This window comes from Campylobacter sp. (assembly GCF_020024835.1).
Classification (GTDB): Bacteria; Campylobacterota; Campylobacteria; order Campylobacterales; family Campylobacteraceae; genus Campylobacter_D.
Genome location: NZ_JAHHTD010000004.1, coordinates 1 through 57,671 on the forward strand (window position 1 = coordinate 1; position 57,671 = coordinate 57,671).

The 57,671-nt window shown below is 27.1% G+C and carries 61 protein-coding genes and 6 pseudogenes (1 of these 67 running past the window's edge); 32 read left to right on the plus strand and 35 right to left on the minus strand.

Annotated elements, in window-relative coordinates:
- The 4 genes from QZ429_RS01280 to serC form a co-directional block, all read left to right on the plus strand.
- A partial coding sequence (locus tag QZ429_RS01280) for a hypothetical protein (RefSeq protein ID WP_291949863.1) occupies positions 1-369 on the plus strand: 369 nt, incomplete at its 5' end.
- 5 nt (positions 370-374) lie between these two features.
- On the plus strand, positions 375-1,073 hold the full coding sequence (gene ubiE / locus QZ429_RS01285) for a bifunctional demethylmenaquinone methyltransferase/2-methoxy-6-polyprenyl-1,4-benzoquinol methylase UbiE (protein WP_291949866.1): 699 nt from the start codon (positions 375-377) through the stop codon (positions 1,071-1,073).
- Positions 1,070-2,233, plus strand: a complete 1,164-nt coding sequence (gene xseA / locus QZ429_RS01290; protein ID WP_291949869.1) for an exodeoxyribonuclease VII large subunit — start codon at positions 1,070-1,072, stop codon at positions 2,231-2,233. Before ubiE ends, xseA begins: the two co-directional genes overlap by 4 nt.
- A gap of 10 nt (positions 2,234-2,243) precedes the next feature.
- Positions 2,244-3,317 carry a phosphoserine transaminase gene (serC, locus tag QZ429_RS01295; RefSeq protein ID WP_291949872.1) on the plus strand — a complete coding sequence of 358 codons (1,074 nt, stop codon included), beginning with the start codon at positions 2,244-2,246 and terminating at the stop codon, positions 3,315-3,317.
- A 66-nt stretch (positions 3,318-3,383) separates the two neighbouring features.
- Here the strand turns inward: serC and kcuS are convergent, their stop codons facing one another.
- Both kcuS and QZ429_RS01305 read right to left on the minus strand, forming a co-directional pair.
- Positions 3,384-3,572 (minus strand): KCU-star family selenoprotein, encoded by a 189-nt coding sequence (kcuS, locus tag QZ429_RS01300; protein WP_291949875.1) that lies wholly within the window; start codon positions 3,570-3,572, stop codon positions 3,384-3,386.
- Complete coding sequence (locus QZ429_RS01305; RefSeq protein ID WP_291949878.1) at positions 3,566-5,674, minus strand: carbon starvation CstA family protein; 2,109 nt, start codon at positions 5,672-5,674, stop codon at positions 3,566-3,568. Before QZ429_RS01305 ends, kcuS begins: the two co-directional genes overlap by 7 nt.
- Before the next feature lie 147 nt (positions 5,675-5,821).
- On the opposite strand from QZ429_RS01305, the gene uvrA reads away from it, so the two are divergent.
- A complete protein-coding gene (gene uvrA, locus QZ429_RS01310; protein WP_291949881.1) occupies positions 5,822-8,644 on the plus strand; it encodes an excinuclease ABC subunit UvrA in 2,823 nt (940 codons plus the stop codon).
- A 25-nt stretch (positions 8,645-8,669) separates the two neighbouring features.
- Here uvrA and trpB read toward each other — a convergent pair whose 3' ends face one another.
- Positions 8,670-9,848, minus strand: a complete 1,179-nt coding sequence (trpB, locus tag QZ429_RS01315; protein ID WP_291950103.1) for a tryptophan synthase subunit beta — start codon at positions 9,846-9,848, stop codon at positions 8,670-8,672.
- A 276-nt stretch (positions 9,849-10,124) separates the two neighbouring features.
- Between trpB and QZ429_RS01320 the strand changes: the two genes are divergently transcribed.
- From QZ429_RS01320 to motB, 5 genes are all read left to right on the plus strand, one after another.
- Positions 10,125-10,718 (plus strand): lysozyme inhibitor LprI family protein, encoded by a 594-nt coding sequence (locus QZ429_RS01320; protein ID WP_291949884.1) that lies wholly within the window; start codon positions 10,125-10,127, stop codon positions 10,716-10,718.
- Between the two features lie 16 nt (positions 10,719-10,734).
- The gene (locus tag QZ429_RS01325; protein WP_291949887.1) at positions 10,735-11,178 is read left to right on the plus strand and encodes a YqaA family protein; all 444 of its coding nucleotides are present in this window, start codon (positions 10,735-10,737) and stop codon (positions 11,176-11,178) included.
- A 63-nt stretch (positions 11,179-11,241) separates the two neighbouring features.
- Positions 11,242-13,881, plus strand: coding sequence for a DNA polymerase I (polA, locus tag QZ429_RS01330; RefSeq protein WP_291949890.1), 2,640 nt, complete (start codon positions 11,242-11,244; stop codon positions 13,879-13,881).
- 10 nt (positions 13,882-13,891) lie between these two features.
- On the plus strand, positions 13,892-14,665 hold the full coding sequence (gene motA, locus QZ429_RS01335; protein WP_291949893.1) for a flagellar motor stator protein MotA: 774 nt from the start codon (positions 13,892-13,894) through the stop codon (positions 14,663-14,665).
- Positions 14,666-14,677: 12 nt separating this feature from the next.
- Entirely contained in the window at positions 14,678-15,412 is a 735-nt protein-coding gene (gene motB / locus QZ429_RS01340) for a flagellar motor protein MotB (protein ID WP_291949895.1), read from the plus strand.
- A 5-nt stretch (positions 15,413-15,417) separates the two neighbouring features.
- Here the strand turns inward: motB and QZ429_RS01345 are convergent, their stop codons facing one another.
- The 6 genes from QZ429_RS01345 to QZ429_RS01370 all read right to left on the minus strand — a co-directional run bounded on the left by QZ429_RS01345 (position 15,418) and on the right by QZ429_RS01370 (position 18,751).
- The gene (locus tag QZ429_RS01345; RefSeq protein ID WP_291949898.1) at positions 15,418-16,401 is read right to left on the minus strand and encodes a beta-ketoacyl-ACP synthase III; all 984 of its coding nucleotides are present in this window, start codon (positions 16,399-16,401) and stop codon (positions 15,418-15,420) included.
- Complete coding sequence (gene plsX, locus QZ429_RS01350) at positions 16,388-17,377, minus strand: phosphate acyltransferase PlsX (RefSeq protein ID WP_291949901.1); 990 nt, start codon at positions 17,375-17,377, stop codon at positions 16,388-16,390. Before plsX ends, QZ429_RS01345 begins: the two co-directional genes overlap by 14 nt.
- A 5-nt stretch (positions 17,378-17,382) precedes the next feature.
- Complete coding sequence (gene rpmF, locus QZ429_RS01355; protein ID WP_291949904.1) at positions 17,383-17,529, minus strand: 50S ribosomal protein L32; 147 nt, start codon at positions 17,527-17,529, stop codon at positions 17,383-17,385.
- 19 nt (positions 17,530-17,548) lie between these two features.
- Positions 17,549-17,899 carry a hypothetical protein gene (locus QZ429_RS01360; RefSeq protein ID WP_291949907.1) on the minus strand — a complete coding sequence of 117 codons (351 nt, stop codon included), beginning with the start codon at positions 17,897-17,899 and terminating at the stop codon, positions 17,549-17,551.
- Positions 17,899-18,312, minus strand: coding sequence for a nucleoside-diphosphate kinase (ndk, locus tag QZ429_RS01365; protein WP_291949910.1), 414 nt, complete (start codon positions 18,310-18,312; stop codon positions 17,899-17,901). Before ndk ends, QZ429_RS01360 begins: the two co-directional genes overlap by 1 nt.
- A 154-nt stretch (positions 18,313-18,466) precedes the next feature.
- Entirely contained in the window at positions 18,467-18,751 is a 285-nt protein-coding gene (locus tag QZ429_RS01370) for a 4Fe-4S dicluster domain-containing protein (RefSeq protein WP_291949913.1), read from the minus strand.
- Positions 18,752-18,940: 189 nt separating this feature from the next.
- Between QZ429_RS01370 and QZ429_RS01375 the strand changes: the two genes are divergently transcribed.
- Positions 18,941-19,537 carry a peroxiredoxin gene (locus tag QZ429_RS01375; RefSeq protein ID WP_291949916.1) on the plus strand — a complete coding sequence of 199 codons (597 nt, stop codon included), beginning with the start codon at positions 18,941-18,943 and terminating at the stop codon, positions 19,535-19,537.
- 457 nt (positions 19,538-19,994) lie between these two features.
- Positions 19,995-21,068 carry a flagellar biosynthesis protein FlhB gene (gene flhB / locus QZ429_RS01380; protein ID WP_291949919.1) on the plus strand — a complete coding sequence of 358 codons (1,074 nt, stop codon included), beginning with the start codon at positions 19,995-19,997 and terminating at the stop codon, positions 21,066-21,068.
- Here the strand turns inward: flhB and QZ429_RS01385 are convergent.
- Positions 21,060-21,839, minus strand: coding sequence for a sulfite exporter TauE/SafE family protein (locus tag QZ429_RS01385; protein ID WP_291949922.1), 780 nt, complete (start codon positions 21,837-21,839; stop codon positions 21,060-21,062). The genes flhB and QZ429_RS01385 overlap by 9 nt on opposite strands.
- An 89-nt stretch (positions 21,840-21,928) precedes the next feature.
- Here QZ429_RS01385 and QZ429_RS01390 point away from each other — a divergent pair, with 89 nt between their 5' ends.
- From QZ429_RS01390 to QZ429_RS01400, 3 genes are read left to right on the plus strand one after another with little or no spacing between them, the layout of a single operon-like run.
- The gene (locus QZ429_RS01390) at positions 21,929-23,065 is read left to right on the plus strand and encodes an N-acetyl sugar amidotransferase (protein WP_291949925.1); all 1,137 of its coding nucleotides are present in this window, start codon (positions 21,929-21,931) and stop codon (positions 23,063-23,065) included.
- Positions 23,050-23,664: an imidazole glycerol phosphate synthase subunit HisH gene (gene hisH / locus QZ429_RS01395; RefSeq protein ID WP_291950105.1), complete on the plus strand. Its 615-nt coding sequence runs from the start codon at positions 23,050-23,052 to the stop codon at positions 23,662-23,664. Before QZ429_RS01390 ends, hisH begins: the two co-directional genes overlap by 16 nt.
- A gap of 6 nt (positions 23,665-23,670) precedes the next feature.
- Entirely contained in the window at positions 23,671-24,414 is a 744-nt protein-coding gene (locus QZ429_RS01400; RefSeq protein WP_291949928.1) for a HisA/HisF-related TIM barrel protein, read from the plus strand.
- Here the strand turns inward: QZ429_RS01400 and pseH are convergent.
- The 6 genes from pseH to pseF form a co-directional block, all read right to left on the minus strand.
- Positions 24,382-24,855: a UDP-4-amino-4,6-dideoxy-N-acetyl-beta-L-altrosamine N-acetyltransferase gene (pseH, locus tag QZ429_RS01405; protein ID WP_291949931.1), complete on the minus strand. Its 474-nt coding sequence runs from the start codon at positions 24,853-24,855 to the stop codon at positions 24,382-24,384. The genes QZ429_RS01400 and pseH overlap by 33 nt on opposite strands.
- Complete coding sequence (gene pseG, locus QZ429_RS01410; RefSeq protein ID WP_291949934.1) at positions 24,833-25,657, minus strand: UDP-2,4-diacetamido-2,4,6-trideoxy-beta-L-altropyranose hydrolase; 825 nt, start codon at positions 25,655-25,657, stop codon at positions 24,833-24,835. Before pseG ends, pseH begins: the two co-directional genes overlap by 23 nt.
- Positions 25,641-26,366 (minus strand): WbqC family protein, encoded by a 726-nt coding sequence (locus QZ429_RS01415; RefSeq protein WP_291949937.1) that lies wholly within the window; start codon positions 26,364-26,366, stop codon positions 25,641-25,643. The genes pseG and QZ429_RS01415 overlap by 17 nt, the downstream gene beginning before the upstream one ends.
- Before the next feature lie 62 nt (positions 26,367-26,428).
- Positions 26,429-27,103 (minus strand): class I SAM-dependent methyltransferase, encoded by a 675-nt coding sequence (locus QZ429_RS01420; RefSeq protein ID WP_291949949.1) that lies wholly within the window; start codon positions 27,101-27,103, stop codon positions 26,429-26,431.
- A 1-nt stretch (position 27,104) separates the two neighbouring features.
- The gene (locus QZ429_RS01425; RefSeq protein ID WP_291949952.1) at positions 27,105-27,779 is read right to left on the minus strand and encodes a class I SAM-dependent methyltransferase; all 675 of its coding nucleotides are present in this window, start codon (positions 27,777-27,779) and stop codon (positions 27,105-27,107) included.
- Positions 27,770-28,471, minus strand: coding sequence for a pseudaminic acid cytidylyltransferase (gene pseF / locus QZ429_RS01430; protein ID WP_291949955.1), 702 nt, complete (start codon positions 28,469-28,471; stop codon positions 27,770-27,772). The genes QZ429_RS01425 and pseF overlap by 10 nt, the downstream gene beginning before the upstream one ends.
- Before the next feature lie 61 nt (positions 28,472-28,532).
- On the opposite strand from pseF, the pseudogene QZ429_RS01435 reads away from it, so the two are divergent.
- Both QZ429_RS01435 and QZ429_RS01440 read left to right on the plus strand, forming a co-directional pair.
- Positions 28,533-29,784 (plus strand): annotated as a pseudogene (locus QZ429_RS01435) (DUF2920 family protein).
- Entirely contained in the window at positions 29,771-30,988 is a 1,218-nt protein-coding gene (locus QZ429_RS01440; RefSeq protein ID WP_291949958.1) for a DUF2920 family protein, read from the plus strand. Before QZ429_RS01435 ends, QZ429_RS01440 begins: the two are co-directional and overlap by 14 nt.
- A gap of 18 nt (positions 30,989-31,006) precedes the next feature.
- Here QZ429_RS01440 and QZ429_RS01445 read toward each other — a convergent pair whose 3' ends face one another.
- The 11 genes and pseudogenes from QZ429_RS01445 to pseB form a co-directional block, all read right to left on the minus strand.
- The gene (locus QZ429_RS01445; protein WP_291949961.1) at positions 31,007-31,225 is read right to left on the minus strand and encodes an acyl carrier protein; all 219 of its coding nucleotides are present in this window, start codon (positions 31,223-31,225) and stop codon (positions 31,007-31,009) included.
- Positions 31,222-32,271: a beta-ketoacyl-ACP synthase III gene (locus QZ429_RS01450; RefSeq protein ID WP_291949964.1), complete on the minus strand. Its 1,050-nt coding sequence runs from the start codon at positions 32,269-32,271 to the stop codon at positions 31,222-31,224. Before QZ429_RS01450 ends, QZ429_RS01445 begins: the two co-directional genes overlap by 4 nt.
- Positions 32,255-33,772: an HAD-IIIC family phosphatase gene (locus QZ429_RS01455; protein ID WP_291949968.1), complete on the minus strand. Its 1,518-nt coding sequence runs from the start codon at positions 33,770-33,772 to the stop codon at positions 32,255-32,257. Before QZ429_RS01455 ends, QZ429_RS01450 begins: the two co-directional genes overlap by 17 nt.
- A pseudogene (locus QZ429_RS01460) lies at positions 33,769-34,177 on the minus strand (VOC family protein). The gene QZ429_RS01455 and the pseudogene QZ429_RS01460 overlap by 4 nt, the downstream one beginning before the upstream one ends.
- A complete protein-coding gene (locus tag QZ429_RS01465) occupies positions 34,174-35,016 on the minus strand; it encodes a class I SAM-dependent methyltransferase (protein ID WP_291950108.1) in 843 nt (280 codons plus the stop codon). Before QZ429_RS01465 ends, QZ429_RS01460 begins: the two are co-directional and overlap by 4 nt.
- Before the next feature lie 49 nt (positions 35,017-35,065).
- On the minus strand, positions 35,066-35,965 hold the full coding sequence (locus QZ429_RS01470; protein ID WP_291949971.1) for a class I SAM-dependent methyltransferase: 900 nt from the start codon (positions 35,963-35,965) through the stop codon (positions 35,066-35,068).
- Entirely contained in the window at positions 35,959-36,183 is a 225-nt protein-coding gene (locus QZ429_RS01475) for an acyl carrier protein (RefSeq protein WP_291950111.1), read from the minus strand. Before QZ429_RS01475 ends, QZ429_RS01470 begins: the two co-directional genes overlap by 7 nt.
- A gap of 34 nt (positions 36,184-36,217) precedes the next feature.
- On the minus strand, positions 36,218-36,985 hold the full coding sequence (locus QZ429_RS01480) for an AAC(3) family N-acetyltransferase (protein ID WP_291949974.1): 768 nt from the start codon (positions 36,983-36,985) through the stop codon (positions 36,218-36,220).
- A pseudogene (locus QZ429_RS01485) lies at positions 36,982-38,245 on the minus strand (DUF4910 domain-containing protein). The gene QZ429_RS01480 and the pseudogene QZ429_RS01485 overlap by 4 nt, the downstream one beginning before the upstream one ends.
- Positions 38,246-38,269: 24 nt before the next feature.
- Positions 38,270-39,397, minus strand: coding sequence for a UDP-4-amino-4,6-dideoxy-N-acetyl-beta-L-altrosamine transaminase (gene pseC / locus QZ429_RS01490; RefSeq protein ID WP_291950010.1), 1,128 nt, complete (start codon positions 39,395-39,397; stop codon positions 38,270-38,272).
- Complete coding sequence (gene pseB, locus QZ429_RS01495) at positions 39,394-40,401, minus strand: UDP-N-acetylglucosamine 4,6-dehydratase (inverting) (RefSeq protein WP_291950013.1); 1,008 nt, start codon at positions 40,399-40,401, stop codon at positions 39,394-39,396. Before pseB ends, pseC begins: the two co-directional genes overlap by 4 nt.
- A 403-nt stretch (positions 40,402-40,804) precedes the next feature.
- On the opposite strand from pseB, the pseudogene QZ429_RS01500 reads away from it, so the two are divergent.
- The 7 genes and pseudogenes from QZ429_RS01500 to dcm form a co-directional block, all read left to right on the plus strand.
- Positions 40,805-41,059: pseudogene (locus QZ429_RS01500) on the plus strand (conjugal transfer protein TraL); the annotation flags it as partial.
- An 80-nt stretch (positions 41,060-41,139) separates the two neighbouring features.
- Positions 41,140-41,391, plus strand: a complete 252-nt coding sequence (locus QZ429_RS01505) for a hypothetical protein (RefSeq protein ID WP_291950019.1) — start codon at positions 41,140-41,142, stop codon at positions 41,389-41,391.
- A complete protein-coding gene (locus tag QZ429_RS01510) occupies positions 41,378-42,016 on the plus strand; it encodes a Fic family protein (RefSeq protein WP_291950022.1) in 639 nt (212 codons plus the stop codon). The genes QZ429_RS01505 and QZ429_RS01510 overlap by 14 nt, the downstream gene beginning before the upstream one ends.
- 3 nt (positions 42,017-42,019) lie before the next feature.
- Positions 42,020-42,442 carry a conjugal transfer protein TraM gene (locus tag QZ429_RS01515; protein ID WP_291950025.1) on the plus strand — a complete coding sequence of 141 codons (423 nt, stop codon included), beginning with the start codon at positions 42,020-42,022 and terminating at the stop codon, positions 42,440-42,442.
- A 92-nt stretch (positions 42,443-42,534) separates the two neighbouring features.
- Positions 42,535-43,221, plus strand: a complete 687-nt coding sequence (locus QZ429_RS01520) for an AAA family ATPase (protein WP_291950028.1) — start codon at positions 42,535-42,537, stop codon at positions 43,219-43,221.
- Positions 43,222-43,223: 2 nt separating this feature from the next.
- A complete protein-coding gene (locus QZ429_RS01525) occupies positions 43,224-43,448 on the plus strand; it encodes a hypothetical protein (protein ID WP_291950030.1) in 225 nt (74 codons plus the stop codon).
- Between the two features lie 55 nt (positions 43,449-43,503).
- Complete coding sequence (gene dcm, locus QZ429_RS01530; protein WP_291950033.1) at positions 43,504-44,760, plus strand: DNA cytosine methyltransferase; 1,257 nt, start codon at positions 43,504-43,506, stop codon at positions 44,758-44,760.
- Here dcm and QZ429_RS01535 read toward each other — a convergent pair.
- The 6 genes and pseudogenes from QZ429_RS01535 to QZ429_RS01560 all read right to left on the minus strand — a co-directional run bounded on the left by QZ429_RS01535 (position 44,753) and on the right by QZ429_RS01560 (position 49,876).
- Positions 44,753-45,772 carry a hypothetical protein gene (locus tag QZ429_RS01535; protein WP_291950036.1) on the minus strand — a complete coding sequence of 340 codons (1,020 nt, stop codon included), beginning with the start codon at positions 45,770-45,772 and terminating at the stop codon, positions 44,753-44,755. The genes dcm and QZ429_RS01535 overlap by 8 nt on opposite strands.
- Positions 45,765-47,963, minus strand: a complete 2,199-nt coding sequence (locus tag QZ429_RS01540; RefSeq protein WP_291950038.1) for a sensor histidine kinase — start codon at positions 47,961-47,963, stop codon at positions 45,765-45,767. The genes QZ429_RS01535 and QZ429_RS01540 overlap by 8 nt, the downstream gene beginning before the upstream one ends.
- Before the next feature lie 115 nt (positions 47,964-48,078).
- Positions 48,079-48,642: a hypothetical protein gene (locus QZ429_RS01545; protein ID WP_291950041.1), complete on the minus strand. Its 564-nt coding sequence runs from the start codon at positions 48,640-48,642 to the stop codon at positions 48,079-48,081.
- 66 nt (positions 48,643-48,708) lie between these two features.
- On the minus strand, positions 48,709-49,413 hold the full coding sequence (locus tag QZ429_RS01550) for an LPD7 domain-containing protein (RefSeq protein ID WP_291950044.1): 705 nt from the start codon (positions 49,411-49,413) through the stop codon (positions 48,709-48,711).
- A complete protein-coding gene (locus tag QZ429_RS01555) occupies positions 49,388-49,534 on the minus strand; it encodes a hypothetical protein (RefSeq protein ID WP_291950046.1) in 147 nt (48 codons plus the stop codon). Before QZ429_RS01555 ends, QZ429_RS01550 begins: the two co-directional genes overlap by 26 nt.
- 108 nt (positions 49,535-49,642) lie before the next feature.
- Positions 49,643-49,876 (minus strand): annotated as a pseudogene (locus QZ429_RS01560) (hypothetical protein).
- Positions 49,877-50,675: 799 nt separating this feature from the next.
- Here QZ429_RS01560 and QZ429_RS01565 point away from each other — a divergent pair.
- The 5 genes and pseudogenes from QZ429_RS01565 to QZ429_RS01585 form a co-directional block, all read left to right on the plus strand.
- Positions 50,676-51,509: a replication/maintenance protein RepL gene (locus QZ429_RS01565; RefSeq protein WP_291950049.1), complete on the plus strand. Its 834-nt coding sequence runs from the start codon at positions 50,676-50,678 to the stop codon at positions 51,507-51,509.
- The gene (locus QZ429_RS01570; protein WP_291950051.1) at positions 51,506-51,925 is read left to right on the plus strand and encodes a PIN domain-containing protein; all 420 of its coding nucleotides are present in this window, start codon (positions 51,506-51,508) and stop codon (positions 51,923-51,925) included. Before QZ429_RS01565 ends, QZ429_RS01570 begins: the two co-directional genes overlap by 4 nt.
- 169 nt (positions 51,926-52,094) lie before the next feature.
- Positions 52,095-53,006: a P-type conjugative transfer ATPase TrbB gene (trbB, locus tag QZ429_RS01575; RefSeq protein WP_291950054.1), complete on the plus strand. Its 912-nt coding sequence runs from the start codon at positions 52,095-52,097 to the stop codon at positions 53,004-53,006.
- A 9-nt stretch (positions 53,007-53,015) separates the two neighbouring features.
- On the plus strand, positions 53,016-53,312 hold the full coding sequence (locus QZ429_RS01580; protein ID WP_291950057.1) for a TrbC/VirB2 family protein: 297 nt from the start codon (positions 53,016-53,018) through the stop codon (positions 53,310-53,312).
- Positions 53,312-53,506 (plus strand): annotated as a pseudogene (locus QZ429_RS01585) (VirB3 family type IV secretion system protein); the annotation flags it as partial. The gene QZ429_RS01580 and the pseudogene QZ429_RS01585, both read left to right, overlap by 1 nt.
- Positions 53,507-53,516: 10 nt before the next feature.
- On the opposite strand, the gene dcd reads toward QZ429_RS01585, so the two are convergent.
- The gene (dcd, locus tag QZ429_RS01590) at positions 53,517-54,077 is read right to left on the minus strand and encodes a dCTP deaminase (protein WP_291950063.1); all 561 of its coding nucleotides are present in this window, start codon (positions 54,075-54,077) and stop codon (positions 53,517-53,519) included.
- Between the two features lie 146 nt (positions 54,078-54,223).
- On the opposite strand from dcd, the gene accB reads away from it, so the two are divergent.
- Together accB and QZ429_RS01600 are read left to right on the plus strand one after the other, a co-directional pair.
- On the plus strand, positions 54,224-54,670 hold the full coding sequence (accB, locus tag QZ429_RS01595) for an acetyl-CoA carboxylase biotin carboxyl carrier protein (protein ID WP_291950067.1): 447 nt from the start codon (positions 54,224-54,226) through the stop codon (positions 54,668-54,670).
- A gap of 1 nt (position 54,671) precedes the next feature.
- On the plus strand, positions 54,672-56,003 hold the full coding sequence (locus tag QZ429_RS01600) for an acetyl-CoA carboxylase biotin carboxylase subunit (protein WP_291950069.1): 1,332 nt from the start codon (positions 54,672-54,674) through the stop codon (positions 56,001-56,003).
- Positions 56,004-56,016: 13 nt separating this feature from the next.
- Here the strand turns inward: QZ429_RS01600 and QZ429_RS01605 are convergent, their stop codons facing one another.
- Positions 56,017-56,844 (minus strand): hypothetical protein, encoded by an 828-nt coding sequence (locus QZ429_RS01605; protein WP_291950072.1) that lies wholly within the window; start codon positions 56,842-56,844, stop codon positions 56,017-56,019.
- A 65-nt stretch (positions 56,845-56,909) separates the two neighbouring features.
- On the opposite strand from QZ429_RS01605, the gene gltX reads away from it, so the two are divergent.
- On the plus strand, positions 56,910-57,671 hold the 5' portion of the coding sequence (gene gltX / locus QZ429_RS01610) for a glutamate--tRNA ligase (RefSeq protein ID WP_291950075.1). The gene runs 630 nt beyond the window's last position; only the first 762 of its 1,392 coding nucleotides appear in the window; its start codon is at positions 56,910-56,912; its stop codon lies off the right edge, out of view.

A 57,671-nucleotide genomic window follows, 5' to 3' on the forward strand; every position in this document is an offset into this window, starting at 1 on the left:
TTACTGGAAAATGCTGACTCCTTTGAGTTGCTATTAAATGATATAGAAGTTAAAAAATTTTTATTTAATTTAGAAATTATACTAAGAGATGATAGTGATTTTTTTCAAAGGCAAGAAAATATAAATTTACAAAAATTAATAACTTCAATTATGAAAAAAGAATTTGCTTCTCTTAAGATGAGTATCGTAAAATCTCCACATAATTTGAAAGAATTTGATAAAATAAATTTTATTTTTAAATATTTTTCTAAAATATATAAAAACATAGAAAAAATAAAACTTATAACAAAAAATAAAAAATTAATATCTAATCAAAAAAATAAAAGTCTTAAAAAGATTGATAGAGTTATTAAAGAACTAAATAGGTAGGAAAAATGCAAAAACAAGAAAAGATTGTTAAGATGTTTGATGACATAGCTCCAACATACGATAAAGCAAATAGAATTTTAAGTTTTGGCACTGATGTAAATTGGAGGAAAAAAGCTTGTTTGAATGCATTTAAATATGTAAAAAATCAGCTTGATATTGTTGATGTTGCTTGTGGAACGGGAGATATGATTATAGAATGGCAAAATCAAGCGAATAAAATGAATAAAGAAATTGTTAGCATTAAAGGTATTGATCCAAGTATTGGTATGCTTGAAGTAGCTAGAAAGAAAATAAATGCTGAATTTATTCAGGCAAAAGCTCAAGAGCTTCCTTTGGAAAGCCAAAGTGCAGATATTATAAGTATTAGCTATGGAATTCGTAATGTGGTAGATCGTAAAGAAGCTATTAAAGAATTTTCAAGGGTTTTAAAAAAAGATGGTATTTTATTGGTGCTTGAATTTACTAAAAGAGAACAAGGTGGTTTTATAGCAAATTGTAGAGATTTTTATCTTAAAAATATTTTACCTAAAGTTGGTGGATTTATTAGTAAAAATTATAGTGCTTATGAGTATTTACCTAATTCTATTGAAAATTTCTTATCTAAAGAAGATTTTATAGATGAGTTGAGTGAGTATTTTCAAATGCTAGAATATAAAAGTTTTAGTTGTGGCATTTGTTCTGAATTTATTGCAAGAAAAAAATGAAAGTTACAGAACTTAATTTAAAAGCTAAAAGCTTATTAGAAATTCATTTAGACGATGTAGAATTAAGCGGAGAGCTTTCCAAAATCACTATACATACTTCTGGACATTGGTATTTTGATTTAAAAGATGAAAAATCAAGTATATCTTGTGTGATGTTTAAAGGTTATAATCAATCTATCAAAGCTAAACCAAAAATTGGAGATATGCTTGATTTAAGAGGTTATGTAAGTTTATATGAAACTAGTGGAAGATATCAATTTATAGCTAAAAGTATGCAAAAAACAAATTTTGGAGATTTAGAAGCTAAATTTTTAGCACTTAAAGATAAGCTTGAAAAAGAAGGATTGTTTGATCAAAGCGTAAAAAAAAGTATAAAAAATTATCCAAAAAAAATAGCAATTATCACTTCTGTAACTTCGGCGGCTTTGCAAGATATGTTAAAACTTATCGAGTATAAAGGATATAATCTTTGTAAAATTAGTATTTTTAATGCTCTTACTCAAGGTCAAAATGCTCCAAGTTCTTTAATTAAAGCACTAGAAAAAGCTAAAAAAGATAATTTTGATGTTATTATTTTAGCTAGAGGTGGTGGAAGTAGGGAGGATTTATTTTGTTTTAATGATGAAGAATTAGCTAGATATATATATTCTTTAAATATCCCAATTGTTTCTGCTATTGGCCATGAGATTGATTATGTGATTAGTGATTTTGTAGCAGATGTTAGAGCACCAACTCCAAGTGCTGCTATAGATATGATTTTTCCATCTAAAATAACTTTAATACAAACTCTTGATGAAATTGAAACAAAATTAAAAACTCAAATTTTAAATTTTTTAAAGATATATGAGAATAAAATATTTTTTTTAAATAATTTAGCAAAAGCAAGATCTTTAGAAAATATATTTTCTTTGAAAAAACAACAATTATTGGCTATTAAAAATCAATGCGATTATCTTGTAAAAATGAAAGTATTAAACTATGATAATCGATTAAGTAATATTCAAAAGCTTTTAAATCAGCATAAGTCTTTTTTTGAAAAGAGCAAGAATTTAATTAATTTGCAAAAAAATGGTAAAAATATTTCATTAGAAGAGCTTAAAAAAGGAGATATTGTAGAGCTTTATTCAATGGATAAAAGTAAAAAAGCAAAAATACTATAAAGGAGATAAGATGAGAGTGATAAATTTTAGTGCGGGTCCTTCAAATTTACCTGATGAGGTTTTAAAAGAAGCACAGGAAAATTTATTTAATTATCATCAAAAAGGTTTTTCCATAATGGAAATATCTCATAGAGGAAAAATTTTTGAAGAAGTGCATTTTGAAGCTATGAAGTTAGCAAAACAGCTTTATGAATTAAATGATGATTATGAAATATTATTTTTTCAAGGTGGTGCTAGCTTGCAATTTGCAATGATTCCTATGAATTTGAGTTTAGGTGGTATTAGTGAATTTGCAAATACTGGAGTTTGGACAAAAAAAGCAATTAAGGAAGCACAAATTTTAAGAATAAATACTAAAATTATTGCAAGTAGCGAGGATAGCGGATTTAATTGTATTCCGCAATTTAAATTTAGTGATGAAGCTGATTATGCTTATATTTGTTCAAATAATACTATTTATGGAACTCAATATAATGATTATCCTATCACTAAAAGTCCTTTGATTGTTGATGCTTCGAGTGATTTTTTTTCTAAAAAACTTGATTTTTCAAATATCGCTATGCTTTTTGGAGGAGTGCAAAAGAATGCTGGAATTTCAGGACTTGCTTGTGCATTTATACGAAAAGATATGATAGAGCGTAGTAAAAATAAAAATATACCTAGTATGTTAAAATATAGTGTTTATGTTGAAAATAATTCTATGTTTAATACCCCTGCAACTTTTGCTATATATATGTTTAATCTTGAGATGAAGTGGCTTTTAAATCAAGGTGGATTAGATAAAATTAATGAGAAAAATATACAAAAAGCAAAATTTTTATATGAAATCATAGATCAAAGTGGAGGTTTTTATCAAGGTTATGCTAAAAAAGAAGATAGATCTTTAATGAATATAAGTTTTAATATAGCTGATAAAAATTTAGAACCAATTTTTATAAAAGAAGCAGAAGAAAATGGAATGATAGGTCTTAAAGGGCATAAAATTTTAGGTGGAATTCGTGCAAGCATTTATAATTCTATTGATTTTAAAAAAGTTCAAATTTTAGGCGAATTTATGAAAGATTTTGCTAAAAAAAATGCTTAGGTTTTTGATAAAAATTTATCAAAAACCTATATTTGTATAGTAAAAACCTTTACTCTTTTTATGTTATCAGCATTTTCCCAAGTTATTGTATTTTTTTTCAATAAAATCTTTAAAAAAATCTTTTCTTGATTTACAAGGTGCTTGAGGATGCTTTTTTCTCATATGCTCAAGGTATTTATCATAACTTGCAACTCCAACTAAAGGATGAAAAAATCTTTCAGATTTTTCATACCATTGTTTTAATGTTTTTAGCATAGTTTTTCCTTTTTTAATGCTATATAGGGACTTTCTTTTAAAGGAATATTTAATTTTCTAGTAAAAATTCCTAAACAAGAAAGTATAACTAATAAGGTTGTAATCATAAAGAACACGCAAAGTATTGCGTTTATAAGATTTGAAGTTTTAGCTTGTAAAGCTAATTTTAAATCTTTTTTAATTTGTTCAATTTGTGCTTGATTTATTTCTTGTTTTAATTTTAATTGCAAAGCTTCTATTTTTTGAGTATTAATATATACAGCAGCTATATGACTTATAGCATTATGCACTTTATCACCTTCTTTATACGGAAGCACTTTTTGAATTCCACCATAAAATGTTGCAATTAAAACAAATGTGGCAGGAAGTAAAGTTACCCAAGTGTATTTAGCTTTACCCATTTTAAATAAAATCGCACTAGCTAAGAGTAAAGCCATACCAGCGAGCATTTGATTACTTACACCAAAAAGTGGCCATAATGAGTAAATTCCGCCTTTTGGATCAATAGCTCCTTGATAAAGAAAATATCCCCAACCGCTAACACTTAATGCGGTTGCAAAAATTCCTGCAAAAGTATTATTTATATTTCCTAGAGGTTGATATATATTGCCAAGTATATCTTGAACCATAAAACGGCACGCTCTTGTGCCAGCATCAACTGCGGTTAATATAAATAAAGCTTCAAATAAAATAGCAAAGTGATACCAAAAACCCATTAAATTTGCACCACCAAAAAGTTCATATAAAATTAAAGCTACACCTACGGCAAAAGTTGGTGCTCCACCAGTCCTTGAAAGTATGTTTTGTTCTCCTATATTAGCAGTTAGGGTAGAGATTTCTTCAGGTGTTATTTTAAATCCCCAATTAGAAATTGTAGTTACTGCATTTACAATGTCAGTGCCTATGATAGCAGCAGGAGAATTGATGGCAAAGTAAAGTCCAGGATGTAAAATGCAAGCACAAATTAAAGCCATAATTGCTACAGCACTTTCCATAAGCATAGAACCATATCCAACTGCTAAAGCGTGTGTTTCATTTTCTAGCATTTTAGGGGTGGTTCCACTTGAAATTAAAGCGTGAAATCCACTAATGGCACCGCATGCAATAGTGATAAATAAAAACGGAAAAATAGCTCCAGCAAATACAGGTCCGCTACCATCTAAATATTCATAATTGATTTTTGGCATTTGTAAATTAGGTGCTACAAAAATAATAGCTAATGCCATAACTACAATTACTCCAATTTTTAAAAAAGTTGATAAATAATCTCTTGGAGCAAGTAAAAACCATACTGGTAAAATTGCAGCTATAAAGCCATAAGCCATCATTATAAGAGCTAAGGTTGGAGCATTAAGCGTAAAAATGCTAGCCCAGTAAGGATCAGCTGCTATCTTGCTACCATAATGTATAGCAAGGATTAAAAGTATAAAGCCTACTATAGAAGCTTCGCCTACTTTTCCTGGTCTTAAAAATCTCATATAAATTCCCATAAAAATAGCAATAGGTATAGTCATAGCTATAGTAAATAATCCCCAAGGAGATTCAGCTAGAGCTTTAACAACAACCATCGCTAAGATCGCTATAATAATGAGCATAATTCCAAAAATAGCAAGCATAGCAACTCCACCTGTAAAATTGCCAAGCTCATCTTTGATTATTTCTCCTAAAGATTTTCCATTGCGACGTGTTGAGATAAATAAAACAACAAAATCATGCACAGCACCAGCTAATACCCCACCTATTAAAATCCAAAGCATAGATGGTAAATACCCCATTTGTGCAGCAAGTATAGGACCAACTAAAGGGCCAGCACCAGCAATAGCGGCAAAATGATGGCCAAAAAGGACTATTTTGTTGGTAGGAACAAAATCACAACCATCGTTTTTTACTACAGCTGGTGTTGCTCTATTTTTATTTAGTTGCAATACTTTATAGGCAATAAATCTTCCATAAAATCTATACCCTATAGTATAAATACACAAAGCTGCTATGATAAGATAAATTGCTGAAATACTTTCACCATTTTGAAGAGCTAATACCCCAAAACAACAAGCACCTATAATGGCTACAAAAAACCATAATATTTTATTTGCAATGTTCATTTTAATCCTTTGTTTATTTTTAGTATATCGTATTTTATGCTTTATAATTATTTAAATTATATGTATTTTTATAAATAGTAAATATTGTGTATTTATTAAATACTTGTGATAGAATATTGACTTTAAAGTTGATATTAAGGTAATGTGATGAATGATAAAATAAGCATAATTGGTGCTAAAGAGAATAATCTTAAAAATATAAATTTAGATCTTCCAAAAAATAAACTTATTGTTTTTACCGGTTTAAGTGGTAGCGGTAAATCAACTTTAGCTTTTAGTACTCTTTATGCAGAAGGACAACGTCGCTATATAGAAAGTTTAAGTGCTTATGCTAGACAATTTTTAGATAAAATTGGTAAGCCTAATGTTGATAAAATTGAAGGTTTAACTCCAGCTATAGCAATTGATCAAAAAACTACTTCTAAAAATCCTCGTTCAACCGTAGGAACTATTACTGAAATTTATGATTATTTGAGATTATTATATGCAAGAATTGGAATACAATATTGTCATCAATGCGGACAAAAAATTTCATCTATGAGTGCAGCTGATATAGTTGGAGAAATTTTAAAATTTCCTAAGGGTGCAAAAATTATTATTTATGCTCCTTTGATTAGAGAAAAAAAAGGAAGTTTTGCTGATTTATTAGAAAATTTAGTAAGCAAAGGTTATATTCGAGCTCAAATTGATGGAGTGCTAACGCGTTTAGATGAAGATATTGATTTAGCTAAAACAAAAAAACATACTATTAAATTAGTCATTGATCGTCTAGAAATTCAAGAAGATGTGTTGGCAAGATTAGCTAGTGATATCGAAAAAGGCTTAAATGAGAGTTTTGGTGAAATTGAGATAGAAGTTATTAATAATGAAGAATTTGATATCCCCAAGCATTTTCATTATAGTGAGCATAATGCTTGTTTTAATTGTAAAATTTCATTTCCTTTGCTTGAGCCTTTAAGTTTTTCTTTTAATTCCCCTAAGGGGGCTTGCACATCTTGTGATGGTCTTGGTATAAGGTATTCACTAGATATGAAAAAAATGATTAATGAAGATTTAAATTTAGAATCAGGTGCCATTAAATTATTTTATGGTTTTAATAAAAGTTATTATTATAAATTTTTAATGGCTTTTTGTGAGCAAAATGAAATAAGGACTAAAATTCCTTATAATCAATTAAGTGAAGATGAAAAGCGTTTAGTGCTTTATGGTAATGCAAAAGAGATTAGTTTTTTATGGAAGAGACATCGGTTAAATCGTAAGTTTGAAGGAGTGGTTAAATACGCTTATGAAATGCTAAAAGATGAAAAAGATTTAGATGAGTATATGAGTGAAAAAATTTGCAAAGAGTGCAAAGGCCATCGTTTAAGAGCTGAAAGCTTAGCGGTAAAAGTTGCTGATAAAAATTTAGGTGAAATTTTAGATATGAGTATAGAAAATACTACAGCATTTTTTTCTAAAGAAGAAAATTTTGTTTATCTTAGTGATCAAGAGCATACTATAGCAAAACCTATTTTTAAAGAAATTAATGAAAGATTATTTTTTTTATATGATGTGGGGCTTGGTTATTTATCTTTAGGTCGTGATGCAAGGACTATTAGTGGTGGTGAAGCACAAAGAATTCGTATTGCTTCACAAATTGGTAGTGGATTAAGTGGAGTTATGTATGTATTAGATGAACCTAGTATAGGCTTGCACGAAAGAGATACGCAAAAGCTCATTAAAACTTTAAGAAATTTGCAACAAAAAGGTAATACTTTAATTGTCGTAGAGCACGATAAGATGACTATTGAGGAAGCTGATTTTATTGTAGATATTGGTCCAGATGCTGGTAAATTTGGAGGAGAAGTAGTTTTTAGTGGAGATTATAAAAATTTATTAAAATGCAATAGCCATACTGCACTTTATATGAGCGGTAAGAAGCAAATTTCTCATCAAAAAAATAGAAAACAAGAAGATTTTATTTTTTTAAAAAATGTAAATATTAACAATATCCATAATTTAGATGTAAAATTTCCTTTGCATAATTTAGTTGCTATTACGGGAGTATCAGGTAGTGGAAAGAGTTCGCTTATTTTGCAAACTTTATTGCCATTTGCTCAAGAGGAATTAAATCGTGCTAGAAAGGTTAAGACATTAAGTGGTGTGAAAATTGAAGGTCTTGAAAAACTTGATAAAGTAATTTATCTTGATCAAAGTCCTATAGGAAGAACTCCAAGATCTAATCCTGCAACATATACAGGTGTTATGGATGAAATTCGTAATCTTTTTGCTGCAACAAAAGAGGCTAAAATAAGAGGATACAAGATAGGTAGATTTTCTTTTAATGTTAAAGGTGGCAGATGTGAAAAGTGTAGTGGCGATGGAGAAATAAAAATTGAAATGCATTTTTTGCCAGATGTAATGGTAGTTTGTGATGTTTGTCAAGGTAAAAGATATAATGATGCTACATTGGAGATTAAATACAAGGGTAAAAGTATTGCAGATGTTTTAAATATGAGTATTGTAGAGGCAAATATTTTTTTCGCTTCAGTGCCAAAAATTAAACAAAAATTAGATACTTTGGTTAAGGTAGGACTTGATTATCTTACTTTAGGACAAAATGCAACCACTTTAAGTGGGGGTGAGGCACAAAGAATAAAATTAGCTAAAGAATTAAGTAGAAGTGATACAGGAAAAACTCTTTATATTTTAGATGAACCTACTACAGGACTTCATTTTGAAGATGTAAATAAATTAATAATAGTTTTGCAGCATTTAGTTGAATTAGGAAATAGTGTTTTTATAATAGAACATAATCTTGATGTCATTAAAAACGCTGATTATATCATTGATATGGGGCCAGAAGGTGGTATAAAAGGTGGAAATATAATTGCTGAGGGTAATGTTAATGAACTTGCTAAAAATCATAAAAAAACTAAATCTTATACAGGGTATTATTTAAATTTGGAATTAAAAAATAATAGCAAATAAAAATAATATGGTTAAACTTAAAAGTTTAACCATAAATTTCTCCTTTTTTGTATTCGTAAATGCTTTGCATATCTTTATCACCTCTACCAGAAAGATTCACAACAATAACACTTTTTTTAGTTAAAGTAGGACATAATTTCTCTAAAAAAGCTAAAGCGTGAGAGCTTTCTATGGCCGGAATAATACCTTCGCATTTGCATAATAGTTTTAAAGCATTGATACATTCATCATCACTAATAGCGTGGTAACTTGCTCTTTTAGTTTCTTGTAAATATGCATGTAAAGGACCAATTCCTGGATAATCAAGTCCAGCAGAAATACTAAATGTGTGTGAAATTTCACCTTTTTCATTTTGTAAAACTTTAGTTTTCATTCCGTGGATAATTCCTAATTTTCCTTTAGTAAGGGTTGCTGCATGATAAGGAGTATCTTGACCTAATCCACCTGCTTCTACTCCTATAAGTTTTACTTTTTCATCTTTTAAGAATTCATAAAAAATTCCCGCAGCATTACTACCACCACCAGCTGCAGCTATTATATAATCTACTTTTTTATTTAATTTTTTAAGTTGCATTTTGCATTCTTTTCCTATGATACTTTGAAAATGTGTAACAATTTGTGGATAAGGGTAAGGTCCAACAGCACTACCTACTACATAAAATACATTTTTTGTATTTTTAACCCAAAAATTTAAAGCTCCATCAACTGCATCGCTAAGTGTTTTACTTCCACTTTCTATGGAATGAACTTTAGCTCCTAAAAGCTCCATTTTATAAACATTTAAAGCTTGTCTTTTAACGTCTATAGCACCCATAAAAATTTCACATTCAAGTCCTAAAAGTGCTGCTGCAGTAGCTGTAGCAACTCCATGTTGTCCTGCTCCAGTTTCTGCTATGATTTTTGTTTTATTCATTTTTTTAGCCATTAAAGCTTGTGCAAGAGCATTATTAATTTTATGTGCTCCTGTATGAGTTAAATCTTCTCTTTTTAAGTAAATTTCATGTCCATAAATTTTGCTTAAATTGCTAGCATAATACAAAGGAGTAGGTCGTCCAACGTAAGTTGTTAAAAGTTGTTTTAACTCTTTATTAAATTCCTTATCTTGTTTAAATTTTAAAAAAGACGTTTCTACTTCATTTAATGCGATTTTTATTTCATCTGGTACAAATTGACCACCAAAATTTCCATAATATTGTTTCATAATTATTCCTTAAAAATAAATACAATTTTTAGATCAACTACGATCAACTAAAGCTTAGATAACAAGATAAAATTAAGAAAATAAAAGATGTGCGAAGTAGGCTTAACGCCAAGACAAAAAATTGATATGATGGTTTAAATTTTTAAATATTTGCATATATAAAAAAGACGACATATAGCTCCTTTAAAGATTTTTAAACAAGGTCTTTATTATATAATAAAATAATTAATAATTAAGTGAGCAATAATATAATAAATAATTTAAAAATAAGGATAAATAATGATAAATACATATAAAAGATTGTTAATTTTATGGGGAATGATAAGTTTATTTTTTAATTTTAGTATCGCTACTGATTTGTTAGAAGCAAAAATTAATTGGCTAACTAAAGAAAAATTTGAAATGCTTCAAAAAGAGTATGAAAAAGGTATCAAAATAAAATCAGAAGAATTAAATGCACAAAATATAAATAAGGTTTTAAAAGAATATATATTAGATTGTTATAAAATTGATTATACAATTGAACTTTTGCAAGATTATGATTTTTCTACACAAGGAATAAATTTAGCTTATTTTTATGGTTATGAACAATATGATAAATTGCTTAATAAATATTATTCTTTATATAAAAATGAATTAGATTCAAAAAATAAAGCTATGCTTTTAGAAGAACAAAGGGCCTGGCTTAAATTACAAAATGCTTATGAAGAGTATATAAAAGCACATAAAGCACTTGTTTATACGGCAAATGGTGGAGGTAGTATATATTCTAATTTTGTTAGCGTATCTTGCTTTGATTTTATAAAAAAGCGTGTTGATGAACTTTATAAGTATTATTCTCAAACCATTGATAATAGTGGGATAAAATGGTAGAAAATAAGTAAAATTTATGTTTGAATTTTTATATAATGATATAAGCTATGTAGGTCTTTTTTTAGTATGTTTTTTATCTAGTACTTTATTGCCACTTGCAAGTGAAGCTTTTGTTATCGCTTTTGTTAAATTGGATTTTAATATTTATTATGTATTATTCATATCAAGTTTTGCAAATACTCTAGGAAGTATGACTACTTACTCTTTAGCATATTTTGGTAAGAGTAAAATTTTAGAAAAATACTTTAGCTCTTCTTTAAAAAAAATGAAAAAGATTGATACGAATTTTAATCGTTTTGGATTTGTATATGCTTTTTTAACTTTTTTACCTTTGATAGGAGATATTTTTGCTTTAGGTTTAGGTTTTGTTAAATATTCTCCTTTAAAAACAAGCTGTTTTATAGCTTTAGGAAAGATGAGTCGTTATATTTGTATAGTTATTATGGCTAGTTTTATTTAAATTTTTTACCCACTTTTAAATAATTTTTAGTGATAATTATTTATTTTAAATGATTGGAAGATAATGAAAACTTTAACGATAGTTGATACTTTTGGATTTTTCTTTAGACTTTTTTATGCCCTTAAAGGATTGAAAAATTCAAAAGGTCAGCCAAGTAATATGATAAGTGGTTTTGCAAATTTTATTTATACTTTAAGACAAGAACATCCAAGTGATATGATTATTTTTGCATTAGATAGCAAAGGAAAAACTTTTAGAAGCGAAATTGATCCTAATTATAAAATTAATCGCACACCTCCTCCAGATGAATTATTAGAACAAATTCCAGTTTGTATCAAAATGATTGAAAAAATGGGTTTTGCTAGTTTTTCTTGTGAAGGTTATGAGGCTGATGATATCATCGCGTCTTTAGTAAAAGAATGTCAAGATAAAGATATCTTTATAAGAATTATCACTCAAGATAAAGATTTATATCAATTGATTAAAGATAAAAAAGTAAATATTTATAGTCCTATTTCAAAAAATGATTATGATGAAGCTGGGTGTTTAGAAAAATATGGCGTCAAACCTTCACAGATTAGAGATTTTTTAGCATTATGTGGTGATAGTTCTGATAATATTCCTGGTGTAAAGGGTATAGGTGCAAAGGGTGCTAAAAATTTACTTGATGAATTTGAAAATATAGAAGGAATTTATAGCAATTTAGCATTAATACGTAATGAAAGAAGTAAAAAATTGCTTTTAGAAGGTAAAGATAATGCTTTTTTAAGCAAAAAATTAGCGTCATTGTATGAAGATTTGAGCGTAGGGCATATGTTGAAAGATTGTATGTATCCTCAAGATGAGCCTTTATTGGAAGTTATGGATATACTTAAACACTATGAACTTAATACTTTATTAAAAAAACTACGTATTAATCCACAAAATAAAGGTAAAAATTTAGGTTTTAACGCTTGCTTAATTTTAGATGATAAGGAATTGTTTAAAATTTTAGATAAAGTTGATTCGCAAAGTATTATTGCTTTTGATACTGAAACAACTGGTTTAAATACTAAGAAAGCTAAGATTGTTGGTTTTAGCTTTTGTTTGTATGAAAGTGAAGCTTTTTATGTGCCACTTGCTCATGATTACTTGGGAGTAGGTAATCAAATTTCTTTAGCAAGTGCAAAAGTAGCTATAGAAAAAATTTATAAAAGTGTAGTCGTTGGACATAATTTAAAATATGATTTTGAGATTATTAGAAATAATTTTAATATAAATCCACCTAAACAATATGCAGATACTATGATTTTAGCTTGGTTAAGTAATCCTAGTTTGCGAGTTAATATGGATGATTTAGCTAAAAGATTATTTAATTATGAAACATTACATTTTGATAATTTAGTAAAAAAAGGTGAGAATTTTGCAAGCATAGATTTAGAAAAAGCGTGTGAGTATGCTGCTGAAGATGCTTATATTACTTTACGATTTTATCTTTATTTTGTAAAAAATTTAGAAAAATCATTATTTAATCTTGCTGTAAATAATGAGTTTGAATTTATCAAAGTTTTAATAATGATGGAAAATAATGGTATTAAACTTGACACTTTAAAACTTGAAAAATTAATGCAAAGCTTCAATCAAGATATCAAAATTTTAAGTGAGAAGATTTTTAATTTAGCAGGTGAGAAATTTAATATCAACTCTCCTAAACAAGTGGGGGATATTTTATTTGAAAAATTAAAATTACCAAGTGGAAAAAAGAGTAAGACAGGTTATTCTACTGATGAAAAAGTCTTAAGTGCTATTATAGATACTCACCCTATTGTTAAAGAGATTTTAGCCTATAGAGAGCTGGCTAAATTAGTTGGTACATATTGTGAACCTTTATTAAAACTTGCTAAAAATGATATAAATTCAAAGATTTATTCTAGTTTTTTACAGACAGGCACTGCTACAGGAAGACTTTCGTCTAAAGATCCAAATTTACAAAATATTCCAGCACATGGTCAATATGCAAAAGATTATAAATCATGTTTTGTATCTCAATTAGGTTATAGTTTTATTTCATTTGATTATTCTCAGATTGAACTTAGAATGCTTGCACATTTTAGTGAAGATGTTAAACTTTTAGAGGCATTTGAAAATGATGAAGATATTCACGCAAAAACTGCCATAATGATTTTTGGAGTTAGTAATTACAATACACGCAGTATTGCTAAAAGTATCAATTTTGGACTTATTTATGGTATGGGTTATAAAACTTTAAGTCAAAATTTAAAGATTGAGGCTAAATTAGCTAAAGAATATATTGAAAAATATTTTGATAATTTTAGTAGTATTAAAAATTATTTTGAAAATATTAAAAATCAAGCAAAGCAAGATGGTTTTATTAAGACTCTTTTGGGGCGAAAGCGTTATTTTGATTTTGTCAATGCAAAACCAATGCAAATTGCTATGTATGAAAGAGAGAGTATTAATTCTATACTTCAAGGTTCAGCCGCTGATGTGATAAAATTAGCGATGATACAAATTGCAAAATTTTTAGATGAAGATAAGCGTTTAATTTTACAAATTCACGATGAATTAATTTTTGAAGTAAAAGATGAGTTGTGTAAAGAATTTATAAAAAATACTAGTGATGTTATGGAAAATATTGTAAAATTAAAAGTCAAATTAAAAACTTCATCAAATATAGCAAAAGATTGGGGTAGTTTAAAATAAGGGAGAATTAATGGATCTTTCAACTATACTTGGTATGGTTCTTGCGGTCACTAGTATATCAATAGGTGATATTTTAGAAGGTGGTAATCCAATTCACGTAATACATCTTAGTTCATTTTTAATAGTTATGCCAACGGCTGCATTTTGTGCTATGACTGCAACACATAAAAAGATTGTAAAAGCAGCATTTAAAGAATTAAAAATAGTATTTAAGGGTGCAGGAGTAAATTTAAGTCAAAGAATAGCTGAACTTGTGGAATATTCCATAATAGCAAGAAGAGATGGGCTTTTAGCACTTGAATCAAAGACAAATGAAATAGATAATGAATTTTTAAAAGAAACTATGATGATGATGGTTGATGGTAAGAGTGTAGAAGAAATTAAAGAAACTATGGAAATTCAAATAGAAGAGATGGAAGAATATTATAAAGAATGTGGAGAATATTGGATAAGATTTGGTGAAACTTGTCCTACAATGGGGCTTGTTGGGGCGGTTATGGGTTTGATGTTGGCATTAAAATTACTAGATGATCCTCAAGCTATGGCTGCTGGTATCGCAGGAGCATTTACTGCAACCGTTACTGGTATATTTGGTGCTTATGCATTATTTGGTCCTTGGGGAAATAAAATGAGAGCAAATGCACACGAATTAATTAAAGAAAGAATTGTAATTTCTCAAGCAATTGTAAGTATTGCTGAAGGTGCAAATCCAAGAGATTTAGAAGCAAAATTATTTAACTATTTAGGTCATGATGACCCTAAAATTTCACAATTTGACAAATAAGAGTTATAAAAAATGGGTAAAAAACATAAATGTCCAGAGTGTCCAGCAGGTGAAAAGTGGGCAGTTCCGTATGCAGATTTTTTAAGTTTGCTTTTAGCTCTTTTTATCGCACTTTGGGCTATATCAGAAAGCAATCCTGCTAAAACTGAAGCATTAAAAACAGAATTTGTTAAGATTTTTGAATTTACTGCTTCTAATCCTGTAGAAAAGGAAAGTGAGACGCATTATAAATATAGCTCTCCTTCTAGTGCTAATATAGAAGAGATAGAAAAGCTTAAAAAATTAAATCTTGCACAACAAGAAACTATTGAGAAATTAAAAGCAGCATTAGATCAAAAAGAGAATAATGTGGTTTTAAATTTACCTGCAAGAGTAGAATTTACTAGAGGTAGTATAGAAATTAATTCTACTGATGTGCAAGATTTTTTAAAGCATATTGCAGATGTAATTATAAAAATGCCACCTCAAGCACAAGTGGAATTAAGAGGCTATACAGATAATAGTGATAAAAACTCTAAACGTAATTTTGAGCTTGCAAGTAGGAGATCTCAAGTTGTGGCTGATTATTTGATAAGTAAAGGAGTTAATCCTAATCAGTTAATAGTTGTAAGTTTTGGTGATAATCATCCACTAACTCAAAATAAGGGAGATGAAATAAATAATAGAGTGGAATTTTATATCCGTATAGATTCTCCAAATGCTAAAACAAAGAAGTCAATTTTAGACCAGATTGAGCAGTTAAAATAACAAAATTATTTGTTATTTTCTCCGCCAAATTTAAGCAAGGCAGATCCCCAAGTAAATCCGCCTCCAAAAGCATCTAGTAAGATTAAAGAACCTTGTTTTAATCTACCATCTTCATAAGCATCATTCATAGCCATAGGTATGGAAGCAGATGAAGTATTTCCATATTTATGGACTGTGAGCACACATTGTTCATCTTTGAAATTTAGTTTTTCTTGAACAGCTTTTATAATTCTTAGATTTGCTTGATGAGGTATAAAAAGATTTATATCCTCGCTTTTAATATTATTTTTTGAAAGAATGCTAATTACATCATTACTTAGAGTATTAACAGCAACTTTAAATACTTCATTGCCTTTCATTTGCATAGAGAGTGTTGAGCAAATGCTACTTTTTTGAGATCTTGGAGTCATAAGTAAATCGCCAAAGTTTCCATCACTTGCAGTATGTATATCTATAATAGGAAAATTATTATCTAAAGAAACAACTCCAGCACCAGCTCCATCACCAAATAACACACACGTACTTCTATCAGTATAATCTATGATAGAACTTATTTTTTCTGCTCCAACAATTAAGACATTATTTTTAGCACCACTTTCTACTAGAGATTTTGCAAGCTCAAGCAAATAAATAAAACCTGAACAAGCAGCAGAAATATCAAATGCTGTGATATTGTTTAAATTTAAATTAGAAGCTATTTTACATGCAGTTGATGGCATAGTAAAATAATCAGGACTTAGGGTAGCTACTATAATAGCATCTATATCTTGAGGAGTTAAATTTGCTCTTTTTATAGCTTGAATAGCAGCTTTAGTGCCTAAATCACTAGTATTTTCATTGTCATTTGCTATACGTCTTTCTTTGATACCAGTTCTTCTTAAGATCCATTCATTAGATGTTTCTACAATTTTTTCTAGATCAAAATTACTAAGAATCCTCTCTGGTATATAAGATGCTATACTTTTAAGAGAAGCTTTATTTTGTCTCATAGTTGCAAAGTTCTTTCTCTATAACAGAATTTATATTAGATTGACTAAAATTTAAAGCTTGAAAGATGGCATTTTTAATAGCTTTTGGACCACTTTTTCCATGACTTATGATTACACACTCTCTCACACCTAAGAGAGGTGCTCCGCCATATTCTTCATAATCTATACGAATTTTTAATTTTTTAAAAGCTGATTTTGCCAAGAGATATCCTATTTTTGCAAGAAAAGATTTTTGAATTTCTTGTTTTAATAATTCTGTAATAACACTAACAACACCTTCTCCAGTTTTAAGTAAAATATTACCATTAAAACCATCGCAAATTAGAACATCAATGCTACCATTAAAAATATCTTTACCTTCAGCATTTCCTATAAAATTTGGAAGTCGTTTTAAGAGTTGGTGTGTTTCTTTTGTTAGTTCATTGCCTTTGCACTCCTCTTCACCATTAGACAATAGTGCAAGTTTTGGTTTTTTAATATTTAGAATTTCTTTTGCATAAGCTTCACCCATAATGGCAAATTGAAACAAATGCTCGCTTTTGCAATCTACATTGGCACCAACGTCTAATACTAGTGTTTTAGAATAAATATTTGGCATAAGTGTTGCAATAGCTGGTCTTATAACATTAGGTAATCTCCCAAGTCTTAAAGTAGCTAAACTCATAGTTGCACCACTATGTCCAGCAGAAACCACAGCTTGTGCCTTTTGTGTTTTTACTAATTCTATAGCCTTATATATGCTACTATCTTTTCTTTTTAATGCATCGGTTGAATTTTCATCCATAGCAAAAACATCATAAGCTTCTTCATATTGAATAAATTTATCTAATTCTTTAGGAATTAAGGTTTTAAGTTTTTGAGGATTACCCACCAAAATAGCGTTAAATTCTTTCTCTCTTAGAGCTTGTATAACACCTTCTATGATAGGTTTTTCCCCAAAATCTCCACCCATTGCATCAATAGCAATGTTAGTCATCGTTTTTAATATTCCTTGGTAATTGGATTTGCACGATGAGGCATTTTATAGCTACCATCTTTATCCTTTATAGGCATTGGTAGTGTAACCTTATAATGAGTTCTACGTTTTGCTGCACGAGTTTTACTTACTCTTCTTTTAGGTACTGCCATTTTTTACTCCTTTGTTAATTTATAAGCACTTATCACAATAAAAATAATCACTCAAATATGACTGCAACTCACTATGAGCTAGTTCAAGCAAATCAATATGAGAATCAAAAAATTCCATCGTATCACTTAAAGTATTATTTTTATCCTTAAAAATTCCATCGCTTGCATAAAGTTTAATTTTTTCATTTACTTTTAACTCTATTTCTTCTCCGCAACGATCGCAATTTCTATATACAAAACCTTTTAAACTAGCATTAATTTGAGCTAGTTTTTGACTTTCTTTTTTAATTGAACCTTCAAAAATTATATTGTCAAGATCTAGTTTGAAAGGATAAGCAACAGCATTAAGTTTTATAAATGGAATTTTCATTATAAAATTTCAGTCTTTGAAAAGAAAAATCCTATTTCAATTTCAGCATTTTCTAAACTATCGCTACCATGAACTGCATTTGCATCAATGCTATCTGCAAAATCAGCTCTAATCGTCCCAGCAGCTGCTTCTTTAGGGTTTGTAGCACCCATTAATTCTCTATTTTTCAAAACAGCATTTTCACCTTCTAAAACTGAAACAACAACCGGACCACTAATCATAAATTCAACTAAATCTTTAAAAAAAGGTCTATCTTTATGGATAGCATAAAAATTTTCAGCTTCCTTTTGGGAAAGTTGAATTTTTTTAGTAGCAGCTATTCTTAATCCGCTATTTTCAAAACGAGTTAAAATCTGACCAATAACGCCCTTTTTTACCGCATCAGGTTTTATGATAGAAAGTGTCTTTTCCAAAATTACTCCTTGTATCAAAAATACAAAATATTATCTTTTTTAACTTTAAAATAAGAGGAGGAAAGTATATCAAAAAAACTTTTAAAATTATATAAATTTAAGTGTAAAAGTATAGTTAAATGCTATATAAACGCATAAAGCGTTTATATATTTTTTAAGAAAATACCGGAGTTGTTCCGTCTCTTAAATCACTTCCAATGGTGTCGCGACTTGGTTGGCCATTTGCAACATCACTCCACACGATACATCCACTAGTAGGGCAAGCACTTGCACAGGCTGGCTCATCGTTAAAACTTACGCATTCAACGCACTTATTAGCATATACATAATATCTATCTTCTCCATCAGGATTATTTGCATCATCTACGATAGCACCAACTGGACATTCGTCAATACAAGATCCACAAGATATACAAATATCTGTAATTTTAACTGCCATAATTATCTCCTTAAAATAATTTTACATCTTTAAGATTATCAAAATTGTTTAAAATTTATTCTTAAAATCTTATATTTATTGATAATTAATAATGCAAGGCACTTATATTTTAACAATTAATTTTTTTTTAAATTTATAAGTGATATTATTTTCTTACAAATAAAATTTATTAGTTAGGAGACATAAATAATGATAGTTACTAAGAAAGCTATTGATTTTACAGCACCAGCTGTTTTAGGAAATAATCAAATAGTTGAAGATTTTAATCTTTACAAAAATATAGGTCAAAAAGGTGCTGTAGTATTTTTTTATCCAAAAGATTTTACTTTTGTTTGCCCTTCTGAAATTATTGCTTTTGATAAAAGATATCAAGATTTTAAAGATAGAGGTATTGAGGTGATTGGTGTTTCTTGTGATAATGAATTTTCACATTTTGCTTGGAAAAATATGCCAGTAAATCAAGGTGGTATAGGTCAAGTTAAATTTCCTTTAGTTGCTGATTTAACTAAACAAATTGCTAGAAATTTTGATGTATTATTTGATGAAGCTGTTGCTTTAAGAGGATCTTTCTTGCTAGATGCTGATGGAACAATTCGCCACGCAGTTATCAATGACTTACCACTTGGTAGAAATATTGATGAAATGATTAGAATGGTTGATACTATGTTATTTACTAATGAGCATGGTGAAGTTTGTCCAGCTGGATGGAATAAAGGTGATGAAGGTATGAAAGCAGATCCTAAGGGTGTAGCTGAATATCTTGGAAAAAATCAAGATAAACTATAATAAAACAATACCTAAGATTAAAAAATCTTAGGTATCACCGCAATTATATTATTCTTATAAAATCCTTATTAATTAAAATTTTTAGTTTAAATATTTAATATAAATTTGTAACATAGCCTATTGTTTATTGATATTTTCATTTAATACTTATAAAATTGCTATCTAAATAATCTTTGCAATAATTTTAGCTTAATATCTTAGGTATGTTAGAGTTAAAAAAAGATATTTTTATGAGTAATTTGTATAAATTTAAAATATGATTTATTTGATGTATCTCATTTGCACTTAATGATAGAGCGATTTTAACTAATAATTTTTTATCTATAAGTATATTTAAAGTATTATTTGAGTTTTGTTTTTAAGGATTTATTTTATAAGATTTTATAGTCAAATAATCAAATATAAATATTTAAATACAATTATGAATATTTTAAACTCATTTATTTAAGGATTAAATGTGGCTGATGATCAAGAAAAAACAGAAGAACCCACGTCTAAAAAGATAGAAGATGCCAGGCAAGAAGGTAATGTTCCAAAAAGTCAAGATGCTTCTGCTGTTGTTGTTTTGATTATAGCAATTGTTGTTGTGATTTTTACCTTACCTTTCATAGGTGAAAGGATTGTAGGACTTTATAGATTTTATCAAAGTTTTATAGGAGTAGAATTTGATGTAAAAATTTTTGAAAGAATTGTTATTAAGACTATTCTTGAAATGATTATTATGGTTTTTCCTATTGTTTTAACAATTATGATAGCTGGGGTAATGGGAAATTTATTGCAATTTGGTTTTTTATTTACTACTAAACCTATAACTCCAAATTTTAGTAAGATTAATCCCTTAAAAGGTTTAAAAAACCTTTTTTCGTTAAAAAAAATAATAGATGCTTTAAAAATTATTTTAAAAGTTGGAACGGTATTTAGTATCGCTTTTATATTTTTATTAAAATTTATGCAAGAACTTCCTAGGGTCGAGCTTTATACCATTTATCTTCAACTTTCGTGGCTTAGAGATAAAGCTATTATCTTAGCTGCAATTGTTATTATTGCTTTTTTGATTATAGGCTTTTTAGATTTATTATTGGTGCGATATCAGTATTTTAAAAATTTGAGAATGAGTAAGCAAGAAGTTAAAGATGAATTTAAACAAAGTGAAGGAGATCCTTTAGTAAAGGGGCGAATTCGTCGTTTGCAAATGGAGGCTGCTAGAAGGAGAATGGTGCAAGATGTTGCGAGTGCAGATGTTGTTATAACAAATCCTACGCATTATGCTGTAGCTTTGCGTTATGATAGTTCGCAAGAATCTGCTCCTAAAGTCTTAGCAAAAGGGGTAGATTTTTTAGCTTTGCGTATAAAGGATATGGCTTATGAATATAATGTTATGATATATGAAAATCCACCTTTAGCAAGAGAACTTTATAAATCTTGCGAAGTTAATGATCTTATACCATCTGAACTTTTTAAGGCTGTAGCTGAAGTTTTAAGTTTTGTTTATACATCAAATAGAAAAAAATTTGCTGATAGATTAAAGTAGATTGATTTTTTTCATTAAACTTATAATTGTCATAATAATAGAAAATGTATATATGCATAATAAAGCTATGTGATGAGATTTGATATTTATTTTTTCCATAATTTTAATTCCTAAATACACTCCAAGCATTGAACTAATGCCAACCATACTACCATTAATTAAAATTTCTTTATCAATGATATCGTGTCTTATGAATGATAAAATTCCAGATATTGAAGCAAATATCACAAAAAATAAGCTCAAAGGAACAACTTTTTTACTATCATATCCTAAAAAATAAGCTAAAATTGGAGCGATTAAGAGTCCGCCACCAATACCTAATGATATGGCAAAAATTCCAGTAAAAATACCACTAAAAAATAAAATAAAATTTTTAAATACATTAGAATATTTTGTGATATTTAAGGTATTTTTTTTATTAAATGCAAATTTCATAAAGAAAACTATACTAACGCATAAAAATATACTAGTAAGAGTAATATCTGAAAAATATGAAAGTAAAATACCACTAAATATAGCCCCTATAAAACCACCAAATCCAATGACTAATCCATCTTTTAAAAGTAAATTTTTATTTTTATAGTTGATATAAGAACCAAAAATAGAGGCAAAAATCATTTGTATTACTGAAATAGCTACTGCGTGGTGCGAACTAAATCCTAAAGTAAGCATAAATGGAACGATAATCATTCCACCTCCTATTCCAAATATTCCAGATGTCATTCCAGAGAATATACCTATGATTAAATAAGGTAAAAAGACAAAATCCATACAAAACCTTTATTTATGTAAAATAATTTATTTAACTTTATAATAAATAATTATAGTCGATTTATGTATATATTGTTTTAGGAAAGATTATGAAATTTTGTAAAAAATGTGTGATGCCAGATACTAAACCTGATTTACATTTTGATGAGAATGGAGTATGTGATGCTTGTAATTCTCAAATTGATAAGAATGAAAATATAAATTGGCAAGCTAGAAAAAAAGAATTTTTAGAGCTTATTAAAAAATATAAAAAACATTCAGTGTATGATTGTGTGATAGGAGTTAGTGGAGGAAAAGATTCTACTTTTCAAGTTTTAAAATGCTTAGAATTAGGTCTTAATCCGCTTTGTGTTTGTTTTGAACCTAGTATTCCTACAAAAATAGGTAAAAAAAATTTAGCCAATCTTAATAATTTAGGTGTAGATTTAATACACATTAAGCGTAATCCAAAAATTTATAAAAAACTAGCCAAAGAAGCTTTTATAAGAACAGGAGACAATGAGTGGCAAAATCATTTAGGTATTTTTACTAGTGTGCCAAGAATTGCTATAAATTTTAATATACCTTTGATTATCTGGGGAGAAAGTCCTCAAGTAGAATATGGTGGTCCTGCTAGTTCAAAAGATAAAAATACTTTAGGAAGAGAATGGCTTGAGGAATTTGGCGGCTTATTGGGCAATCGTATTAGTGATATGATAGGTGTTGATGGTATTAGTGAGAAAGATTTGTATTTTTACACTTATCCAAGTGATGAGGATTTACAAAGAGTCGGTGTTACAGGATTGTTTTTAGGATATTATTTTAAGTGGGATTATAAGAATAATCTTAAAATTTCTAAAGAAAATGGCTTTTTAACTACAAATAAACCTGTTGAAACTACTTATGAAAATTTTGAAAATTTAGATTGTTACTCAAATCATTTACACGATTATTTAAAATACTGCAAGTATGGTTTTGGAAGAGCTACTGATAATGCGTGCTTAGATATAAGACTTGGTTATATAGATCGCGAAGAAGGCGTGCGTTTGGTTCAAAAATATGATGGAAAACCTCCAAAAAAAGCTATAAAAAAATATTTGAAATTTAGTGGATTTTCTGAAAAAGAATTTGAAAAAATAGTAGATAGTTTTACAAATAGAAAAATTTTTAAGCGAGATGAAAATGGAAATTTTCTAAAAGATAGTGATGGATCATTGATTAAAAATGAAGAATATATTTTAAAATGATTTGTATTGTTGATTATCAATTAGGAAATTTAAGATCTATATTTAAAGCTTTTGAGGCTATTGGTCAAAAAGTTATTATTAGTCAAAGTGAAAAAGATATTAAAAGTGCTTCAAAATTAATTTTACCTGGAGTTGGTTCTTTTTATCAAGGAATGCAAAATTTATATGCTTTAAATTTATTTGATCTTTTAAAATATGAAGTTTTAAATAAAAAAAAGCCTATTTTAGGGATTTGCTTAGGAATGCAATTATTTTGTAAATATGGCTATGAAGGTGGAGGTTGCGAGGGTCTTGACTTTGTTAATGCTGAAGTTTTGCAATTTAGTTTAAAAAAAGAGAAATTGCTTCATAGTGGTTGGGATAATGTTAGTTATGTAAAAGAAAGTGCTTTATTTAGAGATATTAAAGAACATAGTGATTTTTATTTTTTACATTCTTATTATGTTAAATGTGATGAAAATATAGAAAGTTCTTTTTGCAATTATGAAATTAATTTTTGTGCTTCTTTTGAAAAAGATAATATTTTTGCAACACAATTTCATCCTGAAAAAAGTCAAAAAATTGGTCTAAAATTATTAGAAAATTTTGTAAATTTGTAGGTTGATATGCTTAAAACTAGAATAATACCTTGTGTTTTGTTAAAAAATGGGCAATTAGTAAAAAGTATAAAATTTGATTCTTTTAGAACAATAGGTCATATAGTTACTACTGCTAGAATTTATAATGCTCGAAATGTAGATGAGCTTATTGTGCTAGATATTGAAGCTTCAAAAAATGCTAATATAGACTTAGATAGTTTAGAAGATATTGCAAATGAGTGTTTTATGCCTCTTACTATTGGTGGAGGTATTAAAAAAATAGATGATATTAAAAAAATTTTAAATATTGGTGCTGATAAAATTAGTATCAATTCTATAGCTTTGCAAAATCCACATTTTATAAAAGAAGCTGCAAATACTTTTGGAAGCTCTTGTATAGTTTGTTCTATAGATGTTAAAAAAGATAAAAATAATTTTAAAGTTTTTAATGAAAAAATGCTTGATATAAATCCTTTAGAGCTTGCTTTAAAATACGAAAATTTAGGTGCTGGTGAGATATTATTAACTAGCATTGATAAAGAAGGTATTAATGAAGGTTATGATTTAGAACTTTTAAAACTTTTCAAAAATAAACTTAAAATTCCACTTATAATTAATGGCGGACTTAGCAAACCAAGTGATGGGATTGAAGCGATTAATCAAGGTGCTAATGCATTAGCTGGTTCTTATATATTTCATTTTAGTCAATATACCCCAAATGATATTAAAAATGAACTTTTAAGAAATGATATTCCAGTTAGGATTGTCTAATTTTATAAAATAAAATTCACTATTTTCATCATAAATATAAAAATTGTGTTTTGTGTATAAATTTAAAGCTTTTGTATTATTTTTAAAAACATATGCTTTTAAAATTTGCACCTTTAAAACATTAAAAGCATATGTTTTAACTTCATTCATTAAGATATCACCTACATTTTTTTTAATACCATAAAGACCAAAATCGCAAGTTTGCGGAGTAATATGTGTAAAATCAATCACTCCTATAGCCTCATTATCATCATAAACTAGAAAATATTTTTTAGTTAAATCATTTTTTAAATTTGACAAAAAATTTAAATGTTCATTAAAATCAATATGAGAATTTTTCATAAATTTTGCTATTTGTTTTTTGTTTCTGTATTGTAAAATAAGATTTTTTTCAAAGTCATTTAAGTCGATAAAGTTTTTAAGCTTTAAATTCAACTTCATATCCTTTTTGAGCTAACCAAGTAGCCATTTTTTTTTGATTTTTAACATAAGCAATAGCTTTAAAATTTGCTTTTAAAACCAATGCCTCATTAATCAATGAACTAGCGCTTATAATGAGTTTTTTGCTTTGATTCATCAATTTTGCTAAATTTGGATTATCTATTGTTAGTTTTATGTTTTGATTTTCTGTGCAAAATTTTTCTAATTTTTTTAGATGTTTGTTAGCACTTGTTGTAGTAATGATAATTTGCTTATTTTTTGGCAAAGAAAGAGCTATGCTTAAAGATAAATTTTTACCATCAACTCCGCCCATACAAATTAGAAAATCATAAATTTTTTCTCGTTTTATTTTAGCTTCTTCATAAAATTCATCTCGAATTAAAGCATAGGAAAAACCACATTTTACCTCACAATGTTTAGGAACTAAATCTTTATAATCACTTGTTTTTGCATAAGGATTTACATTAAGTAAAATATCGCAATGATGCTCTTTAAGCTCATCATCAAAACTTAAAATTTTAATACCAGTTTCTAATTTTATAAATTTTTCATCCTCATAAGTGATATCATAATGATCAATCACCAAAAGATCAAATTTTTCTTTTTTTATGAGATTAGTAAGCTCATAAATACTAGCACTACTTAATTCATAAACAGGATAAGGAATGTCATCTATCAAAGATCCTTCTAATGCTAAACACGCAAAAGAAACATCTTCGTATTGTTTGGCTAATATAAGATCTCTTTTTATATGACCATGTCCTATTTTATTGGAGCTATCACTTCTAAATAAAACTTTCACTCATTTCCTTGTTTGATTTTATAATTTCTTTAAATTTCAAAGCAGCATTTTCTTCATTAACAATAAAATCAAAAATACCCAAGTAAGGTAGAAAATTTTTACCTATTTGTTTATATGTAGGATGTGTAAAATCTAAGTATTTTATGTCAATATTTGCTTGTTTGAATATAGTTTTGGCATATTCTTTTTCTAAATAGTCTTTTGATCCTTCAGGTGATAAATAATTATTTGCATTTAGTTGCTTGCAAATTTCAAGCAGTAAATCCTCTCTTTTTTTATCATTAATATTTAAATTTGAAGCTTTTAAAAGAGGTGTTTTTATATCTAAATTTTGACAAAAAAAATCTATCAAGGATATATTAAAATCTACTAATTTGTCGCATTGATTTAATTGATTTTTTAAAAAATCAAAACAAATATCAAAATTAATGCTTTTTGAATACGAATGATAAAAAGTATCTAAAAATTTATTTTTCCATCTAAGTTCTTTATTTATATATATTTGATTTAAAAGAGTATCTTGAGATGCTTTTTGTGTATTGATATTGATTAAATGATAGTTATTGTTTAATTTGATTTTATTTCTACTTTGCCAAGATCTTCTTTCAAATTGAACATTATCTAAAAATACAAATTTATCCACACTTGCTATCATATAAATATAGCCCATCCAAGGATTAAAAGTTGGTTGCATAATAGCTATTTGCATTTATTATTTTTTGAGGAGTATGTGCATACCCCCCCCCCAATTTGTTTTATCTTTGTATATTTTCATTTAATTTTCCCATAAATTACTATATCGCTATCATTAACTAAAAGTTCTTTTTCTCCCATTATATTGGTGCTTTCGTATGTTAATACTTTAAAATCATATAAATTTAAATTTTCTTTTAAAATTTCTACTAGTTCGTATTCTTGATATAAAGTATTTATACAGCCTAGCTCTCCTGTGGTGTTATCACTAGTGATTTTAAAACAATTATGTTCTATTTGTTCTCCAAATCCATATCTAAAATCTTTTATACTTCTTGTCCTTAAAAAAAATAAAGCATTCTCTTTATACATATTGTATTCTTTAGATATTTTTAAAAGCTTTATAAAATCATCTCTTTTTAGATAATTAATAACATTTGGTATTAAAAAAATATCTGCATTGATATCTGGATTTTTTATAGGGAATTCTAAAATATTATCATTAAAAAAACGATATTTGCTACTTTTTATAACTTCTTTGAAATTATAATTTGCATTATCAATATTTTCTTTATTTAGATCAACACCTATACATTCATAATCATAATTTGCAAATAAAGAAAGATTGTTGCCATTAGAACAAGCAAATTCTAAAACTTTTTGATCTGTTTTATTGTGCAAGCCTTGCTTGAAGAAAAACTTTATGATAGCATTATCAGGAAATTTAAGCCCTTTTAAATTTTTAATATACATTTTACTCCTTTATTTTTCCATAAATTATTATATCACTATCTTTTATATATACTTTATTTTTTATATTGATATTTTCACTTGTAATTACTTCAAAATCATATAAATCCAAATTTTCTTTTAAAATCTCTACAAGCTCATATTCGCAATAAGCAGTGCAAAGGCAATTTTTTTCACCACTAAATTCATCTATTTCTAAGATAAAACTACCATTATCAAGCTTTTTACCCAAACCATAGCGATGATCTCTCACACTTCTTGCTCTTAAGAAAAAATGATTATACCCCCCCCCATAAAGCTTATTTGTCCTTGCATTATAAAGCAAAGTTTTAAAATCATCTTTGCTTATATAATTTATAACATTTGGTATTAAAAAAATATCAGCTTTTATATCTTTGTATTTTTTTGCAAAATTTCTCATTTCTTCATTGTAAAATTTAAATTTATCGTATTTTAATACTTCTTTGAAATTATAATTTGCATTATCAAAATTTTTTTTATCAAGCTCAACGCCTATACACTCATAATTATAGTTTGCAAATAAAGAAAGATTGTTGCCATTATGAGAAGCAAATTCTAAAACTTTTAAATTTTTTAAAGTATCGAGTTTATTTTTAAAAAACCATCTCACAAGCTCCATATCAGGGTATTTAAAACCTTTTATTTGACTTATAAACATTTTTTTCCTTGTTTAAATTGATATAAAAATTTAGCAAATTCTAAATCTTCGTATGTATCTATATCGCAAACTTGATTTTTTTGAAGTAAAAAAACTTTAGAATGAGGCTTAAACATAAAATCTTCTTTTAACCAAGCATTTTTTTTACCAAAATAAAAAGCACCTGCATCGTGATAAGCTTTGATTAAATCTTGACTTCTTGTGTGGTAAAATTTTTCATCAAACATATAGACTTTGTCTTTATTGTCCGTATAAAAAGCTCTTTGCACTGGATAATTAAATTCACAAGCTGAAAATAAAAATTCACAATCTTCATCAATAAATTTATCATAAGCTTGTTTTAAAATATTTTTATCTATCAATGGAGCAGTTGCATATAAACAGCATACATTATCATAGCTATATCCTAATATTTCAAGCTGAGTAATGGCATCTTTAATCACAGCAGTGGAGCTAGCATAATCATCGCTTAATTTAGCATCTCTAATAAAAGGTGCTTTTGCTCCGATATTTTTTGCTATTTTAATAATCTCATCATCATCGCTTGAAATGATAACATCATCAAAAATTTTAGATTTTAAAGCACTTTCTATGCTATAAGCTATCAAAGGTTTTCCTAAAAAATCAACAATATTTTTTCTAAGAATACGTTTTGAGCCACCGCGAGCAGGTATGATACATATATTTTTCATAATTAAATTCTTTATTTTTTAAAAATAAGTATAATGTAGCATAAATTTTAAAAGGCTTAAAATGCTTATAGATAAAACTTATTTTATAGACTCTTGTGATGATGTAGAGCTTGGTATAAAAAGAGAAAGCAAGCTTGAATTTAGATTAAGTTATGATGATAGCAAAGAAATAAAAGCTATAGTTTGTATCATACCTGGATTAGGCGGGGATATACATAATGCTATTTTTGGCTTTGATATGAAGTATTTTGCAATGCACTATGATGTTGCAGTTTTAAGTGTGAATTATCATTGCATAGGAAATCGTCCTCAAATAGGAGCTAAATTTTATTTAGATGATATAGATAAACTTATATTAGATGCAAGCTTAAAGGCTATAAATTTAAATATACCTTATGATATACAAAGCTTAAATACTTTTGAGGATTTTTTTCCAGTAATGAAATATATTAGCAATGAAATAGAAAAATTTAAGTTAAATTGGGAATTAGAGCAAAATTATCGTTTAGATTTAAGTATGAGTTTGCAACCTACTAAAAATGAGTATCAAAATTACGGCATAATGCAAGTAATTGATATACTAAATGCTCTTTTATATGTAAAGAAAAATTTACCTTTTGAAGTTACGGGGGGGGGGGATTAAGAGTATTATGGTAGGCTCTTCTTATGGTGGATATTTGGCAAGTTTGTGTGCAAAAATTTCTCCTTGGAATGTTGATTGGGTGATAGACAATTCTTCGCACGCAACGCTTGAAAAGCTTTGGTATACTATAGGCTTTGGAAAAGAGATTGATTATACTAAGCATTTTTGTTTTGCGACAAACATATTCTTTGAAAATATTATAATTTATGCTTTTGAAAAAACGCATTGGACTTCAAATAAACAATCTCCTAGGTATTTTTCACCAGCTAGGAAATTTATAAGAGAAATTTTTAATAAAAATCATCTAAAAACGCAAAGTTTATATCCTAAGCCTAAATATATTTTTTATAATTCTGATTTTGATCAATATATTCCTTTGCAAGATAAAGAGCAAATGTATGATTATTTAAAAGATTTAGAATTTGAAGTTAAGATGATTAAAATCACAAGCAAGGAGCAAGTTGATGGCAAATTCATTAAAAATTTAGAACACGGAATGGGAATTCCTACGAAATTGCTTGTTAAAAAACATTTAGCAGATATCTTAAAAGAAAAAACTAAAGATAAAATTTGTAAAAAAGAAATTTCTTATCAAAGTGATGATTTAATTTATACTTTCAAAGAAAAAGATGACAAAATACTTTTAAAGGTAGAATATGCTCATAGATAAAACTTATTTTATAGACTCTTGTGATGATGTAGAGCTTGGTATAAAAAGAGAAAGTAAGCTTGAATACAGAATTACTTATGATGATAGTAAAAAAATGGAAGCTATAGTGTTTGTGATTCCAGGATATGGAGCAAATGCGAATATACATTTTTTAGATAGCTATAGGAAATTTATAGCTAAAAAATTTAATGTCATAGCTATAAATGTGTTTTATCATTGTTTTTGCCAAAGAAAAAGTGATGTGCAAAGATATAGTGCCCAAACTACGTTTATAGAAGAGGACTTGCCAAATTTAGAAAAAGTTTTAAAAGAATTTGACATTGATACGTGTGGTCTTAATATTTATTCTGCTTGGGATTATTATCATCTTTTAAATGAAACTATTAGCGATTTAAAAGAAAAAAATCTTTTAGAGCAAGATTATCAAGCACATTTTAGTGGAACCTTTGTCCCGCCAAATAATGAGTATCAAAATTTTGGCATAATGGCAGCAATTGATCATATAAATGCTTTAAAAGATATCTTAAATAATTACCCTCAATTTAAAAATTTACCTAAAATCTACGGGGGGGGGTCTTATGGAGGTTATTTAGCTTTGATGTGTGCAAAAATAGCTCCTTGGTATGTCGATGGAGTGATAGATAATTCAGGTTCTGCATTGCCACCATTACATTACATAGTGGGTAGGGATTTAAATAAAGGAGACGCCATTTTAAATACTGATGAATTAAATAGTAGAGTTTATTGCTATGTGGAAACTTATTGGACTAGGAAAAATCCAAATTCTCCTTATTATTTTGCAGATGAAAATTATCTAATAAGAGCTTTATTAAATCAAACTCATTTAATATTACAAGCTCAAAAAAGTAAAGATATAGTTTATATAAGCTATCACGGCTTAGAGGATACTCTTACTCCAACTGATTATAAAATTCAAATAATACAAATACTAAAAGCACTAGGCTATGAAGTAGATTTTCATCTAATAGAAGAAAAAGACATAGATGGTAAATTTATCAAAGATTTAAAACACGGATGTGGGATACCTGATAAAGCATTGTTTAACAAAGAATTACCAAAAATGTTAGAAAAATTAAAAGATAAAGAATTTAGCATAAGAGAAGATAGCATTTCTTACCCTTGTAATGATAAAGTTTTTACTTTCAAAGATAAGGGCGATAAATTTATTTTAGAACTTTTGTAATTTAAGATCTTAAAGATCTTAAATTTTTGCTAAAGTTAAAAGATCGCTTACTTTTTCACATTGTTTTAAAGCTTGAGCGTCAATTTGTATATTTAAAGTATTTTTAAAAAATACCATAATAGAAACAAAAGCAAGACTATCCCACTCATCAATATCATCTAAAATCATATCTTCTTTTAAAGCTTCGTCCATATGCATAACATCAGCTAATTCTTTTAGCAATTCTTCTTTAGTCATTTTTTCTCCTTAATAATGGTTTTTAGATTTTCATCAAATTCTATATAAGCACTTCCCCACGCAAGTCCAGCACCAAAAGCACTTAATATAGCATTGAAATTGCTATTTTGCATATCGCAAATTAAAGCAGGTAAAGAGCAAGCACTTAAATTTGCGTATTTTTGCATTAAGGTATTGGGCACTTTTTTCGCTTCTAATTGCAAATCAAAAATTAAATTTTCAATTAAAAATTTATTTGATTGATGAAACAAAAAATACTCAATATCTTCTTTATCTTTAGCACAAAATTCAAGCATTTCTTTCACGCTTTGAGCTTCTTTTGCTAAAGCAAGGTTAAAAATTTCAGCTCCATCCATATAGAGATTTTCTAAATTTCTATATGGATTTATTTCAAAAATTTCTTTATTTTGAGTTTTATTTTTGTCTAGTTTTGCAAAAGCACGATTTGGTATGATAAGTTTATCAAAGCCACTTCCATCAGAATGAAGATGAAAAAAAGATTTACTTTCTTTTTTTGTTATCAAGCTAGCACTTACTCCATCTCCAAAAATAGGTGCTAAATTTGCATTTAGAGGATTTATAGTTTTGCTTAGAGTATCCCCGCAAATTAATAAAATATTTTTAGCACTTTCATTTTCTATAAAAGAATATGCTAAAAATAACCCATACAAATACCCAGCACAAGCTTGATTTACATCAAAAGCTATGGTGTTTGTGTTTAAATTTAATCTTTTGTGTAGATAGTTAGCACAAGAGGGCATAAAAAAATCAGGTGTTTGAGTAACAAAAATTAACATATCAAGTTTGTTTTTGTCAAAATTTAAAATTTCAAATAAATTTATACTTGCTTCATATCCTAAATCGCTTGTGCTAGTATTTTCATCGGCTATAAATCTTTTTTGTATGCCTGAAATTTTTTTCATTCTTTTTAGAGTTTTTTCATCATTTAAAAACACATTTTCTAAACAATCATCTATATCTACACAATGATGTGGCAAGCAAACGCTAATTCCGCAAATGTGTGCTTTATTAAAATGTGCTTTCAATTTCTAAACCTTCATAAGATATTTTTTCATCGAAAATGATAGCAAAATTTGATTTTATTTTTGCATTTAAACTTTGTAAAAACTCCATAAAAGGTAAATTTCTTTCACCTTGTTTATAGTAAAGTAGAGTTTGTTTTGTGTTTAATTTTTCTTTTAACAAAGCTATGCTTTTATAAAGCATTATTTTTTCTAATTTTCTACCAAGAGCCCTACAACTTATGCAAAAATCTAAAATTAGCAATGTTTCATTTTCTTTTTTAGCGACCATTATGGCGATGATACCGCTATCGCTTAATTTATCATTCATTTGTATGCTAAGTATGAAATTTTCTTTTGCAAAATTCTCACATTCGGCTAGATTCATTCTTGAGTAATTGGCTATAAATTGATTTGTTTTATTTAAAAGCTCGCAACATCTTTGTAAATTTTCATTGATATCAAATTTTAATTTTATTTTTAAATTTAAAAAATATTCTTTTTGGTCAAGTTTTGCAAGATTTTTTCTTTCAGCATTTGCTTTTATATCAGCACTTCTTAGTTTATCTTCTTCGTTTATTTTTGCTTTAAATAAACCTGGATAAAGCTTTAATGCAAAAGAGCTTTCATCATTTGCTAAAAGTGTTTTAACGCCTAAGTATTTTACATTTTCGATTTCTGCTATATTATCGTCTATAAATAAAACGCTATCAAAACCTATATTAAAAAAATCTACAATTTCTTTAATATTTTCATCTTTGCTTTTCCAATTTGCTTTTACACAGGCAAAATCATCTAAATTTAGACAAAAATCTTTTCTTTTTTGAAATAATTTTCTCACATCTTCTTCGTTGTTTTTAGAAGCTAAAGCAAGTAAGAATCCTTGATTTTTTAATCTTTTAAGTTCATTTTGCAAATTTATATGGTTTGAATTTAATTTTAAATTATCAATTCCATCTTCTCCTAAAATTCCATCGTATAAGGTATTATCAAGATCTACTATAATAGCTTTTAAATTCGGTTTTATTAAGCTAGGGATTATGCAAAGACCTAAAATTTGAGCTAATCTTATAAAAGCCTTATTGCTAAGCCTACTTGCACTTAATTCGAAATTTCTTTCATCTAAAAGTTCATTTTGTTTTAAAAGTAAAATCTCACTTAAATCGTATTCTTTAAGCTTTGTATCACCTAATAAAAGAGTGATTATAGGTGCTTTGCTTAAATTTTTTAATTCTTTAATTTTTTCTTCTAAGATATTATCGATATTGTTTTTATAGTTATTTAAATCTATAAATATGATATTTATATCAGCATTTTGATGACTATTAAAACTCAAGCTATCATCATAAGGGCTTAAATTAAAATTTGCTCTTAAATTGCTAAAAGCTAAAAAAGCATTAATGATACTTTCACAAGGCTCAAAAGAATGATTTCTAAATACATCTACACAGATACTTTTATAAGAATTTTCTTTGCTTAATTTTACAAGATCGTTTCTTTTTAAATTTGATGCAAAAATATTCATTTTAATTCTACCAATTCGATTAATAAATTATTATTCATCATAATAAAGCAAATTTTAGCAAAATAACTAGCTTGTATTATATCAACTATCACAACCCCCCCCCCCAGTGGATAATATGCTTAAATCTTTTTGTATATTTTTACTTTCATAAGCTATGTGATACATTTTGATTTTGTTTTTTAAATAATTATCTAAGATATTTGTATTTTCTAAATTTGATAAAAGTTCAAAACGATATTGCGGAAAAGTATTATTACTAGGAATTATAAATTCGCCCATTACTCCTTGCGTTTGATCTACAAATTTTGCTTCTAATTTAAATCCTAATTTTTCAAAAATCTTTCTTTCTTTTTCAATATTTTTGCAAGCTACGCCTATGTGGTGTATTGGTAAATTTAATTTCATTTAGTTAATACCACTGCCATAGTGATGGCATTTTTGAATTTTAAAGCTTTTTCTAAAGAATAATCATTTGCCATAAAATATTCATAGTGTTTTATTTTTAAATCAGCTTTTTTTACCATATCAAAAACTTCATCATAATGAGAAAACAAATAAATATGATCAATTGCCGGTGCATTAATAGGTATAGTAGCAAAGATTTCTCCATTTTCATTTAATAATTCTTTAGATCTTTGCAAAAATACCAAAGGATTTTCTACGTGTTCTAAAACCTCTCCTATGACTATCAAATCTGCTTTTTTGTTAAAATCAAATTGAAAAAAATCTTTACATAAGAATTCACATTTTTTTATAAGGTCATTTACTTGATTTTCTACCATATTTTTTGTTAATTCACAACTTGTTGGCGATAAATCTAAACCCAAATAATATTGAAATTTTAAAGATTTAAGAGCTCTTACAAAAAATTCCCCGTGTCCTGGACCTATTTCAAAATAATTACCATTTAAATTAGTGGAATTTATATAATTTTGAAAATATTTTCTAACTTTAATATGTGCTATCCATATATAAGAGGATAAGGCAAGCCCTATCATATATTTTTTCATATATTTTTCATTAAAATATATTTTATTTTTTACTTCATCAAATTTATTGTATCTGTAGTGTCCATACTCTATAAAAAATTTTGTTTCTTCTAAAGTGTCATTTAGTATTGTTAAATAACACTCGCAAAGTTCATTTAAACTAATATTATTTTGTAAATAATATGTTATTAGATTGTTAAATTCTATTTCGTCTTCTTTTGAAAATACGACTTTATTTAGATATTTTAAGTGCATTGGATTTTGTATAGATATGAGTTTAAATAATTTATCTATATGATTCAAATTAATCCTTTTTTAAAACTACAGCCATAACTATAGCATTTTTAGTTTTTAAAGCTTTTTCTAAAGAATAATCATTTGCCATAAAATACTCACAAGTTTTTATTTTCAAACCAGCTTCATCTAAAATTTTCTTAACCTCATCAGGATGAGAAAACAAATAAATATGATCAATTGCTGGTGCATTAATAGGTATAGTAGCAAAGATTTCTCCATCATTACTTAGTAGTTTTTTAACATTTTTCATAAATACCAAAGGATTTTCTACGTGTTCTAAAACTTCTCCCATAACTACCAAGTCTGCTTTGTTATCAAATTCACATTTTGTAAAATCTTTGCATATAAATTCACATTTATCTAAAGTATTTACTTGATTTTTTACCATATCCTTACTCATTTGGCAACTAATAGGTGATATATCTATGCCATAATATTGGTTAAATTTATTGCTTCTAATGGCTTTTACAAAAAATTCCCCGTGCCCTGGACCTATCTCTAAATAAGTATTTTTAATTTCTTTTTTATCATCTATATATTTTGCAAAGTATCTTCTAACTTCAATATGAGCATTCCATATAAAAGAGGATATTGCAAGCCCTACCATATATTTTTTCATATATTCTTCATTTAAATATACTTTATTTTCTACTTCTGCTAATGTGTTATATCGGTATTTTCCATATTCTATGAAAAATTTTGTTTCTTCTAAAGTGTCATTTAAAACTACTACATAACTTTGAGCTTGTTCTTCTAAGCTTATATTTAAACTTTCTTTGTAATAAATAATAAGTTTTTCTAAATCATCATATTCTTCTGTGCTAAGTTTTAAACCATCTAAACATTTTTTATGCAAAGGGTTCTTTTTTTCTATCAAATCAAATAATTTTTTTGAATTTTCTAGCATAATTTATCCTTTATAGCTTGCAATAACTCATTTTGCGATTTTAAATTTCTCATTTCATCTTTGTTAAATTTTATATTAAATTCTTCTTCTAGGCTCATTATTATATCTATATGATTTAAAGAAGTCCAATTTTTAGAATTTTGCATACTTAAATTTGAATTTTCATCTACTTTAAGTTCTAAAATATTTTCTAAGATTTCATAGAATTTTTTTTCCATTTGCTTATTCATATTAATTCCTATTCAGTTAAAATCAAAGCTCCCCCCCCCCCCATTGATAAAAAGACTTTTCAATAGCTCTAGTATATGATCTAAAATTAAAACTAGATATAAAACTTCCCGCAAAATCAAGCTCTTTATAATGTTTCGTGCTTTGAGCGATTTTATTAATATTATCTACATTTGGTAAAGAAGGTCTATCTAAATGTCTCACATAATAACTAATACTAATATCTTCGCTAGTTTCGCCAATTATTTTACCACTAAAAGTTTTAAAATATCTATAAGGAACTTGAATTTTTTCTTCCACATAATGAGTTATTGTATGCCCCTCTCTCGTGCCAAATAATATTAACTTTGCATTATATTTTACTAACAAATCAAAGATACTATTTTCTCCAAAACAGCTATTATGCTTTTTAATAAAATCTTGTTTTTTAGCTCCCCAAAGTGCAAACGAAAAAATAGGGTCATTGCTACGAATAACTTCATTTTGCTTTCTAAAGTATTCATTTAATAATCCTACTTCACATTTTGAATTTAACTTATCATAAATTTTATTTTTGCAAAAACTATAGGTAAAAGTTGGCATTATTAAAGTGCCTTCTTTTCCTATAGCTTCAAAAAAAGCTTCAAGTATAGTTTGTAAAAATTCATTTTTAGAAAGTAGGGGGATTCCAAATTTAAAAAGCTCAGTATGAACGCATATGATATCGCCTTTTTTAATGCCGATTCCATAAAGAGTTTTTACTAAATCATCTTTAGTGTATTTTTTATTATTATATTCTAAAAAATATTTCATTTTATAAGCTCGTTTTCTTTTAAAATTTTTATCAATTCTTTTAATTCATAGCCTTGCAAATTTAGCTTATTTGCTATGTCTAAGACATCGTTTTTACCATCACAATAAGCTAGAAAATTACAAATTAATGGTATTTGACTATTAGTATAGTGTGTGTTAGTTGTATGGTATAAGCCTCTTTTGCCTAAATTTGGTTCGCAAATTGTAGTATTTGTATAAATTTCATTTACTTCTAAATTTAAAATGATCTCTTTCATAGCTTCTAATGCACCTTCTAAGCCTTTTTGACTAATGAAATTTAAATCATCTTTGCTAGTGTGGTATTCTTTATAATCACCAAAACGAGTTCTGCATATACCAACAACACCTAAATTTACTAATGGAGAATTAAACTGCCTTTCATTTCCACCTCTATCTAAAAAGTTAAAACTTTTAAAATTTGTTTTATTTTTTAGAGTATGAAGGGCTACTTTATCGCTTAGTGTATTTTCATTTGGCGAATGTATGAGAGAATAAGCATTATCATCACCTATGCAAGAAAGAGCAAAGCCTGCTTTAGTGTATTTTTGCAAATGTGTTAAATGTTTGTTTATATAAACTATGCTTCCTATGGTTTCAGGTGCTATTAAAAAGCGATAATTATACTTTCTTTCTTTTTGCGCTAAAAGCCATTTAGCTAAAAATATAGCGACTATAGGACTACTTAGCTCATTATTTGCCATAGAAGGATGACATAAATATGAGCTTATTAAAATTTCATCTTTATTATTTTGAGTGCTAGGGATTATAAAATCAGCATAATTTAGCACCCCATCAAAATGCTTTGCATCTATAAAAACTTTATATTTACCTTGCTTTAATTTTATTTTATCTTTGTGTTTAATACAAAATCCCCATCTTTTTTTGTAATAACTTGTTACATAAGGTATAGCATCTGGATAATCTTCTATGGAATACAAATGTTCTTGTAAGCTTTCTAGTTGCAATTCTTGGTTTATACCTTGAGAATAATTTAACACATGTAAATTATTTTCTTTAAAATCACAAATCTTTTTTCCTTCTGGAGTGATGATATAAGCGTCATTTATTTGCCACTCTTGAGGGACTTCCCAATCATAAACTTTAGTTCCACTTTTTATGGAATGAATTTTTAATACACCCCCCCCCCATAGCATCATCAAGAATTTTTAAACTTTGTCTAAAACCTTCTCCTGTTATACTTCTACATATTGGGAAGAGTTTGCAAGCTAAATCATACATCCCCCCCCCGTAATATCTTTTGCATTAATGACATCCTTTCTTAGTTTGTTTTAAAATTTCAAATAATTTATCTTTTATAAAAATAGCATTTTCTATACTCATTTCTTGATGGCAAGGTATGCTAAGCTCTGCTTTATAAAAATCGTCTGCATTGGTTAATTTTATATCGCCTAAGAGTTTTTTATAAAAACTAAATTGATAAGTAGGCTTATAATGAACTTGCACTCCTATGCCATAATTTAATAATTTTTCAAAAATAAATTCTTTTTCGCAGTAAAATTCTTTATTTAATAATATAGGATACAAATGCCTTGAACTTTTTTTATAATCTTTTATTTTTATAATACTAAAATAAGGATTATCTTTAAATTCTTGATCATAAAAATTTGCTATTTGTTCTCTTTTTTCTAAGATTAAATCAAGTTTTTTAAGTTGATTAATACCTAAAGCGCAAGCTACATCACTTAAGCGGTAATTATAGCCTAGATCTATCATATCGCTATCCCATAGTCTTTTTTTAATTATCCCGTGGCTTCTTAAGAGTTTTATTTTTTGTATCAATTCTTTGTTATCACTTAAAACAGCTCCACCTTCAAAAGTAGTGATTGGCTTTACAGGGTGAAAAGAAAAGATATTTAAAAGAGCCTTGCTTCCAACTTTTCCTTTTTTATAAGTAGCTCCTAAAGCGTGGCTTGCATCGTCAATAAGAGGTATATTATAAATTTCACATAAATTTATAATTTCATCTAATTCAACGCTATTTCCAGCAAAATCAACAACGCAAATTGCACCTATATTTTTATGATCTTTTTGGAGTCTTGATTTTAATTTATTTTCATTGATATTGCCATCAAATTTAATATCGATAAATTCTACTTTTGCTCCAGAGATTAAGGCAGCATTGGCAGTAGCTGCAAAAGTCATAGGAGTTGTAAGGACTATTTTGTCTTTTACATTTAAACTCAAATACGCAAGATGAAGTGCTGAGGTAGCTGAATTTAACACGCAAGCATATTTTACTCCTACATACTCACAAAGTGCTTCTTCAAAGGCTTCAACTTTATTTCCACCAGTTAAAAAATCATCTTGTAAAGCATCTACGACGCATTTGATATCGCTTTGATCTATATGTTGATGAGAATAAGTTATCATTTTTCTAACTCTGTATGATTTATGATATTTAAAAGATTTGCTTGGTCAATCCACGAAGTATTATTGTCTGAACTATAAGAAAATCCACTAGATACATTTTTACCTTTTTCATTTTTAGCATTAATGCTAAAATCTATATTTGTATTAGTAAATTTTATACTCGGACTAATAGCATAATAATCTTTAAATTCATATGTTAAATGACTATCATCACTTGAAATCATAATCTCGTGAAGTTTTTCTCCAGGCCTTATGCCTATGATTTTATGTTTTAAATTTGGTGCCATAGCTTTTGCTAGATCTATAATTTTCATTGAAGGAATTTTAGGGACAAAGACCTCTCCTCCGTGCATAATTTCAAAGTTATTTAACACAAAATTTACTCCATCTTCAAGACTTATCCAAAATCGTGTCATTCTTTCATCTGTTATTGGAAGCTCTTTGGCATTATTTTCTATAAGTTTTTTAAAAAAAGGTATTACTGAACCTCTTGATCCAACTACATTTCCATATCTTGTTACACTAAATTTGGTGTGAGAATTTCCTGCTATATTATTAGCTGCTATGAAAAGTTTATCACTTGCAAGTTTTGTAGCTCCATATAAATTTATAGGATTGCATGCTTTATCAGTAGAAAGTGCGATACATTTTTTGACATTATTTTCTAAACACGCATCGATAACATTTTGAGCTCCATTTATATTAGTTTTTATACATTCCATAGGATTGTATTCTGCTATTGGCACGTGCTTCATAGCGGCTGCGTGTATGACAAAATCTACATCTTTCATAGCTACGCTTAATCTTTCTTTATCTCTTACATCTCCTATAAAATACCGCATACATTCATTATTAAATTTTATTGCCATTTCAAATTGTTTTAATTCATCACGTGAGTAAATAATAATCTTTTTAGGCTTATATTTTTTAAGAAGTGTATTGGTATAAGTTTTACCAAAACTTCCCGTACCACCTGTAATTAAAATATTTTTTCCATTAAACATATAAAACCTTTTTTTGTTTAATTTTAGTAGAATTGTATCTTAAACATCAAGTCATATTTTAATTGTTTATTATAAAATTATGCTTAGTTTTAATTTTCAATACTTTGAAAAGGGCAATTTAATGAATTGTTTGATTTTATATATTGATAATGCAATATGAGGAATTAAATGCATTTACTAATGAAAATAAAACTAAAAATTATTATGGACACTAATTCTTATTTAAGGATTATAAACGTTAAATTTATATATTGATCTTATTATAAAAAATCTCTTACAAATTCTGGAAAAAGAACAGCTGTAATGCTTGGAAATGTAAGTGAAACATTATAAGAAGTTCAACGCCCTTTAATTACAGCTGATGAATGTATGAGATTACCTTCTGTTAAAAAAGATAAGAATGAATGGTTTTATTATTAAAGATGGTGTAGATTTTGAAAATACCGCTGAATATAAAGCTATAAAAGAAAACATAAAAGCTATTATATCTTTGAATTCTCTTAGTAAAGATACTTTTGGAAAAGATTTACTAGAACTCACTTCAAAAAATCTAACTTTTAATGAAGCTATGCAAGATAAAAGCTTTTCTTTGATGTCCAAACAAAGACTTAAAATTTTTAAAGATAGAGCTTTTCAACAAATCGGTATGATATTGTAATAATATCATTATATTATCATATTAATATTATTTTAATTTTAATATGATATAATACTTTTACAAATTAAAAAGGAGCAAATATGAAAAAACAATACCCTGAAGTGCATAGCTTAGAAGAAAGCCTTGCAATACTTAAAAAGTATAAAGATGATTTGACTAAAAAAGATTATGAAGATATTAAATCTACCATTTGCGGACACGCTATTGAAGATATTTTTGCAAATGAAAAAGACATTATTATGCTAGTTAAAATGAGTGTATATAACTTAAGTGCTGATGAAATTTTAGCAGAATACAAAGAAAAAGGATTTGTAGAATATGAAAAAAAGTAATGAAGAAATTTTTAAAAATTTAATTATAGAGAATAAACTTGGTATAAAAGATGAGAATTTATTTGATATAGAATCAAGAAAATACACTCTAGCAAAAACTAAAGAAATAATTAAAACACCTATTAAAGGTAATTTTGATTATAAACACTTGAAAAATATACACAAATATATTTTTCAAGATATATTTCATTGGGCTGGTAAAGATAGAATGGAAGTTGGATTAAGTGGTTTTATGTCTAAAGGAGATTCTTTATTTTGCTCTGCTGAATTTATTCCAGGAGAAGCCAAAAAAATCTTTGATAAACTTGCAAAAAATAATTATCTAAAAAATTCTAAAGATCTTAATCATTTTGCTACGAATTTAGCAGATTTTATGTCTGATTTAAATGCCTTACATCCTTTTAGAGAAGGTAATGGACGCACTCAAAGAATATTTTTAAATGAATTAGCTAAAAATGCTGGCTATAAACTTGATTTAAATTTAATACCAAAAGATAAAATGATTAAAGCTTCTATCGAAGCTATGCAATGTCATAATGAAAAACTTGAAACTTTAATTAAAACCAATCTAAAAAGTTTTAGACAAAACCTAAATAAAGAGCAAAATCAAGGATTATCATTGTAAATAATGAAAAACATTTTCGCAAAATCTTCAATTATACTAGCAATAGTTTTTATACTAATATATCTAATGTGCTATTTTTTCAAAATACATTTTAATACAACTTTTTCTATGCCACTTGGCATTTATAAAATCATATTTGAATCTTTTATAAAACAAATAGATACTTTATTTTTAAAACAAAAATCTGATTTAGAAACTTTTAAAGTCAATATAATAAATGATATAAAAGAACACAGCGCTAAATCTCGAAAAAAATTAAAAACAATAATTAATGAAATAAGCACAAATATTAATACAAAATCTGAAATAAAACAAGATAATAATCTTAACAATTCTAAAAAAATTAACTTAAATTATTTATTGATTTTCTTTGCTGGTCAAATTATTTTTCTTCTAATTGGCTTAATCATTGGTATTACAATATAATATTTATATGATAATATTATAATATTAAAATAATATATTTTAATATTATTTTAATGTTTTTATGATATTATAATAAAAAATAAAGGATTGAAATGGTTATTTCTATTGTAAATGAAAAAGGTGGAAGCGGTAAAACTACATTGGCTGTCAATTTATCTGCTCGATTAGCTGAAGATGGTGATAATGTTCTATTAATTGATGCTGATCCGCAAAAATCAACTGAAGTTTTTTCAGATATGAGAAGTCAATCAAATTTAGAACCTTTGTTTTCAAGCGTTTCAAAAACTGGAATAAGTCTAGGTGATGAGATTAAAAGAATGAAAAATGCTTTTGATAGCATTATAGTTGATACTGGTGGTAGAGATTCAAAAGAAATGAGAAAAGCTATACTTTCATCAAATATTATCATCATACCCACTATCCCAAGTCAATATGATGTTAATGTTTTAGATCATATGTTAAATATATATCAAGAAGTAACTGAATTTAATTCAGATTTATTAGCATTAATTTTAGTCAATAGAGTTTCACCTAATCCTTTTTTGACAAAAGAATTAAATAATCTTAAAGATTATATCAATGAAGCAAAGAAAGATAAAGGATTGGAAAAAGTAATTATGATGGAAAGTGTAATCTATGAAAGACAAGCATATCGTAAAGCTGTAGTAGATGGTAAAAGTATGAAAGAATTTTGCGATAAAAATGATAAAGCTTTAAAAGATTTTGAAAGCTTTTACAAAGAGCTTTTAAGCATAGCAAATGAAAAACTAGGAGCATAATAATGGGATTTAAAAAGTTAAGTTCAAAAACACCAAAAAATGAAAAAGATTTTGTTGATTTGGCTCGTGGTGAAACAAGCAACAATAATAACAATAAAAGAAATAAAAAACTTATGGTAAATTTTACTGAAGAAGAGTATAAAATACTAAATCAAGAAGCTAGTTCAATGGGCTTGGGTTTAAACTCATATGTAAGATTTAAAATTTTTAGCAAAAATAGCAATTAAAATCAAATCTTTATCAAGTAAACTTTTTAAGATTTAAAAATATAGGAACATAATTATGGTTGTTTTAGATTTATTTTCAGGTGCTGGTGGATTATCAGAAGGATTTTTTAGGGCAAATTCCACTTTTGTCGCACATATAGAATCTGATAAACACGCATGTGAAACTTTAAAAACTAGAACCTCATATTGGAAGCTTAAAAAGAATAATAAGCTAAATATATATTATGATTATCTTTTAAAAAAAATAAGCAAAGAACAATTATGGAAGCTAACTAATACATCGGATTCAGAAGAAGTTATTTGTAAAGAAATATCCCAACATAATTTTGATAGCCTCGTTTCTAAAATAAAAAATAATTTAAAAAAAACTCAATCTAAAAAAATTGATGTAATTATAGGTGGCCCTCCTTGCCAAGCATATTCTATAATAGGTAGAGCTAGAATGAAAAATACTGTAATAAATGATCATAGAAATTATTTGTATAAATACTATGTTAATTTTTTAAGTATTTTTAAACCTAAAATTTTTGTTTTTGAAAATGTTCCTGGTATAAAAAGCGCTGGTAATGGTAAGTATTTTGATGATTTAAAAGAATCTATAGAAAATATAGGATATTCTATACAAATAAAAGAATTAATTGCATCGGATTTTGGTGTATTGCAAAATAGAAAAAGAATCATTATTGTTGGTTTTAAAATCAAAAAAGGCAAAAAATATTCCTACCCAATATTTGAAAAAATAGAAAATAAAAAATATTATGTAAAAGATGTTTTATCAGATTTGCCAAAAATTAATCCTGGGGAAAAAATAGAAGGATTAAATAAATACACAAAAAAAACTAATTCATATTTAAAAATGGCAAATATTAGAGATGCTAATTTTAATATTTTAACACAACATGAAACAAGACCACATAATGATAGAGATAGAGAAATTTACAAAGAAGCTATACTAGCATGGAATACAAAACGTGAAAGATTGTGTTATAAAAAGTTAGCCTTAACAAGACCGGAACTTATATCTCACAAAAATACAAATTCTTTTACAAATAGATTTAATGTAATTAAAGAAAATACCAATGCTTCTCATACAATATTAGCTCACATAGCTATGGATGGACATTATTATATTCATCCAGACATAACTCAACTAAGATCTTTATCCATTAGAGAATCCGCGAGGTTGCAAAGTTTTCCTGATGATTTTTATTTTGAAGGCCCAAGAACTTCTATTTTTAGACAAATAGGTAATGCAGTTCCACCTAAAATGGCAGAACAAATTGCAAAAAAAATAAAAGAATTGATTATTTAAGTTCTTCAATAATTTCAGGACTTCCTTGTCTTGCATAGTATCTAGAAAATTTTGCAATTATATCTTTTAAAAAAGGATAAGATATTGAGGCTACTCTAACATAATCAGAAATTTCTTCTTTTTTTACTGATATTAAACCTTGAAAACATATACTAGGTTTTAAAATTTCTTTATCTTTATTGTCAACTTCAAATATTTTTGCAAAGTTTTTAATAGGATAAAAACGTTCTGGTATCATTTTCTTATTATTGTCGTTGTAATTTATTATTCTTGCTAAAATATAATAATCGTTTTTATCATTTACTATATCACAAGATGGAGTTAAAATAATAAAAAAATCATCATTCTTTTTTACAATATCACCGGTATGATGTTTATCTTTAATAAAAGGATAAATATACATTTCACCTGGATGATATTTATTAAAATATTTTTCACCAGAATTATTAACATATAATTTTTCATTTAAACAAGCTGTAGTATGTCTTAATAAAATAAGATCAATCTCATCAATAGCGTATTGCTCCCAATATGGAAGATTTTTACTCATATGGTCCCAGAAAAATTTTACTATCTGCCGTTCTAAAAAACCATTGTTTTTTGAAAAAAAACGGACCAACTTAGATTGCATTTGTTTTTTTATTTCATCAAGTAAACTCATATCATCTCTATTTAACACTTTAACCATTGGTCTTATCAGCTCACTATCAAAATCAGCAGGTTTACCTGTTGCAATAAATATTGGAATACTATAACGCTCTAAAATATATTTTGTTATATCCTCACCATTAGATTCGCTTCCCAAATCTAAATCAATTACTGCAATATCAATTCTAATTTCATCTAATATATCTAGTGCTTTTTCATATGTAAGTGCTTTATATGCTTTATATTGCATTGATTCTTCTTGCAAACTATCATTTTCTACTTTAATACCTTCTTCATAACTATCAAGAGTTTCTTGATTATCATCAACGAAAAGAATTCTTATAGTTTTAACTTGTTCATTCATTCTGAGTATCCTTAAAACATATTTTAAAATAAACCCCTTCATCGGCTCTTATATATTTTATTTCTCCATCATTCCTACTTACAGCTTGTCCTACTATAGTTAATCCTATACCAGTTCCACCTTCTGGTTTTGTACTAAAACCGGGGTCAAATATTAAATTAACATGTTCTTTTTTTACTCCCATACCATTGTCTTTATAATCAATATAGAAATAATTATTATCCCTATAAATAGAAATAGTAATTTTCTTTTGTATTTGTTTAGTTGTTTGAAACCAATATAAAGAATTTTCTATCAGATTAGAATATATAATATATAAATCTTCATCTCTTCCGTAAATAAATAGTTCTTTATTTTTACATTGAATCTCAAAATCTATATTTTCTCTTTTTAAAATTTCTTTAAATAACTTATAATTATTTAAAGCATTTTGATAAAGATTAACTTCTTTTCTTCTACTCAACCTTGTAATCATTAAAGGATCTAAACGCTTAAACAAATTAGATAATTTTTCAAGTTGAGATAAGCTATCTTCATTATATTTTTTTATATCTTGCCCTATATTTTCATTTTTAGTTTTTATAAAATTTTGTAAAGATTTTTTTAGATTATTAAGTTTAAGTCCTATAATTTGCATAGGCTTTCTTCCCTCATGAAGCACATACAAAACTAGCTTTCCAAGAGCAGCATGAGCTTCATACATAGCTAAAACTTCTTCTATGTTTTTCAAACCATTATTTTTTTTAATCTCTTCTTGTTTTAATTCAAATTGAACTTTTTCAATAATATGCGTATCTATATTTGCCTTATGGAGAATAACACTTATTTTATTATTGACATCATCAAAACTAAAAACATCTCGTATGGTATCTTTAATATTATTTGCAACTACTCTTCCTCTTTTAGTGTTTTTCCTAAATTCATATCTCCTACTTTCAACTTCACTTAAAACCTTTAAAAGTATCTTCTTTAAATTATCATAATTTTTATTTTCTTTTAAACCTTCTCTATCACTTTTCTCGATTAAATTAGACTTATTTTCTGATTCAATATTCACAAAACCAGCAACTTGATTAGTGCTAATAGACATTGTTGGATTATTAACTCTTCTTGCATTTAAACCAAGCCAATCAAAATCATGATCTCCATAAGGTCTTATTCTAAACAAATTCCTATAAATACCTATACCACTAAGATCTTTAATTAGGCTTTTAAATTCACTTTTACCAAGTTTTTCTTCTTTATCCTTCTGTTTATTTACAAAATTTTGTATGACATCAGAATCAAGATCAAATACCCTTAAATCAATTTCTATATTACCGCAAATATTTTTAATATCATCAGGCAACTCGAATTCTATTTTTTCATTAGAATTTTCAAAATTTTTATTTTCATAAAATAAAAGACATTTTCCACTAGAACTTATTTTTCCTTTAATTCTATAATCATAAGAATCAAGTAGTGGGAATGACTCAATTTTCTCGTTTTGATCTTTTATTTTAAATTTTTCTAAACCATTAGTTGAAAATCTTATTTCAAAAGTTTCATTACTTTTATTTGTGGGAACTAAAAGTTTTCTTAATTCCTTAAATAGCAAATCGTTTTGAACTTTATTCCAATTTATTTTATCTTGATATTGTTGATTAATTTCATCATAATAAACTTCAACACTAGAATATATTTCAATTTTAGTACCACTTTTTAAATTTGTTCTATTACATTCATAGGGAATATTAATTTCATCAAGAAACTTACCATCATCAAACTGTTTCCAATCAATTTCTATTATAGAAGTCATACTATTTAAATCAGTTGTTGTAATTCTCAAAAAGTTACCTAATATCGCAGAAGCATATCTACCTATACCTTTTTTACCTTGAACAACTCTTTTCTTTTTAAAAGAATACTGCTTATTAACTTTATAAGATGTAGCTGGAACCATCCAAGTATTTTTAATAGTTTCAAGAGACATTCCCTCTCCATCATCTTCAATAGTAAATTTTAAAAATTCTTGCTTTTTATCATACACATATTCATTAGTTAATTCTATAGAAATTGTAACTATTTCAGAATCAGCATCATAACTATTTTTAATTAATTCTACTACAGCAGCATATGGATTTTTAATTAAATCCTCTCCAATTGTTTTAATAAGTCTAGCTTCAGGTCTAATTTTTAATTCTTTTTTCATATTAAGTAAACCAATATTTTATAAATAAATAAGATTACATATTATACCACGACTAAAAAATTATTTATTAAAATTTTAATAAATTAATCATCATAATTTTTAAATTGAATAAATTTCAAAAACAATTAAAATTAATATAGTTGCTTTCTATCAATTTTACCTTTTTCAAATATCCATGTTTTAAATCTTTTTGAAGTTTATTAGTGTATTCTTGAATAATTTTTATATTTTTTTCACTAAGCAAGGAAATAGCATTTGTGCTTCTATCAAATTTAACTTCTTCCATATTACAGTCTTTAATGTATTTATTAACATTAATTTTTCTGTTGGCATAAAACCCTTTTGGTATATCTTTGATTTTGTTTGTATTTAAAAACAAATATTCAAATTTTTTAAATTGCTCAATATCTTCTGAATCCTTTAAAATTTTTTTAACTTCTTGATTCATAGCATTAAGCCCTTCTCTGTTTTGAGAATTCACCAAAAATCCATCCACATTCATCGTAACTTTTTCTGTTTCCATTGACAAAATTTCTTTTTTCTCAAAACCTAATTTTCTTAACTCACCATAAAAAATAGATGGATTGGACTTTTGTATTTTTTCTAAAGAATATTCTAAAGATCTTGTTTCTCTTTCCATCTCATCTTGATTTAAATTAGAATCTTTAACCAATTTCATTTGAGTTTTTATAATATCAATTAATAATTTCTTAGTTTTTGAAATATTTTTTCTATTATTATTCTCCTAGTGAATTTCTTGCATTCTTTTATCAACAAAACTCACATTTAAATTAAACTCATTGGCGATGTCTAAAACATTTTTTTTAAAACTATCTTCTCCTGTGATATTAAGCTTATTCCCAAATCTTTCAATTGCCATAAGTAAAGAATTTAAAAGAAATTCTTTATCATCTTTGCCATTTTGGATTAAAGATACTTTCAACATATCTCCTTTATCTATAGCTTTATTAAAGCCATTTTTATATACAGGATAGCCTTCCTTTGTTATAAAATCTACATTATCAAAGATCTTAGCTTTTTCCTCCATTGAAGATAGCGTGTTTTCATTTTCATTAATTTTTATTTTAGATCTTCTCAAGGCTTTAACCACTTCTTCATTCCCCATCATAGCCTCTTTAATTAAAAAATCTCGATAAGACACTCTTTTATATTTTTGATAAAGCTCTTTTTGTTTATTTTTAAAAATCATTCTTTGATTTTTAACATGTGAAAAAGCACTTTTATTAAATTTCATAGAAGGTATTGAAGTTTTAAATTCATTGTGTCTAATCTTTAACATTCTAAGTTCTTTGTCAAGCTTGGATTTTTTCTCATTTTCAATTCTTAAATACTTCTCCCATAATGCCTTAGAAGTTTCTTTATTAGGGCGTTGGTATTGTTCTTTTATTTTTTCTTTTTCTCCATTAATATTTTGAACATTTTCTTTCATTTGTGGTATTTAATTGTTGAGTATTAATTATTTCAGCAATATTATCATCTTGATTATCAAAAGAACAATTTGTAAAAAAATATGCTTTCACTTTATCCATTTGATTTTTTTTATCAAGCATATAATCTACCAAAACTTTTACATGATTATTATCTTTATCTAAAATATAGTCTGATAGCTTTTTAAAACTAGATTTACTTTGTTTTTTTTGATGGTATTTTCTTAACTATCATTTTATAATCTCTCTAACTTTTTGCTTTAACAATTCTTGTAAATCTAAAATTTGATCTACAATATCATCTATATCCTGATAAGATTTTGTTTTAGAAAAAGATGTTTTTTGTTCTTCATTATTCACTAACCAATATCTTGAAAGTGTTAAACCATGATTTTAAGCTTTTTCAACTAAAAAGCTATATTCTTCAAAAGTCAATCTAATATTTACTTGTTTTGTCTTTTTCATTTTGATGTCCTATTTTAGAGCTTTAGCGATAAAATTTTGCTTTTGTATAGCAAAGGAAAATAATTAAAAAATGTGAAGCTAAAATTGAATTTTATTCAAACTTAAATTATTTAAAAAAAGAATTTAAAAATGGTTGCGTGGTATCTAAATTTCTTTATAATAAAGCATTAAAAGAAAAAAACTTTAAAATGACTTATGTGCAATTTAACAAATATTTCAATGAAATCTTTAAAAATAAAATTGATAAAAAAGAAACAATACAAGAAAATAATCAATTTCTAACTTTAGAAAACAAAGAACCTATTAAACTAAAAATTAACACAAAATCAAAAAAGATGATTTGTTATAAAAATAACAATTTAAGGATTAAAAATCTTTAAACAATTGAAATCCTATATAATCATTACTTTAATAATGGGTGCGGGGTGTGCAGTCGCCTAAAGCGACAAACGAAACTTGACCCCGCCCTATTATGGTAAGAATAAGAGACGCTTAGTCTCTTTAAATTTTGCAAATGAGCGTTAGCGAAATTTGCTGTATAAAAAAATTTATTTTCAAGAATAGATAAAGAAGGAAAAGACTTGTAAAAAACACTCTCAAACACTTATAAAATAGTTATTTATTATGGTTTTTGATTTTCTCATCAGTAGGAAAAACTACTCATGAATAGGAAGATTATTTTTAGAAAAATTTATATTTCCAAATAAATTGGGAAAAAAATTATTTTTTATTTAAATATGTATCATTCTTTGGGAAAAAATGATATGATACTTTAATTTAGAACTAAAAAAGGTTAAAAGTGAGAAAAATAATAGATTTAGAAAACAAGCCAGTAACTAGATTATATAGTAAAGTTAAAGAGAGAGTTGATAATAATACAGGAGAAGTTACTACTATTGTAAGTTCTTTTTTGCAAAAAGAAAAAACTAAAGATGATTTTATTAAGCTTTTTGTAGAAAATATCAATTATATTACCGACAATCTTTCTAATTCTGCTTTAAGAGTAGTGTTAATGATGTTTAAAAATTTAAATTATCAAAATATTTTTAATTATAATAGTGATTTTGTATCTTATTTTACAAATAAAAAAATTTTAGGAAAATCTAGTGTTTATCGTGCGATTAAAGAACTTGAGGATAAAAATGTAATTTTTAAAATTACAAAAGAGCAACAAGAAGAATATGATATTATAAGTTCAAATTCATATATTATGAATCCACAAATCATTGGAAAAGGTTCTTTTAGAGATTTAAAAAGACTAAGACAAACAATAATAAAAGAATTTGATTTTGAAAAATTAGAAATGATACAAAAAGTAGAAGTAGAAGGTGAATATGAAGGATTAGAAGAAGTCAAGAAGAATCCTGAAAATTATTATATCAAAGATATTAAACAAATTTCTTCTCCTAATGCCATAGAAAATCAAATTATTATATCCAAGAAAGAATCTGAAGTAGATAATCAAGCTTTAATTACAAATAATACGCAACCTTCTTTGTTTGATAATAAAGAAGATTTGGGCGATTTTTGGAATATGTGTGGTGCTTTAACAGGTGCATATCATCCTACAAAATCAGCTAAAGAACTAAAAAGAGAAAAGCTAGATAAAGATTTAGAAGAAGGTAGAATATGAAAAAAGTATTTTTAGATACAAATATATTGTTAGATTATTTTAATATTCAAAGAGCTTATCATAATGAAGCTAAACAACTAATATATTTTTTACTTACACATAATATTCAAATAGTTTTTTCTGAAGATATGATTTCTACTATTGCATATATATTAAAAAAAGCTGATATAAATATGGTTCAATTTTATAATCATATAAGCAAAATAACTCTTGATCCAAAAGTATTAATTTGTTCTTTCTCTGGCTCAGTAATTAGAAGTGCTTGTCAAATGTGTCAATCTGATAATGATGATTTTGAAGACTATTTGCAATATTTTTCTGCCGAAAAAGAGGGGTGTTGTGCTATTTATACTATGGATAAAAAATTTCCAAATTTAAAAATACCTATAAAAAGATATGGTGAGATTAATATTTAAAACTTCATTTTGTCTCACAAAAAATAAAAAATATGATTTTTCTAGCAAAAAAATCCCTTTTTTCTCTCACATTTTGAGACAAAACCTAAAAATTATGCTTTTGTCTCACAAAAATGAAAAAAAATAAACATTCAAATGTTAAAAATGTATCATTTTATTAGAAAAAACATTGACAATTATTAAGCGAGAATTTGGTGATATATTAAGTTATTTAGAAGATAAAGACACCATAGAACTCATGTTAAATTCTAATGGCAATCTTTGGCTTGAAAAACTTGGTCAAGATATGAAATGTCTTGGTTCTTTTTCTGAAGCAAAAGCAAAATCTATCATTACTGCAGTTTCAAGTCTTTTAGACACAACAATAAATTCTGATAATCCTATCTTAGAATGTGAATTGCCTCTTGATGGCTCAAGATTTGAAGCCTTATTACCTCCAATCGTAGCAAAACCTACTTTTACCATAAGAAAAAAAGCAATAAAAATTTTTACTCTTGATGATTATGTTGATTCTAATATTCTGACACCAAATCAAAAACAAATATTAATAAAAGCAATAAAAGATAGACAAAATATTTTAATTGTTGGTGGAACAGGTAGTGGAAAAACTACTTTTTCAAATGCAATTATAGATGGAATTTCAAAAATCACTCCTATTCATAGAATCGTAATCATAGAAGATACAGCTGAACTTCAGTGTGCTAGTAAAAATAAAGTCATCTTAAGAGCTACTGAACACGTAGATATGCTTAGGCTTTTAAAGGCAACTATGCGTCTTCGTCCAGATAGAATCATAGTAGGTGAAACAAGAGGAAAAGAAGCTTTAGATTTATTAAAAGCTTGGAATACCGGTCATCCCGGTGGTATAGCCACAATACATGCAAATTCTGCAAAAGGTGGATTAACAAGAATGGAACAATTAATTTCTGAAGCTACTAGTGCAAAAATGAGTAAATTAATTGCTGAAGCTGTTAATTTGATAGTTTTTATCTCAAAAACAAAGGAGGGAAGAAAAATACAAGAAATAATTAAAGTTGAAGATTATCGTAATGATGAGTATATCATAAAATCAATGTTTTAAGGAGTAAATATGAAAAAATTTTTAATTTTATTTTTAGTAGCTGGCATAAGCATAGCTTGGGCTTCAACAACTGGTGCTGGACTTCCTTGGGAAAGTCCATTGCAAACAATAAAAGCAAGTATAACTGGTCCTGTTGCATTCGTGGTGTCAATTTTAGCGATGGTAGGTGCTGGAGTAGGTTTAGTTTTTGGTGCAGAATTTAATGGATTCATTAAGACTCTACTTTCTATCGTATTAGCTGTGAGCATAGTAATTGGAGCAACAAACTTCATAAGTATTTTTAATACTAGTGGAGCTTTAATATAATGGAAACTCTCCAAAAAGTAGATATCTATAGTGCGCTAAATAAACCAAATTTAATTTTTGGTGCCGATAGAGAACTAATAATGCTTGTTGGGATTGTATCATTTGCTTTAATTTTTACAGGCGTAACTCTACTAACAACTATCGTAGGAATCGTATTACTATTTTCATGTGGAACGCTTTTACGCTTAATGGCATATTTATAATTTATTTTAAAATTCTTGGTAAAGTAATACCTTTTTGAGCTTGATATTTACCTTTTTTATCTGCATAAGTTACATCACACGGCTGATCACCTTGTAAAAATAAAACTTGAGCTATACCTTCATTTGCATAAATTTTTGCAGGCAAAGGAGTAGTGTTTGAAATTTCAATTGTTATATGACCTTCAAAACCAGGTTCAAATGGAGTTACATTTACTATAATGCCACATCTTGCGTAAGTGCTTTTGCCAAGACATATAGCTAAGACATCATCAGGCATTTTAAAATACTCTATAGTGCTAGCTAGTGCAAAAGAATTTGCAGGCACTATACACACATCTCCTTGAAAATCTACCACGTTTTCTTCTACAAAATTTTTTGGATCAACAAGTGTTGAATTTACATTAGTAAAAATTTTAAATTCTCTTCCAACTCGTATATCATAGCCATAGCTAGAAAGCCCGTAGCTTACTATACCTTTACCTATATTTGCTTCACAAAATGGCTCTATCATTTTGTGTTCTAATGCCATTTTTTTGATCCAATTATCCGCTTTTAAACCCATTATGTTTCCTTAAAAATAGTAAGTGGTAATTTTTTTAGATTATATCTTAAAAAATTAGTGAAAAAGAAATAATTGAAGTTATTTTTAGTATTTTTTTATATAATTATTAGATTAAGTCTTATAAATCATAAATTCAAGGAGTATATATGACAAAAGAAGAAATTAAAGAGCTTATGGAGTTTTTTGCAAAAGCAAATGTAAGCAAGATTAAGATAAAAGAACAAGATGGATTTGAAATAGAACTTGAAAAAGATTTGTGTTGTGAGTTGCCAGCACCAGCTCCGATTGCACCAGCTCCACAGCCAATTAATGTAAATGTTGTAAATGAGACAAAAACAAATCAAACTTCAAATAAACCAACTATCAATAGCCCTATGGTCGGGGCTTTTTATCAAGCTCCAAGTCCTGGTGCGGAGCCTTTTGTTAAAGTAGGACAGACTATTAAAAGTGGGAATACAATAGCGATTATTGAAGCTATGAAAATTATGAATGAAATTGAAGCTGAATACGATTGCAGGATAGTAGAAATTTTAGTAGCAGATGGACAACCTGTAGAATTTGGTACGCCATTATTTGTAGTGGAGAAATTATAAAATGGAAATTAAAAAAGTTTTAATTGCAAATCGTGGAGAAATTGCTTTAAGAGCTTTAAGAACCATTAAGGAAATGGGTAAAAAAGCAATTTGTGTTTATTCTACCGCAGATAAAGATGCACTTTATTTAAAATATGCTGATGCTAGCATTTGTATAGGTAATGCTAGAAGTTCAGAGAGTTATTTGAATATTCCAGCTATTATTAGTGCTGCTGAAATTAGCGAAGCTGATGCGATTTTTCCAGGATATGGATTTTTAAGTGAAAATCAAAATTTTGTAGAAATTTGTGCAAAACATAATATCAAATTTATAGGTCCTTCTGTAGCTGCTATGGCTTTAATGAGTGATAAAAGCAAAGCTAAGCAAGTTATGCAACGAGCAGGAGTGCCAGTAATCCCAGGAAGTGATGGGGCTTTAAATAGTGCTTTAGCGGCTAAGAAACTTGCTAAAGAAATAGGTTATCCTGTTATTTTAAAAGCGGCTGCTGGAGGCGGTGGTCGTGGTATGCGTGTGGTTGAACAAGAAAGCGACCTTGAAAAAGCTTATTGGTCGGCTGAAAGTGAAGCAATGAGTGCATTTGGCGATGGAACTATGTATATGGAAAAGTATATTCAAAATCCACGTCATATAGAAGTGCAAATTATAGGCGATAGTTTTGGAAATGTAATCCACATAGGTGAGAGAGATTGTTCTATGCAAAGACGTCATCAAAAGCTTATAGAAGAATCGCCTGCAATTTTATTAGATGAAAAAACTAGATTAAAACTTCACGAAACTGCAGTAAAGGCCGCTAAAGCTATAGGCTATGAAGGTGCTGGAACTTTTGAATTTTTAGTAGATAAGAATTTAAATTTTTATTTTATAGAAATGAATACACGTTTGCAAGTAGAACATTGTGTGAGTGAAATGGTAAGTGGAGTTGATATTATCGAACTTATGATAAAAGTTGCTGAGGGATATCCTTTACCTAAACAAGAAGAAATTAAATTAAAAGGGCATTCTATAGAGTGTAGAATCACAGCTGAAGATTCTAAAACCTTTTTACCATGTCCAGGAAAAATCACAAAATATGTAGCTCCAGCGGGTCGAAATGTAAGAATGGAAAGTCATTGTTATCAAGATTATAGTGTTCCGCCTTATTATGATTCTATGATAGGAAAATTAGTTGTATGGGGTGAGGATAGAAATATAGCTATAGCTAAGATGAAAATAGCTTTACACGAACTTATTATTGGTGGGATTAAGACCACAAAAGATTTTCATTTAGCTATGATGGATAATGCAGATTTTGCAAATAATAATTACGATACAAATTATCTTTCAAGACATTAAGATAGGGTAATACCTATCTTATTTCCTCTATATGAGCGTTTGTTCTTATTTTATCTAGGTGATTTTTTAAGGCTAATTCTCTTTGGTTGATAGTATATGCGTTGCTTACTTGCTCTTTAATTAAATTAAAATCAATCGGATTTTTTCCATATTTTTCTTTGATAAAATAAATAATATAAGTATTTTCACCATTTAATATAGGTGTAAATTCACCAGTTTTAGTATTATTTAATAAAGCGAGTAATCGCGGATCCATATTTGAAGCATTTAAACTAATAGCTTTTGATTTAATTTGATCATTTTTATACATTGGATTTTGTAAAAGTTGTTGCAAAAGCTCTGGATTTGTAGAATTATAAACTATTAAATCTACATTTGAAAAAGTGCTAAATTTATCAAGATTATTTTCATAGAAATTTTTTAATGCCTCATCATTGATATTTATTTTTGCATTTTGCATAATGCTTTGGTAAAGTCTTTCTTTTTGCATATCTTTGCGAACTTTTTCTTTAAAAATTTCAAAATTTAACCCTTTTTTTTCTATTTGTGCTTGTAAGCCATTGATGTCAGTATTATTGCTTTTGGCAATTTGATTTAATTTGTTATTTAATTCAAAATCACTAATGATAATACCAAAATTTTTAGCTTCACTTTGTTGAATTTTATCATCTACTAAAAAGGCTATTGCTTTTTGTTTATCATTAGTATGTAGCTGTTTCATCGTTTGATTAATGTCATAAATGGTAATAGGTTCATTTTCTACTATCATAGCTATTCCACCGATAGTTTGAGCACATAAAATATTTACAGCAAAAAAGCACGACATTAAAATTTTTTTCATTTTAAAACCTTTGTTTAAGTGTAAATATAGCATTATAACAATAAAAATTTAAAAAAGGTAAAGATATGCAAGAAATCTCAACTCGTTTTGCTCCTTCTCCTACAGGTTATTTACATATTGGAGGTTTAAGAACTGCTTTATATAATTATCTTTATGCAAGAAAAAATAATGGTAAATTTTTATTACGCATTGAAGACACTGATTTAAAAAGAAATTCACAAGAAGCTACACAAGCTATTATAGAAGCATTTAAATGGTGTGGGCTTGATTATGATGGTCAAATAGAATATCAATCACAAAGATTTGAAATTTATAAAAAATATATTCAAAAATTATTAGATGAAGGAAAAGCTTATTATTGTTATATGAGTAAAGAGGAGCTTGATGAATTAAGAGCTAAGCAAGAAATAGCTAAAGAGCGTCCAAGGTATGATGGTAGATATAGAGATTTTAAGGGCACGCCTCCAAGTGGTATTGAACCTGTTGTGCGTATAAAAGCTCCACAAAGCGGTGAAATTAAATTTATTGATGGTATTAAAGGTGAAATTAGTTTTAAAGTTGAAGATATTTTAGATGATTTTATTATAGCAAGAAGTGATGGAAGTCCTATTTACAACCTCACCGTTGTTATTGATGATGCATTAATGGGTGTTAGTGATGTTATAAGAGGCGATGATCATCTTTCTAATACACCTAAGCAAATAGTTCTTTACAATGCTTTAGGTTTTAAAATTCCAAAATTTTATCATGTTGCTATGATACATGGAGAAGATGGAAAAAAACTTTCTAAACGACATGGTGCCACTGATGTTATGGAATACAAAAAT

What these genes read in the sequence shown, in the direction of transcription:
- ubiE (WP_291949866.1), top strand. Translation starts at nt 375, where the DNA reads ATGCAAAAACAAGAAAAGATTGTTAAGATGTTTGATGACATAGCTCCA.
- xseA (WP_291949869.1), top strand. Translation starts at nt 1,070, where the DNA reads ATGAAAGTTACAGAACTTAATTTAAAAGCTAAAAGCTTATTAGAAATT.
- serC (WP_291949872.1), top strand. Translation starts at nt 2,244, where the DNA reads ATGAGAGTGATAAATTTTAGTGCGGGTCCTTCAAATTTACCTGATGAG.
- kcuS (WP_291949875.1), bottom strand. Translation starts at nt 3,572, where the DNA reads ATGCTAAAAACATTAAAACAATGGTATGAAAAATCTGAAAGATTTTTT.
- QZ429_RS01305 (WP_291949878.1), bottom strand. Translation starts at nt 5,674, where the DNA reads ATGAACATTGCAAATAAAATATTATGGTTTTTTGTAGCCATTATAGGT.
- uvrA (WP_291949881.1), top strand. Translation starts at nt 5,822, where the DNA reads ATGAATGATAAAATAAGCATAATTGGTGCTAAAGAGAATAATCTTAAA.
- QZ429_RS01320 (WP_291949884.1), top strand. Translation starts at nt 10,125, where the DNA reads ATGATAAATACATATAAAAGATTGTTAATTTTATGGGGAATGATAAGT.
- QZ429_RS01325 (WP_291949887.1), top strand. Translation starts at nt 10,735, where the DNA reads ATGTTTGAATTTTTATATAATGATATAAGCTATGTAGGTCTTTTTTTA.
- polA (WP_291949890.1), top strand. Translation starts at nt 11,242, where the DNA reads ATGAAAACTTTAACGATAGTTGATACTTTTGGATTTTTCTTTAGACTT.
- motA (WP_291949893.1), top strand. Translation starts at nt 13,892, where the DNA reads ATGGATCTTTCAACTATACTTGGTATGGTTCTTGCGGTCACTAGTATA.
- motB (WP_291949895.1), top strand. Translation starts at nt 14,678, where the DNA reads ATGGGTAAAAAACATAAATGTCCAGAGTGTCCAGCAGGTGAAAAGTGG.
- QZ429_RS01345 (WP_291949898.1), bottom strand. Translation starts at nt 16,401, where the DNA reads ATGAGACAAAATAAAGCTTCTCTTAAAAGTATAGCATCTTATATACCA.
- plsX (WP_291949901.1), bottom strand. Translation starts at nt 17,377, where the DNA reads ATGACTAACATTGCTATTGATGCAATGGGTGGAGATTTTGGGGAAAAA.
- rpmF (WP_291949904.1), bottom strand. Translation starts at nt 17,529, where the DNA reads ATGGCAGTACCTAAAAGAAGAGTAAGTAAAACTCGTGCAGCAAAACGT.
- QZ429_RS01360 (WP_291949907.1), bottom strand. Translation starts at nt 17,899, where the DNA reads ATGAAAATTCCATTTATAAAACTTAATGCTGTTGCTTATCCTTTCAAA.
- QZ429_RS01370 (WP_291949913.1), bottom strand. Translation starts at nt 18,751, where the DNA reads ATGGCAGTTAAAATTACAGATATTTGTATATCTTGTGGATCTTGTATT.
- QZ429_RS01375 (WP_291949916.1), top strand. Translation starts at nt 18,941, where the DNA reads ATGATAGTTACTAAGAAAGCTATTGATTTTACAGCACCAGCTGTTTTA.
- QZ429_RS01385 (WP_291949922.1), bottom strand. Translation starts at nt 21,839, where the DNA reads ATGGATTTTGTCTTTTTACCTTATTTAATCATAGGTATATTCTCTGGA.
- QZ429_RS01390 (WP_291949925.1), top strand. Translation starts at nt 21,929, where the DNA reads ATGAAATTTTGTAAAAAATGTGTGATGCCAGATACTAAACCTGATTTA.
- QZ429_RS01400 (WP_291949928.1), top strand. Translation starts at nt 23,671, where the DNA reads ATGCTTAAAACTAGAATAATACCTTGTGTTTTGTTAAAAAATGGGCAA.
- pseH (WP_291949931.1), bottom strand. Translation starts at nt 24,855, where the DNA reads ATGAAGTTGAATTTAAAGCTTAAAAACTTTATCGACTTAAATGACTTT.
- QZ429_RS01415 (WP_291949937.1), bottom strand. Translation starts at nt 26,366, where the DNA reads ATGCAAATAGCTATTATGCAACCAACTTTTAATCCTTGGATGGGCTAT.
- QZ429_RS01420 (WP_291949949.1), bottom strand. Translation starts at nt 27,103, where the DNA reads ATGTATATTAAAAATTTAAAAGGGCTTAAATTTCCTGATAATGCTATC.
- QZ429_RS01425 (WP_291949952.1), bottom strand. Translation starts at nt 27,779, where the DNA reads ATGTTTATAAGTCAAATAAAAGGTTTTAAATACCCTGATATGGAGCTT.
- pseF (WP_291949955.1), bottom strand. Translation starts at nt 28,471, where the DNA reads ATGAAAAATATATGTATCATACCTGCTCGCGGTGGCTCAAAACGTATT.
- QZ429_RS01440 (WP_291949958.1), top strand. Translation starts at nt 29,771, where the DNA reads ATGCTCATAGATAAAACTTATTTTATAGACTCTTGTGATGATGTAGAG.
- QZ429_RS01445 (WP_291949961.1), bottom strand. Translation starts at nt 31,225, where the DNA reads ATGACTAAAGAAGAATTGCTAAAAGAATTAGCTGATGTTATGCATATG.
- QZ429_RS01455 (WP_291949968.1), bottom strand. Translation starts at nt 33,772, where the DNA reads ATGAATATTTTTGCATCAAATTTAAAAAGAAACGATCTTGTAAAATTA.
- QZ429_RS01465 (WP_291950108.1), bottom strand. Translation starts at nt 35,016, where the DNA reads ATGCACTTAAAATATCTAAATAAAGTCGTATTTTCAAAAGAAGACGAA.
- QZ429_RS01470 (WP_291949971.1), bottom strand. Translation starts at nt 35,965, where the DNA reads ATGCTAGAAAATTCAAAAAAATTATTTGATTTGATAGAAAAAAAGAAC.
- QZ429_RS01475 (WP_291950111.1), bottom strand. Translation starts at nt 36,183, where the DNA reads ATGGAAAAAAAATTCTATGAAATCTTAGAAAATATTTTAGAACTTAAA.
- QZ429_RS01480 (WP_291949974.1), bottom strand. Translation starts at nt 36,985, where the DNA reads ATGAAATATTTTTTAGAATATAATAATAAAAAATACACTAAAGATGAT.
- pseC (WP_291950010.1), bottom strand. Translation starts at nt 39,397, where the DNA reads ATGATAACTTATTCTCATCAACATATAGATCAAAGCGATATCAAATGC.
- pseB (WP_291950013.1), bottom strand. Translation starts at nt 40,401, where the DNA reads ATGTTTAATGGAAAAAATATTTTAATTACAGGTGGTACGGGAAGTTTT.
- QZ429_RS01505 (WP_291950019.1), top strand. Translation starts at nt 41,140, where the DNA reads ATGAAAAAACAATACCCTGAAGTGCATAGCTTAGAAGAAAGCCTTGCA.
- QZ429_RS01510 (WP_291950022.1), top strand. Translation starts at nt 41,378, where the DNA reads ATGAAAAAAAGTAATGAAGAAATTTTTAAAAATTTAATTATAGAGAAT.
- QZ429_RS01515 (WP_291950025.1), top strand. Translation starts at nt 42,020, where the DNA reads ATGAAAAACATTTTCGCAAAATCTTCAATTATACTAGCAATAGTTTTT.
- QZ429_RS01520 (WP_291950028.1), top strand. Translation starts at nt 42,535, where the DNA reads ATGGTTATTTCTATTGTAAATGAAAAAGGTGGAAGCGGTAAAACTACA.
- QZ429_RS01525 (WP_291950030.1), top strand. Translation starts at nt 43,224, where the DNA reads ATGGGATTTAAAAAGTTAAGTTCAAAAACACCAAAAAATGAAAAAGAT.
- dcm (WP_291950033.1), top strand. Translation starts at nt 43,504, where the DNA reads ATGGTTGTTTTAGATTTATTTTCAGGTGCTGGTGGATTATCAGAAGGA.
- QZ429_RS01535 (WP_291950036.1), bottom strand. Translation starts at nt 45,772, where the DNA reads ATGAATGAACAAGTTAAAACTATAAGAATTCTTTTCGTTGATGATAAT.
- QZ429_RS01540 (WP_291950038.1), bottom strand. Translation starts at nt 47,963, where the DNA reads ATGAAAAAAGAATTAAAAATTAGACCTGAAGCTAGACTTATTAAAACA.
- QZ429_RS01545 (WP_291950041.1), bottom strand. Translation starts at nt 48,642, where the DNA reads ATGAAATTGGTTAAAGATTCTAATTTAAATCAAGATGAGATGGAAAGA.
- QZ429_RS01550 (WP_291950044.1), bottom strand. Translation starts at nt 49,413, where the DNA reads ATGAAAGAAAATGTTCAAAATATTAATGGAGAAAAAGAAAAAATAAAA.
- QZ429_RS01555 (WP_291950046.1), bottom strand. Translation starts at nt 49,534, where the DNA reads ATGCTTGATAAAAAAAATCAAATGGATAAAGTGAAAGCATATTTTTTT.
- QZ429_RS01570 (WP_291950051.1), top strand. Translation starts at nt 51,506, where the DNA reads ATGAAAAAAGTATTTTTAGATACAAATATATTGTTAGATTATTTTAAT.
- QZ429_RS01580 (WP_291950057.1), top strand. Translation starts at nt 53,016, where the DNA reads ATGAAAAAATTTTTAATTTTATTTTTAGTAGCTGGCATAAGCATAGCT.
- dcd (WP_291950063.1), bottom strand. Translation starts at nt 54,077, where the DNA reads ATGGGTTTAAAAGCGGATAATTGGATCAAAAAAATGGCATTAGAACAC.
- accB (WP_291950067.1), top strand. Translation starts at nt 54,224, where the DNA reads ATGACAAAAGAAGAAATTAAAGAGCTTATGGAGTTTTTTGCAAAAGCA.
- QZ429_RS01600 (WP_291950069.1), top strand. Translation starts at nt 54,672, where the DNA reads ATGGAAATTAAAAAAGTTTTAATTGCAAATCGTGGAGAAATTGCTTTA.
- QZ429_RS01605 (WP_291950072.1), bottom strand. Translation starts at nt 56,844, where the DNA reads ATGAAAAAAATTTTAATGTCGTGCTTTTTTGCTGTAAATATTTTATGT.